The organism is Hydrogenophaga sp. 2FB (assembly GCF_005503365.1).
GTDB lineage: Bacteria > Pseudomonadota > Gammaproteobacteria > Burkholderiales > Burkholderiaceae_C > Hydrogenophaga.
Genome location: NZ_SCML01000043.1, coordinates 1 through 54132, shown reverse-complemented (window position 1 = coordinate 54132; position 54132 = coordinate 1). Strand labels below are relative to the sequence as shown.

Below are 54132 nucleotides of genomic sequence, written 5' to 3'. Positions count from 1 at the left end.
GTGCCGACGGCTTGTTCAGGAATAGTGCTCACGTGTCCACCAAAAAGTTGAAGGTGGACACGAGCGTCCTATGCGCCTAACGCAGATTCAAGATGGGATGGCTGGACGCTTACAGTCAGCGCGCATGAATGGGCATGATCCCTACGCCTACCTGCGTGATGTGATGGCACGCCTGCCTATGCAGCGCGCCAGCCACATTGGCAAGCTGCTGCCGCACCGCTGGCAGCCAGCCTGACAACGCATTCTCAGAAACACGACCGCATCCCGCGGTCAAGATGGGACGGCCGCGCGCTTACCTTCCTCCAATCTATTCCACGCAACTCAGCACCGCGCAGTCAAACCGGTCACGTTCCCGAAATCGTCGGTCACCTTCGCCGAAATACGCAGCTCTTGATCGTGGACGCGCAGAGCGTGAAGAACACGGATGCGGCAGCCCTGAAGGGGTATGACGCGGGCAAGAAGGAAGCGCCACATTGCGGTGGACACGCAGGGCTTTGCTCATGCCGTGGCGGTGACCACGGCCGAAGTGACGGACCGCAAGGCGGCGCTGCAGGCGCTTGAACGCTGCAAACCCTCTCTCACGCGAGTACAGAGCCTGCTGGCAGATGGCGGTTATGTCGGCGAGCCCTTTGCGCAGGGCGTGCGCGACATTCTGGGCGAGCAGGTCACGGTGTAGGTCGCCAAGCGCAGCGAACTGCACACATTCAAGGTGATTCCCAAGCGCTGGATCGTCGAGCGAAGCTTTGCCTGGCTGGACAAGAACAGGCGTCTATGGAAGAACTGCGAGAAGCTGATCAACACCAGCCTACAGTTCGTCCACTTGGCCTTCTTGGCGGTCCTACTCAGAAGATCGTAAACACGTTGTCAGAAAGCCTCTGCCGCGCAGACTAGGCCAGCGTCGGCGCGGTTTTTAGGGGGGGTGCGGCGTGGCGTTGACGACCCTGCAGTGCGGAACGGCATCGGTGCGAGGTATTCGCCTGGAACATACGGTTCATCGAACATCTTCATTTTCCAAGATTTGGTGCATCTCCTAGGATTGCCTCACCACATCAAAGGAGCTCCTCTTGACTTCTACCCTCATGGCAAAGGCGCTTACACCGCCAGACCGCGTCACCGACGCAAAACAGTTTCGCCGCGCACTCGGGCAGTTTGCGACCGGCGTGACCGTCGTCACCGCTCGCAGCACTGAGGGGCGGGACGTAGGACTAACTGCCAACAGCTTCAACGCGGTGTCTCTTGATCCGCCGCTTGTCCTATGGAGTGTCGACAAGAAATCCTCGACCGCAGCGGATTTCCTTGAAGCCGATAGCTTCGCAGTCCACATCCTGAGCTTGGATGACGAACATGTCTCGAATCAGTTTACCAAGAGCGGCATCGACCGGTTCGCAGGGATGCCCGTCAGTCGCGGAATCGGCGGCGTGCCGCTGCTCGACTGCGGTGTTGCCCGTTTCGAATGTCAAACGGAGCATCGTTACGACGGCGGCGACCATGTTGTAGTGGTCGGCCGAGTGGTCACGTACAGGACAGTCGAAGGCCCCCCGCTTGTGTTCCACAACGGAGGCTACTGCAGCCTGACAACCAGAGCGGCCCCTCGCACGCAGGCTGCAACCATTCACAAATTCGCGAAGGTTCGCGACATCCATACAGGACAACAATGACTGTGAAAAACTCGCTCAATATGGGATGGTTCATCCCGACTTCTGGCGATACAGGCGCGTTCGGCGACCCTTCGAAGGATGTCGCTTCCTCGTTTGATCAATTTGAGCGCGTCGCGGTCGCGGCCGAACGAGCGGGCTTCGAGTACGTGCTGGTGCCGACAAATCAGAATTGCTGGGAGGCGTGGATCACGGCGACTTATCTGGCTGCGCGAACGAGCAAGCTGAAGATGCTGGTGGCTTTGAAGCCTGGTGCTATCAACCCTCCAACTCTCGCCAAGATGGTGAGCACGTTCGACCAGATATCAGGAGGAGGTCGCATCTACATTAACTTGATTGCGGGCGCAAACGCGGCAGAGGCTCGTGCGGAAGGTCTCATCGAATCCAAGGAGAAGCGTTACCAACAAATGGAGGAAGAAATCGTACTGGTCAAGCGCTTGCTCTCGGAAGAAAAAGTGGAATTTGAGGGCTCATACCATCAGGTCCATAGTCCGCAAATTTTGCCTAAACCGAGTCAGCGACCCTACCCTCCCTTTTTCCTGGGTGGAGGGTCAGAGTTCGCCGCTGAAATTTCTGCCAAGCACTCATCAACACATCTGTTCTGGGGTGACTATCCTGATCGTATCGGTACTCAGATTACGGAGATGCGCGCACGCGCCGAGAAATATGGGCGAGCGGAGGAGTTGCGTTTTGCGATGCGACTCGTTGTTGTCTGCCGAGAGAATGAGGCAGACGCTTGGGCGCACGCCGAGCAGTTGATCGAAGGTGCCGAGGATCGCAAAACGAGAATGGCTGCCCTAGTTGCGAACTACGATTCTGTAGCGAACAATCGGCAAAGAGAATTGTCCTGTGTTCCAGGGAACAAACTTACGCCGCACCTTTGGAGCGGCCTATCTGACGTCCGACCGGGGACCGGAGTCGCTGTGGTCGGGAATCCCGAGCAAGTAGCCAATCAACTGCGTGAGTTTATCGATGTTGGTTGTTCAGGATTTTGCCTCTCGGGATACCCTCATGCCGAAGAGGCTGAAATCTTTGGCCGATTGGTTATGCCTCTGTTGAGGGCTTCTCCCGAAGTTTAAGTCGATACCCGCCGGATCCAGTTCTTGTTAACTGGCGCACTTGACATTGTGATAATAAAGCGAGTGCTCATACTACGTCGATGACGCTGGGCAAAATAAGCATGCCATGTATTTGGCGGCGCCTCGCGAAAACCACTATTACCGCGCATCGAAGAACGCTCTCAATCCAGGCGCCGTCCACTTCTTCTAATTTTTGGAAAATTTCATTTCTTCTTAAGGAATCTTGATGTCTAACAATGCCGCCCTAAAAATTCACCGTTCAGGCACGAAAGGTGCTCCTAAGCTCGTTCTGTTGCACGGTTTCCTCGCCGCGTCGGGTTATTGGACGCCGCTGTATACCGAGTTGAAGGGGTACTTCGACTTGATTGCGATAGACATGCCAGGCTTCGGCGATAGCGCCGACGTTCCCGCGCCGGACTCACTCGAAGGTGTCGCTGAAATGGTAATGCAGACGCTGAATCAAGTCGATATTGACCGATTTTCTCTTCTTGGGTTCTCAATGGGCGGCATGGTTGCACAACAAATAGCCCTTGACCACGGTGACCGACTCGACAACCTAGTTTTATACGGAACTGCGCCTGCGGGGGATCTGCCGGGCCGCTTCGAGTCGTGGGACGCATCCGTCGAGCGTGTGCAATCTCAAGGGTTGGATAGTCTTACCGACAAGGCTGTAGCGAGCTGGTTTGTTAATGGCAATTCTCACCCGTTCTACGACACCTGCCGAGCGGCCTGTGCAGGGGCGTCGAAAGCATCTAGCGTTACTCTGATGAGGGCGATGCAGAAGTGGAATGTTGTTGATCGCTTGCAAACTATCCAGACTAAGACGTTGGTTCTTGTCGGCGACAGGGACCAGTCGACCAAGCCGGCGGATTCGCTTCGGATGTGGCAGGAGATTCCCGAAGCTGCCTTGTGCGTGCTTCCCAACTGTTCGCATGGCGCCCACATGGAAGCACCTCACCTATTTAATCGAATTGTTCGAGATTTCCTCTCCACGTTCGAGGCCTGACTTCGATACATTGGCAAAACGTCGGACCGGCAAATAGTAGAAAAATCGGCGCGAGAAGTCGGCCTGACGGGCGGGAGCAGAGTGCCGCAATGACGCGCCTGTTCCTCTTTAAAATCTATCGGCATGAATAGGCGCACCTGCCTTAGCACGTGCCCAAAACAATGCTCACAAGGAGACAATTGTGAAATCTTGCTTTCGTATCTGCTTGGCCGTTCTGGTCATGTTTGCAAGTGTTTTCGCACATGCACAGACGTATCCCTCCAAACCGATTACCTTCATCGCGCCTTACACGCCCGGCGGTACTGCAGATCTGCTCGCGAGAGTCATCGGCAAAGCTCTGAGCGACCGCTGGGGTCAACCTGTAATCATCGATAACCGGGTTGGTGCCAGCGGGATGATCGGTACTAAGATGCTGGCGGCCGCACCGGCGGACGGCTACACGATCGGTCTCGCGGTTTTTGGTACACACGCAGCAAATGTTGGTCTGTACCCGAGGCTTCCGTATGATCCGATCAAGGACTTCACACCAATTTCACTTGCGGTCTCGGCGCCGATGATACTCCTCGCCCATCCGTCGATTAAAGTTGGTACTGTTAATGAGCTAATTGCGCGCGCAAAGGCTGAGCCGGGGCTCACCTACGCCAGCGGCGGAGCCGGCTCCTCGCCCCACATTGGAATGGAGATGTTTGCGAGGGATGTTGGCATCAAGCTCAACCATGTTCCCTACAAAGGCTCCGGTGGCGCGTATGTCGACGTCATCAGCGGTCGCGTGCCACTCATTTTCGACGTAGTGCCGACTGCGTTGCCTCACATCAAGAGCGGCAAGGTTGTACCGGTGGCAGTGGGATCGCCGACACGCTTGCCTTTTCTTCCAGGCATCCCGACGGTCGCCGAATCAGGAGTGCCTGGATTTGAATTCAGCGGCTGGTTCGGCATTGCAGGGCCCGCGAATCTACCAAACGAAATTTTGTCCAAATTGCATGCAGGAATCACTGAGGCGCTCCGAAGCGAAGAAGTTAAGGCCAAGCTGATTGATGCCGGATTGGTAGTCGTCGCAAGTACGCCGGATCAGTTCTCCAGCCATATAAAGTCTGAGATACGCAGGTTGAGCAAGGTGATCAAAGACGCAAACATTAGCGTGGAATAAGGAATCGACGCCTAGAGCGACAGTAAATTGACGCCCTGAGCGTTTCCAACATTCCCTAGACCTCCGACGCCTTTCCTATTCCATGTTTCCACTGATTCGAGGAGAGAAAAATAATGAACGCCAAATTCTTTCGTCCATTCGCCCCAACGACGCTGCCCTCGACGCTTAATCGCCGCCACCTCTTGGCGGGTAGCGCCACCGCCTTGGCCGGCTTCCGGCTGTCGACCTGGAGTACTGACGCGGCAGCACAGGCGAGGCCACTGCCTGATTACGTTTCCTGGAAAGATGCACACAGCACGATAGTGCACAGTGCCACAACCATAGAGACCAAGCGCAACGCCTTCGGCAGCAGCGTCATCACGCCGACCGAGCAACTTTATGTTCGCAACAACCTGCCGACTCCTGCGGCGTCAATAGTGACCGACCGCGATGCTTGGGAGATCAGTATCGAGGGTGTCGGTATGCCGCGCAAGCTGACCTTGCGTGAACTCAAAACGCTGGGGCTTGAAACGGTGGCCATGGTTCTTCAATGCTCCGGCAATGGCCGCGGATTCTTTCCCAGCAAACCGAGTGGAACGCCTTGGACAGTTGGCGCGGCCGGTTGCGTGGTCTGGAGTGGGGTACCGGTGCGCGCTGTGGCCGAGGCGCTGGGAGGCATGGAGGGCGGTATGCGCTTCATCACAGGAACCGGCGGCGAAAAGTTGCCCGATGGACTGGATCCAAAAAGCGTCATCGTCGAGCGCTCGGTTCCTGCCTCGGCTATGGCTGATGCCTTGCTAGCCTGGGAGATGAATGGGGCGGCGATTCCGCTCGCGCATGGGGGACCACTGCGCCTGATCGTGCCCGGCTATACCGGCGTCAACAACATCAAGTACATCAAGCGGCTGGCGTTCACGGCCCAGGAAAGCGACGCAAAAATCATGTCGCACGGTTATCGGATCTCGCCGCCCGGCGGCAAGGGTGATCCGATGCAGCCATCGGTGCAGGAAATGACGGTGAAATCCTGGATCAACTCGCCTGGCCCTGACAGCGCGCTGACTGAAAAGGGGCGGGTGCAGATCAGCGGGGTGGCCTTTGGGGGCATGCATGCGGTCAAACGCGTCGAGGTCTCCATCGATGGCGGCAAGACCTGGGTCGATGCGCGCTTTGTGGGTCCCGATCTGGGCAAGTACGCATGGCGTCAGTTCGTGCTGGAAACCCGTTTGCCTGTCGGCCAGCATGTACTGGCCTGTCGGGCTACGGACGTCATGGGCAATCTCCAGCCGCAGCAGCGCCTGGAGAATGCCGCCGGCTACAACAACACCAGTTGGGCCGACCACGCGGTGGCGGTGAACGTAGCCTAAGGTGCTCGCAGTTGTCCCTTCCAAGCAATCGAATCGAGCACCCCATGAAGTTGAATTCCCCGCCAGTCGCCACGTCCCGTTACGCCCTGGCTCCGCTCTTTTATCTGGGCGTTCTCATCTCGTTGCCGGCGATCGCTGCGGATGAGGCTTCCTCGTTCGCATTGGGGAAAAAACTTTTCACGCAATCCTCGGCACCCGCCTGCGTTCTTTGTCATACCTTGAAGGACGCGGGAGCCAGTGGGGCTGTAGGCCCCGTCCTCGACGAACTCAAACCAGACGCCCAGCGCGTGGCCAAAGCGCTGCGCAACGGGATTGGGCAGATGCCGTCCTATGGGGCCAGCTTGAGTGAGGCGCAAATCCTTGCACTGGCGCACTACGTGTCAAAGGCCAGCGGCACGGCGAACTGAGCGCAGACTTCCTTTAGGGACAGTGTTCAAAACTCCGTGCAGTCCCCGATGGTTTGAAGGTCCGAGCCGAGGAACAATGCCAGTGATTTGGGGTGATCAGGGATGTTCGGAACTGCCGGTTTGCATTCCAATAGGTTGCAGTTCCTGGGAGATTCCTGATGTTTGCCGACGCTGCCACTGAAATTACCGTATGGACCGCTGTCACTTGTTGGGCGAGCAGGGGGACAGGCTGCACGCGGTGCTGTGTGCCGCTGGCTACAACACCGCTGACTGCTGCGCATGATTGCCTGGAAGGGCGTGCCCTTCTTGCAGCGGCTTTGTTTGCGCCTGTGCCAGTTCGGCGGCTATACCGCCGAACTGGCCCGCGCTGCTGCGCGAGCTGGCTTTCTTCGCCCTCAAGGGACTCCCCAGCCGAATGGGCACAGCCTGAAAACGAATAAATCAGAGGGGGGCTGGACCCGAGGCATCACGGGTGGCTACGCCATCCCATTTTGGCTCGCCGCCGCATCCGCAGTGGCAGGCACGGCAATCCTGCTGGGTTGGCGTCGACGTTTGCAGGAAAGCCCGCGCTGACGGCCGTAGTGGCGCGGGGCGGACTCGCCCGTTTTATTTCGCCGTCGGCATCACGAACTCGGCTCCCTTAGGCGTGCTCTCTGGCCAGCGCTGCATGATGGACTTCTGCTTGGTGTAGAAGCGCACGCCTTCCTCGCCAAAGGCATGCATGTCGCCGAACAGGCTCTTCTTCCAGCCGCCGAAACCATGCCAGGCCATCGGCACCGGGATCGGCACGTTGATGCCGACCATGCCGACCTGGATGCGTCGGCCGAACTCGCGCGCCACGTTGCCGTCGCGCGTGAAGCAAGAGACGCCGTTGCCGAACTCGTGCGCATTGATGAGGTCGACCGCTTCCTTCAGGTCGTGCACGCGCACGCAGCTGAGCACCGGGCCGAAGATCTCTTCCTTGTAAATGCGCATCTCGGGGGTGACGTGGTCGAACAGCGTGCCGCCCATCCAGAAGCCGCCGTCGCAGCCCGCGCCCGCGGTCTTCGCGTCGAACTTGCGGCCGTCGGCCAGCAGCGTCGCGCCTTCCTTCTCGCCCAGCGCGATGTAGCCGGTGATGCGCTCGTGCGCCACCTTGGTGACGATCGGGCCCATCTCGGCCGCGAGGTGCTCGCCGTCCAGCACCTTGAGCGTCTTGGTGCGCTCGATCAGCTTAGGCAACAGGCGCTCGGCCACATCGCCTACCAGCACCGCGACGCTGATCGCCATGCAGCGCTCGCCGGCCGAGCCATAGCCCGCGCCGATCAGTGCATCGACCGCCTGGTCAATGTCGGCATCGGGCATGACGACCATGTGGTTCTTCGCGCCGCCCAGCGCCTGCACGCGCTTGCCGTGGCGGGCGCCGGTTTCGTAGATGTAGTTCGCGATCGGCGTGGAGCCGACGAAGCTGATGGCCTTGACGTCGGGGTGTTCGAGCAGCGCATCGACCGCGACCTTGTCGCCCTGCACCACGTTGAACACGCCGTCGGGCAGGCCGGCTTCCTTGAACAGCTCGGCGATGCGCAGCGAGGCGCTCGGGTCGGTCGGGCTGGGCTTGAGCACGAAGGTGTTGCCCGCGGCGATGGCCACCGGGAACATCCACATCGGAACCATCATCGGGAAGTTGAAGGGCGTGATGCCCGCCACCACGCCCAGCGGCTGGCGCAGCGTCCAGTTGTCGATGCCGGTGGAGACCTGGTCGGTGAAGTCGCCTTTGAGCAGCTGCGGCATGCCGCAGGCGAACTCGACGATGTCGATGCCGCGGCTCACTTCGCCCTGCGCATCGGTGAATACCTTGCCGTGCTCGGCTGTGATCAGGTGGGCCAGTTCGTCCTTGTGCTTGTTCAGCAGCTCGAGGAACTTGAACATCACACGCGAGCGTCGGATCGGCGGCGTGTCGGCCCAGGCCGGGAATGCGGCCTGCGCAGCGGCGACGGCGGCGCCCACTTCGGCGGCACTCGCGAGGCCCGCCGCGCCGGTCACCGTGCCGGTTGCCGGATTGGTCACGTCCTGCGTGCGGCCGGAGGTGTTGGCGACCATGCGGCCATTGATGAAGTGATCGATCGGTGTCTTGGTGACTTGCATTGAGATGTCTCGGTGGAGGGTTGAAGAGCGGGCGATTGGGCGCAGTTTAGGTAGCAGAATGTCGTGTGCCTAGACACGAGTTGTGAATTGATCGTTCAATATAATGAACAATGAAGCCATGAAAACAAAAAAAATCGAAGCGCTCTGGATCCATCTGCACTGACTTACCGTGCTGGCGCAGCAGAGCAGCTTCACCGCGGCCGCGCAGCGCCTGGGCGTGAGCAAGGCGGCCATGAGCCAGCGCATCGCCGAACTGGGGCGCGCGGCCGGCGTGCCGCTGGTGCAGCGCACGACGCGCAGCGTGCGGCTCACCGCCGGGTAGCGCCTGGTCGACGACATGCGCGATCCGTTCGAGCGGATCGCCCATAGCTTCGAGGGCGTGCGCGAACTCGCTGGCGTGCCGACAGGTTTGCTGCGCGTGACGGCGCCAGTCGCGTTCGCCCGCTCGCAGCTGGTGCCGCGGGTCGCCGATTTCCTGCGGGCGAACCCCGAAGTGGGCCTCGAACTCGATCTTTCAGACCGTCTCAGTTCACTGGCAATGGAAGGGTTCGACCCGGCTATCCGGCATACGGCAACACCACCCGATACACACGTGGCCTGGACCCTGTGCACCACGCGTTCGGTTCTCGTTGCCAGCCGGGCGTACCTGCGCCGTCGCGGCACTCCTGCCAGGCCAGAAGACCTGACAGTGCACGATTGCCTGTACTACGCGCGCACCCACGTCACGCCAGCATGGCACTTTCACGAAAAGCGAAATCCTGGGGCTTTTCGACGCACGACTGTTCCAGTGTTGGCGCCATGGAATATTGACCAGGGGCGCTGAAGCGTTCGGACTGCGCGGCGAACTTCATGCGCTTGAGCAAGGCGTTCTCGTGCGTGAGCTTGTCGATCAGGGCCTGCTTGAAGACGACCTCCTGGCCCTGACGCGCGATCACATCGTCCCGCTCGGCGAGCTCAACCATCAATGACAGCAAAGCCGCGCGCATCTGCTGCGGCTCCAGGGTGTCAAGGTGGTCTGCGGTGATCGCGGGAGATGATGATGCGGCGAACATCACACTCGAGCATCGGTGCAAGCTCTGATTGCTTGCCCAACTACCGGAGCTCTCAAAGCACCGTTGGTCAAGGCCTCAAGAGCGAGGACGTCGTGCGTGTGGCCGCGGCAATTTTGTAGGAGCGCGGGCTTCCGCGCACGATCAACTCTGACAATGGCAGAGAGTGCAACCCCAAGGTATTGGGCGACTGGGCCACTTGGCGGCACGTCGAACTCGCCTTGAGTCGCCAGTGTAAGCCGACCGACAACGCCACCGTGGAAACGCCACCGTGGAAAGCCTCACGGGATGGCTGCGCGATAAGTCCTTCAATACGACCTGGTTCGTTTCGCTCGACGATGCCCGGGGCACGATCGAAGCATTGCTGCAGTACTACGTTGCCCCCACTGCGCGCTAGCCTGGGCTAGCATTCGCCGAATGCGCCCGCCGTTGCACCCATCTGGGTGCAACGGCGACCTCAATGGCGCCGGAAAATTCAACTTCCGAGCGTTACTGAATCGGCGACAGAGTCAGCCTCCCCTCCACCGGCAAGCACATTTCGCTATGCAATTCATGTATTGGAAGTCACGCGCCGCTGGCGCCCTCGCTTGGTGCATTTCGTTGGAGGTGATGGAGCAGCCGCTGCGCCGCCGGAGCTAGGTCTGCCTTGTTCCGAAAGCAGATCAAATACTTTCGCCGGGCCCAGGGCTCATTTAGTCTGATCTGCTTCAATCCGAGCGCCGCCCCGGTTAACTCGGCCACAGAACTAGGCATGATGCCGATCGCGAGCCCGCTAGCAATCACGCGAAGCGCGGCTTCGTAGCTGTGGACTACTATCTTCTGGTCCAAGTGCAGTCCGGCTTGCGCAGCAAGTCGATCAATCAGCCCTTGCAGCGTGCCATACAAGGGCTGACCCCCGACGACTGGGAAGGCCAGAAGATCAGTGAGTTTCACTTCACTCCGAGATGCAAGCTGATGCGTCTGTGGCACCAGAAGGCATACCTCCTCGGAATAGTAAGGAAGCGTCTGTAGGTCGACCTTCGATGTGGCATCCCAGCACACGCCTAGCGACGCGGCACCGAGTCGAACCCCCTCAATCACACCGGGACTATTGCACTCTTCCATTTCGACGTGAACGTTCTTGTTGCCAGGACTCTTCAGGAAGGTTGAGATGTCGCTGACGAGCGGGCCAACAATAGGTGAGCCAGAGGCGAGTATGCGCACATAGCCACCCCCTCCTGCCGCATAGGCCTGCATGTCTTGATCCATCCGGTCGACGCCGTTCAGGACTGCGCGTGCATGTTCGAGCAAGGCTAGTCCCGCATCAGTTGGTGCCATGCCGTGGGCTTTCCGCGCGAATAGCGGTACGCCGACCCTTGCCTCGAGTTGCGACATGCGTTTGCTGACTGCGGACGTGACGATATGCGCTCGCTGAGCGGCTTTGACCATGCTGCCGGTCTCGCATGCAGATACGAACAGCTCCAAGCTGGTGAGGTCGAACGAGCGCATAAAGTTTCCAGATGGGAAATTAGATGTGAATAAATAACGCTTGGATGTCGAACCGTCAAATTCTATCCTTGCGTCCATGAACACAGAGCCTTCAAACACATTCGATCAAGCGGCCTATCGGCGCTGTCTCGGTCAGTTTCCAACGGGCGTCGCAATCGTCACCGCATATGTCGACGGGCAAACGATCGGTATGACGTCGAATTCGTTCGCGTCGGTTTCACTCGATCCGCCGCTTGTACTGTGGTCCATCAAGCGCACGAGCAAAAGCTTTCCCGCGTTCATGGCATGCACACATTTCGCAATCAACGTTCTCGCGGTCGAGCAGATGGATCTTTCGCAGCGATTCGCCATGTCCGGCCCGAGTAAGTTTGACGGGGTCGCCTGGACCGGTGGCGCGGGTGGCGCCCCTGTCCTTGATGGTGCAAGTGCTGTGTTCGAGTGCAAGCGCGAACGCGACGAAGATGGTGGGGATCATGTGATCATGATTGGTCGGGTAGAACGCTTCATAAGGGCGCCAGCGCGCGAACCCCTTGTGTTTGGAGAAGGCCGTTACGCAGTTCTGATGGATCACGGCGTGTCGTTTGGTCCTCCCGGTGTCAGCCATAGGCTGTCGCCCGTGCGTTGGCCCTCTCCTGATCAGGAGTCCTTATCCGGACAAGGGGAGTCCTTGTTTTCCCTGATCGCGCGCAATTGGTGGTTTGCTAGCGATTCCCTGAACGAAGCTCGACGAGGTTTCGGGGTCGCACCGCTAGAGGTTCGCTTGTTGCGTGGAATACGGGCGTGGCCGGGGCTAAAAATCACCGAGCTATTACCGAAACTTTTCGTTGGCGGCGCTGTTGGACAGGCGCTAGCGTCGAACTTGATCGAGTCGCGTTTCGTCGAAGTCGATGCAGAAAGTCGCTTGAACTTGACGTCAGCCGGGGAGGAACGCCTCTCGGCGCTCTCACAGCTTGCGCGTGAGGTGGAAGAACGCGTGCTGAGAGAAAAAGAGATCCGCATGCAAGACATCGAGACCGTGCGACGCGTGCTTACGCTTCTCGCACCGAATATCGATGAAATTCAACGGCAAGATCAACTAGAAAGGAAAACTCAATGAGAAAAGACAAGATTCGGCTTGGTGCCTTTTTGCTCCAGGCGGGCCACCATGTAGCCGCATGGCGCCATCCCTCAGCCAATCCGCGAGCTGGCCTTACCCTGCAATCGTCGATTCAAATGGCCCAGGCGCTGGAACGCGCGAAATTCGACCTGATCTTTTTCGCCGATGGCGTTTCGCTTCGCGATCCAGGTGTGTCCGAAATTGCGTACACGAGTCGCGCGACCCACTTCGAAGCCATTACTCACGCGGCCGCACTGTCGGCGGTGACAAGTCGCATCGGATTTATTTCCACTGCATCGACTACGTTCCACGCACCCTACAACGTTGCAAGGCAGTTCGGGTCAATCGATCATCTCAACGGAGGGCGCACCGGTTGGAATGTTGTCACGTCCAGCTCTGACCTTGAGGCCGCCAACTACGGCATGGAAAAGATGCCTCAGCATGACGATCGCTATGCCGTCGCCGAGGAGTACGTTGACGTGGTGCTGGGGCTTTGGAACACGTGGGACCTCGATGCTCTACGCGTGGATCCAGTTAGCGGCATTTTCTTTGATTCATCGCGCGTAAGGCTGTTGAATCACAAGGGTGATCACTTCAGCGTCCGCGGTCCACTGAATATGGCGCGCTCGCCTCAAGGTCATCCGCTGTTAGTTCAGGCCGGCTCATCCCCTGCAGGGCGAAACCTCGGCGCGCGCACGTCAGAGATCATCTTCACGGCCACGCCAACACTGAAGGAAGCACAGGAGTTCTATGGCGATGTAAAGGAGCGAGCGCAAGGCTTCGGTCGTGCCGCCGACGACGTGAAGGTCATGCCCGGTTTTTCGCCTATCGTAGCCCGCACAGAATCCGAGGCGCGTGCGAAGTATGAAGAACTTCAACAGCTAATCCACCCGGTGGCAGGGATGTTTCTTTTGGCTCACGTTCTTGGCACCGACGACATCATGAAATACGACGTTGATGGCCCCATCCCTGAGCTGCCAACAACGAATGAAATGCAGTCGCGCCAAAAACTCGCCCTCGACATGGCGCGCCGCGACGGCCTAACGATCCGCCAACTCTACATGCGCGTCGCAGGCGCGCGCGGCCACACACAGGTGATCGGAACGCCGGCGCAGATCGTCGACGAAATGGAGGAGCGATTCATGGGTCGAGGCGCCGATGGCTTCAACATCATGCCCGCTACGCTACCGGGCGGGGTCGATGATTTCATTGAGCTTGTCGTCCCAGAGCTTCGACGTCGCAATCTGTTCCGCACCGAATACGAAGGAAGCACCTTGCGAGCCAACCTGGGCACGCGACCCCCCGCAATCTCAATGACGGGTCGTCCGTTCTCACCAGACTTGACTCAAGGCGTGAACGAAGTGCCTACACGATCACTCAACAACGCACCCTGATCACGCCCATGCCATGCAGGTTCACGAAGGCTGTTGGGTTGATTTATTGAAGATTCCGTACTCAGGGCGGGGTGTAGTTTTTTAAAGGGAGGGATGGCGGTGAACCTTGTACATGTCGGTCAGCTCTCTTTGTCCTCGATCTCACCGCGTCGGCAGACCCGCCGTATTTCCGAGACGGACAATGAAGGTCCGGTTTACAAGAGGCGCGACCCCCACTCCGGGGCCGGCGTGCTCTCGTCAGCCCAGGGATGGGCTTCGTTCGCCCTTCAGGCAATCGTGACATAGGAAATCCATGACAAAAATCAAAAAAATTCCTCCATTCGCCATTCCAGCCATCGTGGTGCCACGGGGCCAGCGAATCGCATTTGTGCAGGCGCAGTGGCATTCTGAAATCGTGCATCAAGCGCGTGACGCTTTCCTAATTGAGATGCAGAACCTCGGAGTGTCGAACGAAAAAATTGATGTGTTCGAGGTACCCGGCGCGTTCGAAATCCCGCTTTACGCCAAGCGCCTTGCCGTCTCTGGCGGCTATGCAGCAATAGTCGGTTGTGCGCTAGTCGTGGACGGAGGCATCTACCGCCACGAATTTGTCGCAGGCACGGTCGTCGACTCGCTAATGACTGTGCAGTTGGAGACTGGAGTCCCGGTTCTGTCGGCGGTGCTAACGCCGCACCACTTCCACCAGCACGTCGAGCATCGCAACTACTTCCACCGGCACTTCGCGGTCAAGGGCGCCGAGGCGGCGAAAGCCTGCTTGAAAACCATCGAAGGTCACCGCCATCTCGATGCATTGATCGCCGGTTAAGGCTGCATCGGGAGTTTGTTCGTCAGTTTTTGCTGCCAAGCGCGGCATGAAAGGCCTCTATGGATAGAGAACGATATGACACGGGACTCAGAATCCGGCGCGAAGTGATGGGCTCTGAACGTATCGACAACGTGGATAAGGCTGCGGACGACTTCACACGTCCCATCCATACCCTGATCACGGAGTATTGCTGGGGGGAAATTTGGAGCCAGCCGCATATTGACCGAAAGACTCGCAGCTTAATGACTCTGGCGATGTTGGCAGCCATGAATCGCTCAAACGAACTGAAGCTACATATCAACGGTGCGATCAACAACGGCGTTTCGAAAGAGGAAATACGCGAGTGCTTCTTGCAGGTTGCGATCTATGCAGGTGTGCCCGCAGGCTTAGAAGCCACCAATATCGCCAACGCAATCATCAAAGAAAGGGTCTGACATGAAGATTACGGAATCACGGAAGATTGGGAAGATCGCCAAGTCGATGACGTACACAGCGCACCACGTATCCAGCCTGTTCGTGCTGGCGCTCTGCATGACGTTAAGCACGAGTTCTTCGGCGCAGGAATATCCCGCGAAGCCGATCAAGGTCATAGTCCCATTCTCGGCTGGTGGGTCGGTCGATCTCGTTGCTCGCGTCATTAGCCACAAGATGTCGAGTGCGATGGGGCAGCAACTCGTGATCGAAAATCGCCCGGGGGCGGCCGGCAACATCGGCGCTACCTTAGTCGCGAAGGCACCAGCGGACGGCTACACGTTGCTTGTTACTAGCAATGCCTATGCGGTCAACCCGGAGCTATACGAGAAAATGCCGTTTGAGGCCAAGGACCTTTTTCCGGTTGGAATGATGGCCGCGGCCCCCAACATTCTAGTCGTGCGTCCTTCGTTTCCTGCAAAGACATTGCCTGAGATCATTGCTCTCGCCAAGATGCAGCCTGTAATGTATGCGAGTGCAGGAACCGGGACCACAACCCACCTTGCCGCAGAATTGCTTGCATCAGTTGCGGGGATTAGTTTGACTCAGGTGAACTACAAGGGCGGAAGTGGTGCCATAAATGACCTTTTGGCAGGCCAGGTGGATCTCATGTTTTCGGGGATCCTGACAGCAATGCCGTTCTTAAAGGGAGATCAGCTCAGGCCAGTAGCCGTCACCAGTCTCGTGCGATCGAAGGCGGTTCCGGACGTTCCTACAGTCGCAGAGCTGGGCTATCCCGGTTACGAGACGATGAACTGGTATGTGTTGATGGCGCCAACTGGTACTCCCGTCCCAATCATCGAAAAGCTGAACCGACAACTAAACCTCGCGCTCAAGGATGTGGACGTGTCCGCGTTGCTGAAGCGCGAGGGCGCCGAGCCGATGCCTGGGGCGTCCGCGGAAGCGCAGTCATTCATCAGTAAGGAGGCTAGGAAATGGCGGAAGACGCTCGAAGCAACTGGCATTCGACGGAGCATACGATGATGTTTGCTGCGCGTAACGGCGTGCGCCTGCACTTCGATTCGCAGGGTGCGGGCGTCCCACTTGTCTTTTTGCACGAATTTGCCGGAGATGCGCGTTCCTGGGAGCCGCACGTTCGAACGTTCTCCGCGACTATGCGGTGCATCACCTTCAACGCAAGAGGGTATCCACCGTCGAGCGTGCCGAGCGACGATTCCTCATACAGCGTGCAAGCTGCGGTGGACGACATTGGCACCATATTGGATGCCACGGACACCCAGCGAGCCTTCCTCGTCGGCGCAAGCATGGGCGGCTACAGTGCATTGCAATACGCGATCCAGAATCCGGATCGCGTTATGGGATTGCTCATCTTTGGGGTGGGCGGAGGGTCACGGCCGTCTATCCACGAGGCGCATCGGCAGCGATCCCTCGCGAATGCCAACCGGTTCCTGACCCAGGACATCGAGGCTGCGGGGCGTGACTATGCCAATGGAGGATCGCGCCGCTTACTGAAGCGTAAAAATCCAGCGGGCTTCCTCAAGTTCGAGCAGCGCTGCATGGAGCTTTCTTCCACAGGCGCGGGCCTGACTATGCGAAACATCCAGGGAAACAGGCAGTCACTAGAGACCATGGAAAAGGAACTCTCGAACTTGACTGTGCCTGTTTTGATCATGGTCGGTGATGAGGACGATGGATGCCTCGAAACGGATATTTTCCTCAAACGCACACTTCCTGCAGCTGGACTTTGCGTCGTGCCGCTAACCGGCCACGCAATCGCGCAAGAAGAGCCGGAGTTCTTCGACGCTACCTTGAAACACTTCATCGAAACGGTTCAACAGGGAAACTGGTCTAAGAGCGGCTAACAAAACAATATCATCGCCCGACGTGAAGTAGTCGGCCCTTCATGGGCGTCTCCCGGAAAGCAAGCTTCGACGGCGTGAAGGTTCAAAGGGTTTGCAGTCTTAAATTCGGCCTGTTCGTGATGGCTGATTGCCAGCGGGCCTGGATGGCATTCGCGGATATGGTTCCTACCTGATTTGCGAGCTATCAGCTCTGGACGACTATCGGAATGACTCTACCCCGGTTTAACCTGTTGGCCCATCACATCGCTTCTTGCATGCTCTCCTTCAAAACGATTCCTGTGCGTTTAGGTTGTTTAATGTTTCGCTGGTAGCTTCATGCGAGGGCTGCTTCCGTGGCATTCCATCTGGCTTGGTCAAAGGCCTTGCCTTTGACCAAGCTGTGACCTTGCCTCCGAAAAACGTACCCCTTTCTGAGTGTTTCAATTCAGGCAAGGAGAATGGAAATGACGAAGATGACGAGAGCGCGCTACACGCTGGAGTTCAAGCGGGAAGCGGTGCGGTTGGTCGAGGGTGGCCAGAGTATTGCGGCGGCGGCGCGCACATTGGGCGTGGTCGAGCAGACCTTGTTCAACTGGGTCAAGGCGCAGCACGAAGGCAAGCTCACAGGTGCTGAGAGCAGTCCCATCAGCGCCGAGCAGATGGAGATCAGCCGACTGCGCGCGGAGCTGGCCCGGGTGACGATGGAGCGCGACATTCTGGAAAACCTCCCACGCGGCTTGCCACGCCCCATATGGTTATAGATAAGGCCTGACGTCTCCCCTGAATTCCGGATTTTTCAAAATTAGAGGTACGGTTGCTTTCCGGCATGCCCGAAGGGGTGCAAGGAGAAGCAATGAAAAGATCGAGATTTTCCGAGGAGCAGATCGCGTACGCGCTGCGGTTGGTTGCTCTGGTACAACCGCGCTCGGCTGCATTCGATGCTGGCCTACGTCAGCCCGATGCAGTTCGAGCAGGATTGGCTTGCGAATCAACCACGGCAAGCCAACTCATGAGTTCAGCTATGGGGTACGGATTCCAGGGGCAAGGTGAGTTCTCTCGCCTTCGTGGGCGCGGGCCTCACTGAGACGGCCTTAAGGGCGTCGATCAGAAAGCGGGACAGATGCGCGCGCGGATTGTTTCGCGGCACCAGGACACCCAGTCGGCGCGTCAGCGGTGGGTTGCCAAACGGAACGGCGCGGATGGATGGGGGAAACTCACCGTCAACCGCTCTCGAGGGGATGATCGAAGAACCGAGGCCGTGGGCGACCATCGCCACCACACCTTCCAGGGTATCGATCTCCATGACCGACCGCACTGCGATGTTGCGGCGGACGAGCTCCTGCTGAATCAGGCTGCCCACGCGTGCGGATCGGTTGAACCGGATATAGGGCGTCTGCTCAAGCACCTGTTGATCGGTGCCGGCGTCGGTGCTCTGGTGGGTGATCACCATCAGCGATTCATCGATGAAAGGGAAGAACTCCAGGTCTTCGCGCGGCGTGCCGGGTTCCGTGACGATGGCCGCGTCCAGCTGGCGGTGAAACACCGCTTGCTCGAGCTCGTGGCTCAGGCCTGTGGTCAGGTGGATGTCCACCCGGTGTCCCATCTGCTGCATGTGCTTCAGAGCCAGCGGGAGGACACCGGAGACACAGGTATGCACCGCGCCCAGCTTCAGCAAACCACCCGACGCGTCTCGCTTGAGCGATTCGCTCATGCTCTCCCAATGGGCGATCAGCTCTCGGGCGCGGTGCGTGAGCACCAGGCCAGAGTCTGTCAGCACCGGCGGGCGCCGGCTGCGGTCGAACAGCGAGGTGCCGAGTTCTTCTTCCAGCCCGCGCATCTGCATGCTGACCGCGGGCAGCGACAGGCCCAGCGCCGCCGCAGCCTCGGCAAAGCTGCCACGGTCGGCGATGGTGATGAGGGTGTAGAGGGTCTTGACGTCCATGGCGGTCTGCGTGTGTTTGTTTCAGCAGCCGTGAGCGTATCGTCTTTGCCTTTGGATCACGCAGAGCGGTCAGATGCCCAGCAACTTCCGGGCGTTCCCGCCCATCACCTTGGCCAGGTTCTCGGGTTTGATCGGCAGGGTCTCGAACCAGTCCTTGTAGTCCTTGACGGGGCAGAACGGGAAGGAGCTGGCGTAGAGCATGCGGTCCGATAGAAAGGTGTCGGCCGCGCTGACGTACTGTTCCCAACCCGGCATGCGCGAGAAGTACATGTCGGGTGACAGGTACATGTTCGAGCGGCGAAACGCGATGTGCAGGATCTCGGTGACCCAGGGCCAGCCGCCATGGGCGACCACCACCTTGAGGTTCGGGAAGTCGGCCAGCACACGGTCTGTACGGATGGGATCCGAGTAGCTCAAGTCCGGGCCCGCCGTGCCGCCCACCATCATGATCACCGGGACCTTGCGGTCTTCGCAGTGGGCGTAGATCGGGTACAGGCGCCGGTCGTCCGCATACATGGGGATGGGATAGGAGCCCGGCTCGATGTTGATCAGCTTGAAGCCCGCCGCCAGCGCGTTGTCGATCGTCTGGCATGCGCCGACCCTCGACGTGGGATCGATGGACGCCGCGCCAATGAATCGATTCGGGTGCTCCTGAACGATCCGCTGCACGTCCTCGTTCGGCACGCTGCCCAAGGTACCGGCCAGACGACCCACGACGACCCCGCAGTCGACCTTGGCCTGGTCCATCTCCTGGAGCAGCAGGTCCATGGACTGCTTCTGCGCCGCGATGGAAGGTGTGAAGCCGACGGTCCGGGTGAATCCGTCGCGGCGTTCCCCTGCTGCGTACATCAGGGTGTCGCGGAACCCGCCGACGGGTGGGCGGATGCGAAAGTCAATGATCATGGGAGGGTCCTGAAGTGGGCTTGCTGAGAGTGCGTGTGCGTGGAGGGGATGCGTGGGCGGTCTACATCACCTCGTGGCGGCGGTCATCTGTCTCGCCGTATCGATGCAGCGCGGGCGGCTTGAGGCCGGCATACAGCTTCTCGATCCCGGCGTTGATCACCTCGCCGTGTTGCGCGAACAGCGAGTTGCCCTGCAGATCGCTTTCGACAATGAACGGCCCGAATTTCTCGACGTCGAACACCCACATCGCTTGCGCGATGCCCAGCTCGTCGAGCCAGAACACGTCGCGCACGCGCTTGATGCCGCGCCCCAGCAAGGCACCCGTGCCATACCCCACGGTGGTGAGGTAGATGGCACCGCTGGGCGCCAGGATCTTCTTGTAGTCTTCCGCCGGCATGCCGCCCTTGCCGATCAGGATCCGTGCACCCGTGCGCTCGAGCCAGCCCGGAATCCACTTCGAGAAGCGAAAGCTGGCGGTGGCAGTCACCGCGCCGACGTTGTAGCCGCCCTCGTCGTTGGGCGCCGCCGCTGGCGAGCAATGGAAGTTGACGTTGCTGATGGATCGCAGATCCAGCGGCAGGGGCACGCCGTTCTCGAGCACCTTCTTGTAGACACCTTCACGCGCCGTGTAGACCACGCCGGTGAGGTAGACCGCGGAACCTAGCTCGAGCTTGGAGATGTCTTCCGTCGTCGCGGGCAGGTTGAGATGAAATACCTTGATTTCATCGGATTCGTTGTTGTCTACCATTCGACTGTCTCCCGACGCATGTAAGGGGTGAACCACAGAGGATCCGTGCGGTATTCGATCTCGCCGTTCGGATGGATGCGCGCCGTGGCGCGGCGTGACGAGAGGCAGAACGTGTGGATGCTGATCGGCATGCCGCCCGTGTGCGTGTAGCCGACCTCGATGTGGCAGTCGACCACCATGGAGGAGCCGACGAAGCCCATGGCGCCCATGCCGATCGAGTTGCCCAGCTGCTTGAGCTCCAGCTCCAATGCGGCGATCTTCGGATCGGGGTTTCGGTCGCCGACCACGCGCAGGCAGGCGGCTTGTTTGCCGAGCTGCATGCAGGTGTCTTTGGACCCGCCGAGACCGATGCCGACGATCGCGGGCTGGCAGGCCAGGCCGCGTTTGCCGAACGCGATCAATGTGTCGAGCACGAATCGCTTGATGCCGTCGATGCCATCGCCTGGAAACAGCATGCGGTAATCGGTGCCGAACAGGCCACCCTTGTGAACGGTGGTGATGTCGATCCAGTTGGCGTCGGGCTCGAACGAATACTCGATCTCGGGCGCGTTGATGCCGACGTTGTTGTTGTGGTCCGTGCGCCAGAGGGGATGCACCCGGTTCGGACGCAAAGGCACCAGCTGCGTCGCATCGGACGTGGCCTTGCGCAGCGCATGTTCGACCGCGACGAATCCCGATTCCACCGAGGCTTCGTTGCCGACCTTGACGTAGTACCGCGGCAGGCCGGTGTCCGCACACATGGGACGTCGGTCTTCGTTGGCCGCCTCCCAGTTGTCCTGCATGGCGTGGATGACGAAGCGCGGCAGTTTGCCGGTCTCCTTCTTCTGCGCTTCCTTGATGCCGTTCTTGTAGTCGACCGGAATCTCGATCGCGGCTCGCCGCATGATCTCCAGGGCGGCTTCGCCGACTTTGTGGATGGGTATCTTCATCGTGGGAATCCTTACGCTGGGGTTTTGGGTGGCTGGCCCGCTTCGTCGGTGATGAGAGAGGTGCCGGGCCGCACGATGTCGAATGACACGGGCACCATCTCCAGGTCAATCTGATCGCCATTCGCGGACACGCGGGTGTAGTAACTGGTCTCGAGATCGCCGGGCTCCGGGAAGTCCTCGCGGAAATGCGCGCCGCGGCTGTTCTCTCGCGCAAGCGCGGAGACCGTGATCACTTTTGACATGTCGACCAGGCTTTCGAGATTGAGCCAGTCGTGCCAGGTGAGGTTGTAGCGCCGGTCGCTGTCGGCGACCCCGATGGCGCGCAGGTCGGTTCGGTGACGGGCCACGGATGTCAGGCCGCGTTCCATCGCCTCGCGCTGGCGCAGCACGCCGACGTCGTCCCACATGGTTCGCGATAGCGCGTCGCGCAGCTCATGGATGGCCCCAGCCGGGCGGGAGAATGGGTACTCGGCGCGTTCTATGCCTTGCTGGATCACGCGGTTGTCCAGGTCTCGCCAGTGCGTCACGCGCGAAGCGTACTCGGCCATCGAATCGCCGGCGATGCCGCCAAACACCGTTGAGTTGGCGACGCCGTTGCCCCCCAGGCGGTTTGCTCCATGCACCCCACCGCAGTCTTCGCCCGCGGCAAACAAGCCGGGTGACGCGGTCGAGCAGTCCACGTTGAATTCGACCCCGCCCATCAGGTAGTGCGCGGTCGGCACCACCTCAACCCGTCCGCCGGCCAGGTCGAAGCCGCAGTCCTTGCAGCGGTTGACCATCCCGGGGAAGGTCTTGGCGACCTTCTCCGGCCCGAGGTGGCTCATCTGGATGTAGACGCCGCCCATGGGGCCCGTGCGGCCCGCGCGCATTTCGGCGTAGATGCCGCGGCTCACCACGTCGCGCGTGGCCCGCTCGCCGCGCGCGTCGTAGTTCGTCATGAAGCGCTCGCCGTCGCCGTTGACGAGATACCCGCCCGCGCCGCGCAATCCTTCTTCGAGCACGGTGCCGGTCATGCGGGTGTCGGGGCCGCCCAGGAGGCCGGTGGGATGGAACTGCACCATCTCCATGTCCCGGAGCTTCAGCCCGTAGCGCATCGCCATGGCGAGACCGTCGCAGGTCTTGTCGCCGGACGGTGTGTGGTACCGGTACATCGTCGGGCCGGCCCCGGTGGCCAACAGCACCGCCTTCGCCTGGACGACGCGGTATTCGCCCGTCCGCATGTCGATGAACAGAACGCCCGCAATGCCCGATCCATCCGCGGCCGGGATCAGTTCGATCGCACGGTGCTCTTCGAGCTCTTCCACGTCCAGGGCGCGCACCTGCTCCATCAAGCGGTTGATGATTTCGATGCCGGTCAAATCCGCTTTGTGAACGGTGCGGTCAAAGCTCTGGCCCGCGAACGCCTTCTGGTGCAGCGTGCCGTCGGGGTTGCGATCGAAGAAGCAACCGATCTCGTTCTCGAGTTCGCGCACCCGTTCCACCGCACCTTCGACCAGGCGCCACGCGAGGTCCTGTCGCGGCAGCCACTTGCCGCCTTCGATGGTGTCCATGAAATGCCGCTCGACCGAGTCGCCTGCCGACAAGGCCACGTTGTAGCCGCCCTGGACCATGCGGGTGCAGCCGCATTTCCCGAGCAGCCCCTTGACCGCGACGCTGACCTTGAGCGCAGGGTTTGCCTTCTTGGCGTGCAATGCCGCGAATAGGCCAGCGCCACCGGTGCCCAGGATCAAGATGTCTGTTTTGTGGTGACTGACGTTCATTGGACGACTCTCGCGACGAATACCAAACCGATGACGAACGAAACGATCCCGCCCCATGTGATCCAGGACAGTCGAGCGTCGCGTGTGGTGCTCCAGGGCAGCAGTTCCATGGCCAGAAGCCGCAGACCGAAGCACATGTGGATGGACAGCAAAATGACCAGGCCCCACTCGCCGAACTTGAAGGCGCCCATCTCGGCCAGCTTCAAGAAGCCATCGAGCCGTTGGGATTGCTCGAGCGCCAATCCGAGGACGTAGAAATGGGCTGGCAGGAAGATGCCCAGCGCGAGCCCGGACAGGCGGTGGCCCAGAAACGCCCAGTAAGCCTTGTGATTTCTCGGCGACTTCATGAGAGCAGCCCTCCGACCGCCACCACCGCCCGCAGGCCCATGAACAGCAGCAACGCGGAGAACACGGCGCTGACGATGCCCGCAGTCGTGCGGGTCAACTTGGCCCATTCGATGAGGATGTTGCGCACGCCGATCGGGACGTGTATGGCGACGCTGACGACGAACAGGGTGTAGAAGGTGATCCAGCCCAAGCTGCCTTGCGTGCGCGACAGGATCTCGCCGGCGGTCAGGCCCCCCTGAACGGCATACACGATCAGACCGACGTGGATCAGGACGAACGGCGCCATGATCATCGCGGTGAGGCGCTGGAGCGCGAACAGTTTCTGCTCCATCTCAGCCTCCCTTGAGGAACAGCGTGAGGGCGTTCTTCTTGAGCCCCGCGATCGAGCCTGTCGGGCTGAGTTCGACCGGGCAGTGGGTCATGCAGCTGCCCTGGCTGTGGCATGAATTGCAGCCGCTTCCGGAGGTGGCTTTTCGCAGCACGTCGGTCGGGTCCGCGTGGCGCTCGTCGTTGAACAAGGTCCAGGCCCGGTTCAACGCCGCCGGCCCGAGGTATTCCTTGTCCCAGGAAACCACGTCACAAGCTGCATAACACACGCCGCAGTTAATGCATTCAATGGCCGCGTCTGCCATCTTGCGCTTGCGGCTTTGCGGCATGACCTGTGCGGGCGGATCATTGCGGGTGGCGGTCCCGACAAAGGTACTGCCCGCCTTCTTCCACTTGCCAAAAAACTCCGCCATGTCGACGACGAGGTCTTTGATGTGCGGCATGTTGCGCAAGGGCTCGATCACGATGACGCCGTCTTCTTCCACACGGCTGACGTGTGTTCTGCAGGTCCAGCGCGGCTTGCCGTTGACCGTCATCGCGCAGGAACCGCAGACGCCCACCCGGCATGCGAAACGGTATGAAAGATTCGGCTCCTGGGTCCTTTGAACCTCGGTGACCACGTCCAGCACCGTCTGGTTTTCCCGCCAGGGCACCGAGTACGTAGCGTAGTCGCCCGACCCCGGACCGCGGTTGATCCGGACCTTGAGCATCCGCTGTTCTGTCTCTGATTTGTTGTCCATCTTCGGGCTCCTTGCATGGCGCAGTTCATCGATGGTGCAAGTTTATAAGTTAACTGAAATGGAAGCAACCAAAAATAAGTTAAGTTGACCTTTTCCCTGGAGTCCGTACCCCATAGCCGAGCTCATGAGTTGGCTTGCCTTGGTTGATTGGCAAGCCAGTTCGGCACTCACCGCCTTGCTGTCAGCGCCGATCAGCTTGCCCTCGCGCTGCTCCTTGGCCACTGCGCCCAGCCGACCGAAGTCGACCTTGGCGTAGATGAGTGAGGTGTCCAACTCGCGATGGCGAAGCACATCGGCGACCTCCTTGAGCGTGCCGCCGGTGTTGAGAAGCCGACTGGCCAGCGTGTGGCGAAGAATGTGCACCCGGGTGTACGGCAACCCGGCGCGACGATACGCTTGGCGCACGGGACGCCTGACGACGTCGGCGGCCACTGGCTCATCTACTGGCGCTACGTGCCGAACGAAGACCCGGCGGCTCGTGGTCTGCGGTCGTTCCGATCGCACGTAGTCAGCAATGGCAGCGCCGGTAAGGTGCGGCAGCACATCGGCGCGTCGCGATTTGCTTTTGCTGATGCGAACCGTGCCCGCTACCCAGTCGATGTCGTCGAGTTGTTGTCTTCCACTGAAAACTGACCCGGGGGGGGCGGATGAAAACTCGGACTACCAGAAGATGTAATGGATGCCTCCCTGCCTACGGGCAGCACAAACGCCGCAGGAGTACAGAGATGAACCGCGTGACCGTTGTGGGAGTTTGGCTTGTCCGCTAGACAAGCTGGATCCTCGACTGGATACGGCATCAAAGTGCCCATAGCGTGATAGACCAAGGTCTTCACAAACACCAGCGAGGAGCCATCATGAATCGTAGTACTGCACAAAGCGCGGGGCAAATCATCGGCCAGATGGGCGGCCTCCAGGTCATTGGGCTGGACATCGCCAAGAATGTGTTCCAGCTTCACACCGTGGATATGAGCACAGGCGAGATCGTCAACGTGCAGCTCAAGCGGGCCAAGGTGTTGACGCACTTCGCCAACCGTGCGCCGTGCCTGATCGGCATAGAAGCCTGCGGCGGAGCGCACCACTGGGCCCGTGAGTTGACGGCGCAGGGTCATGCCGTGCGGCTGATCCATGCCAAGGCCGTGCGCCCGTTCGTGAACGGCAACAAGACCGACGCCACGGACGCACGCGCCATCTGGTTGGCGATCCAGCAGCCGGGCACCAAATTCGTGGGCGTGAAAACGCTGATGCAGCAAGCCACGCTCACCCTGCATCGTCAGCGCGAGATGTTGATGCGGATGAAGATCATGCAGATCAATGCGTTGCGGGGCCTGCTCTATGAGTTTGGAGCCACCTTCGCACGAGGCAAAAAAGCTCTTTTGGGCGAGTTGGAGCTCGCGCTGGAGGCGCTTGCAAACAGCATTCCGCAGTATGTCGTCGACAGCCTGCGCGAGCAGGCACAGCGCATCAAGCAACTGGCGATGGACATTAAGGCCATCGAGGTGCGGCTTGCTGAGGTCCTGCGCATTGACGTGGACATGAAGCGTGTGGCGGCGATACCCGGAGTGGGCCTGCTCTCGGCTACGGCGGCCATCGCCACGATGGGAGAAGCCAAGGCATTCAAGTCGGGGCGCGAATTCTGTGCCTGGCTGGGCCTGGTGCCCAAGCAACGGGGCACAGGTGGCAGGGTGAATCTGCTGGGGATCTCCAAACGGGGCGACACCTACCTGCGCACCTTGCTCATTCACGGTGCGCGTGCGGTACTGAGACATGCGAAAGAGCCCGGCCCATGGCTGGAACAACTTCAATCCAGGAGGCCGACGAACATTGTGATCGTGGCACAGGCGGCCAAGATGGCGCGAACGATCTGGGCCGTCACGGCCCGACAGCAGGACTACCAACGAGGCCACCAGAGTAGCAAGCCGCTTGCGGCTTGAACTGATAGCCAAACATCAATCCAAGAAAGGAGATGTGAGCCTTTGAAGGCGATGAGGCAGCAACGAAGCAGCGTGATGTGAACAGGTCAGACCGGGACGAGCTAAACCTGGATGAACTACCGGACTTCAAAAGCCCGTACTAGGAGATGAGGCGCTCGTCAGCGGATTACATCGGGGCCAGTGGACAAGGGGCAACCCAGCATCCACATCACAGGCCGGATACAAGGTAGCTGACCTTGCCTCGTTTCCGCGTACATCAAGTCATGCAGCCAATCGGGTGTTCTCCCAGGTCACTGGGGGCAGGAAGCCGTTGGCCGAGTGCAGGCGTTGGCGGTTGTACCAACCTTCGATCCAATTGACGATGTCCAGCCTGGCCTGCTCCCGCGTGCCGTAGCGTACCTGATGGATGCGCTCGACCTTCAGCGTTTTGAAGAAGCTCTCCATCGGCGCGTTGTCCCAGGCGTTGGCCTTCCTGCTCATGGACATTGTGATGCCCAGCTCGGCGGCCAGCGCCCGGTAGCGCCAGCCTGCATACTGCGACCCGCGGTCGGTGTGAACGAGCAGTCCCTTGGCCGGTTTGCGCAGCCACCAAGCCGATTTCAAGGCGGTGCACACCAGCGTGGCGTCGATGGTCTCGGACATCGACCAGCCGACGATGCGTCGACCAGCCAGGTCCATCACGGCCGCCAGATACAGCCAACCCTCACCGGTGGGCACGTACGTGATGTCCGCCACCCAAGCCTGGTCGCGCTGCCAGCCATCAAAGCGCCGATCCAGCAGATTCGGTGCCACCGGCAAGCGGTGCGCCGAGTCGGTGGTCACCACGAACGGCCTTCTATACACCGGTCGCAGGCCCTGGCGCCGCAGGCTCTTTCGCACTCGCTCGGCGCTGACGACCTCGCCGTGCTGGCGCAGCTTGTGAACGATTCGAGGGCGGCCATAGCTTTGACGGCTGGCGTCGTGGATGGCGGCCACCTTGGCGTCCAGAGCCTGGTTGGCCAGTGTGCTCGGACTGGGCGGGCGCACGCGCCATTGGCAGTAGCCGCTGCGAGACACCTGCAGCACGCGGCACAGCCGGCTGACGGTGTACTGGTCGCGATGCTCGTCGATCCAGGCGTACTTCATCGCGACCCCCTGGCGAAGTACGCCGTCGCTTTTCGAAGGATTTCCACATCCAGCTTCGCGTCGGCCAGTTCTCTGCGCAGGCGGCTGTTCTCCGCTTCCAATTCGCTCACCGGGCGCCGCGTGGGTGCCTCACTGGGCGACACTACCGCGCCGCCGACGCCGGTTGCTGCAATGCCCCGTCTGGACCAATTGCCCAGAGTGGCCACCGGCACGCCAAGGCGACGTGCGGCCTCGTGCCCGCCAACCGACGCCGCCAGCCTGACAGCCTCGGCCTTGAATTCCTGTGTGTACTGCCTTTTGGGCAGCTTGCCTTCTTTCATCTCGATTCTCCGTACCTTTGAAGTTATCAACTTCTTGCTGTACGTGAAATCGAGGCAAGGTCAAGCAGCCGACTTCTTCACAAAGCATTGCGGGTTACTACTCATAGCCGGGGGGCATCCATACAAGGTAGTTCATGTTCATACGAGGAAGGGATTCGAGCGGTCGGTCCTATCTGAAGCTCGGCGAATACGGCAGATCAGCCATTCGTGAAGCGCTCTCTGGTTGTTTGTTGCAGGCAAAAGCTGCGTAAGAGATATACAAAAAAGCGAATATTAAAGAACTACTGGGTTGTGCCGATAAAAAAGGATGGAGTGCCGTGCAGGCGTGCGGCATAAGTCTTTTCAACATGAAGGAGCAAGGCATGGCAAAGGAACGTTTTGATGGCGCTGATGCGAAGAGCGCAGCGTCGCTACAGACCGCGAACATCAAGGTTCTTGAAGATGACGAAAACTTCGACCACAGCATGATGCTCGCCATTGGATCGACATTCAAATGCACGTGCACCTTCAGAGGTGATGGCACTGCGGTCATGTACGCAGATTCAACGGTTATCTACAAGCGGTCGGTGGTCTCGCTCATGGAGGGCATTCGCGGCGCCTGTGCCAAAGTCACGCCGGAGGTGAAGAAGGATATGGAGCTTCTTGTCCGGATCGATTCAGACAAAGAAGGCAAAGGTCTTTTGTGGGCAATCCTGGATTTGCGGGCACTCCCGCCAAGCGCTGTGCTTCAAGCCAAAGCACTTGCTCAAGGTATTTCGCAAGAGATGTATGAAGCCACGTCCTCGGACGTTGTGAAAAAGTTTGCCTCCGAAATTTCGGCTTTTTCCTTGGAAGACGGCGACCGATCTTCAATAAAAGAGAGGTACGCTGCGCACTTGAGCGCGGCTGCAATGGCTTTGCCCCCGCATCTCGAGAAGCTGGCTTTGTTCCACGGCGACCCAGAGGATGCGGGCAATATGTTGAAAACTCTGCAGACCGTGGTGACCAAAGGTCGAGTGCTCGGGCGTGAAATGAGCAAGTCAACGGAGATGGAGAATCTCAATCTCCGATTTGGAGATGAAGAACTGCTGACGAAGTCATCGATGCCACAGCGAAAAGTGGCAGACAAGGTGACAAGAACGCTTGAGCCTCAAATGGCCCTGTTGGCGGGTGTGAACTTCGCTAACTACTCGTTGACGTTGCTTCTTCAGGAAGAGGGCGGCGTCACGTGCCGCCTCGGGTACAAGGACGATGCTCACGGCGGAACCATTGGTGAGGCGATCTTGCAGGCCCACCATGCGAGGACGGCCAACAAGGTCGTTCAGCAGGTAGATCCTTCAACAGGCCTAGTCCGAGTGCGTGTTGGGCTGATCGAAGAAACGTGCGGCAGCGAGCCCAAGAAATACCACCTTGAGACCATTGAGACCGTCTGAAAATGGACGTCTCATGCCTTCTCGGTTTTACTCGGAGCGCAGGTGGATGGCGAGCCAGATCCGCACCAAATCAGCGCGCTCCCGTAGACCAACCGGCTGGCGTCTCACGGCGGCATTGGCGTCATCTTCTGGGCTCTGCCTCACGCTGACGCCCACGCGGTCTTTTTGCTCGGACATGGGGACGAACTCGCGATTGGTGGTCTTGGTTCTCTTGGATACGGTGGGGTAGCGCGCCACATCAACATGCGTGCGCCTCGACCCAGACGCTGTTTGGGTGGTCGATAGTGGCCAACCATATTCTTTCGCCAAAGCGGAACTGGTCTGAGCGCCAGATGGTGGAACGAACATCTCAAGGTCGGACTGCTCCCATCCAAACGCGTCCATCACGCCTTTGAGCGTGTCGAAATGCTCCTCGAGCCACAAGAGGATTTGCAGGGGGCCGCCCACCTGGTAGATTGCATCACGTCCGTCGAGCGGCGGTAGTTCCCTGTTCGCGAAGACGTCGCGCAACTCCAGCCACCTCTGCGCGTTCGGCCCCTTGATCACTTGGCCAAGGCGTGAGTCCTCTCGAACCGGGTCGTCGTTGACCGCCGGAATCTTCCCAGGCTCGTGCGTGAGATGTGCCAGGAGGCCCATCATCAATTCCGTTTCAGCTTGCTTGAAATCACAAAGCCACCCCGCGCGGCTGGGGCGCATCCCGAGCGATAGCGTTTCCAGAAACAGCAAAACGTCTTGCGGGGTCCTGTTCGTGCGCTTGGGTCTTCGCACGATACAAAAGGAGGAGGCTGGGTGCGCCTGCGCCGCCAGGATATCCAGAGCCTGTTGAAGTAGGACCTCGGATTTTCGTGACACTGGCAGTAAGAAGTCGGTCTTCTGCTTCTCCATCGCTCGAGCATTTGCCAGCTCATGTGCGAAATGACAGTAGCTCACGAGCGTCGTTCTCGGGTGGCCATGGCCCAGCATCAAAGACAGTGCCCAGGGGGACCGTCGTGTGACGCCTGCTCGTCCGAGCAGTTGCTTCTGGACCTCCGTCGCTCCCCAAATCCATCGTGAGTTCATCCCGGGGAAATCTGGAATGAGGTCGGGAGCGACGAGACGTAGGAACATCAACGATGCGAACGAATGCCGGGCATGGTGGAACGTGACGCGATCACAGGCCGTGGCTATCCGCAATGCGGAGACAACACGCATTCGGTGCTCATGCACCCTGGTGGGTTCCTGAGGCTTGATCGGGGAGGGAAAAAGCGGCGCACTCGCTTGCAGATCCAGTGTCTCCCAATGAAGCGTCCAGCCCTCGACCACGGCGGCTTCGTGTGGCGTCAGTTCTCCCAAAAGTGGTACCTGCCTACGTCCGGCATTCGATTTGAGCGCCTTGTGCTTTCCGCTCACGAGAACGACAAATCCACCTTTGATCGACACCAGATCTTGGCGAGCCATGGAGATCGCCTCTCCACTTCGCAGCCCGAATCGATAGCCCAAAATCAGCAAAAGCGCTTCCAGGTAAGCATCGTGATCAAAGCTGCTTCCTGGCGGGCATAGTGCTTCAAGCGCAATCTCGTACTCCTGAGGCGTGATGATCTGGGCTGACACTTGGCTCGACGTCAGATCTTCTCCCAAGGCTGACCAGTCGGGGCTTTCCGCGCCATATACTTTTTCGAGAAAGCGATGGAATTCACGTAGCCTTCCCAAAACTGCGAGTTCATCTAAGCGTCTGCCTGTGCCTTCATGGGCCTGCCGCCCGCTCACTTTCTGCACGGGCCGGGTGAGGACCCTAAAGTAGAAGTCTTCGATGTCGTCTTCATCCGCCTCGAGCAGGTTGACGCCGCGACCATAGTCCAGGAATGCCGGAGCGAGCAAGGCGATGTAGGTGCGGATCGAAGACGAGCGCAGCATCTTTCCAGCTGGGCCTTTCTCGCGCAGCATCTGCAGAACCCAGCTCACCAGTAGCTGCACGCTGCTTGATACCGATTCTTTCACCAGAGAGAGCTCGCGTTGAATGCTGGTGGCGGCCACCAACCGTTGGCGATCTGACCAGTTTTTTCCCTTGGTTGCTCGTTCGAACTCTGCGAGGGTTGAACGCACGAACTTCAGTAGGGATTCTTCCGCCCCGCGCCAACCGGCTGGCGCGGTGATGGACGCTGAGTTGGTGTCCAGCTCATCGGCTTCGACGTTGGGGTCGGGCTCACGGAGCCGCGCGTCTTTGAGCGCGTCAACCTGTTTCCCGAAGGCGGCCCTCGCCAACGCGTATGCATCTAGCGACCACGATGCAATTTCGCCTCTCCGGACGGACGCCGCGATTCCCGGTAGTTTGAGCCGATTGTGATGATCCACGAGGTCGGCGATCTTCTTGATGAGTTGATCGGAATCCTTCAAGCTTTCGGGGACGAGCCCGAGCGCGGACTCTGCTTTTCGCGCGAAGGCAGAAAGTTCATTCGGAACATTGGCGTTTTCCAGCTTTCGCGTCGAGGCCATCACATCAAGCAAACTTTGAGCAGTTCTTGCGGGCACACAGTGCCACGCGAAGGCAGGTGCATTCTTCTCCTCCCTGCTCGGGTGCCTGGCAAAGTACAAGACTCCATCGCGAACGTGTGTCTGAATCCCCTTGGACTCGGCAGAGCCCACTTGCAGAAGTAGGAGCGGATCGCTGACGAAGCTCGTGAGCGCCAAGTCGAGGGCGCTGAGGACGCTCTTGAGTCTGAGGGGGCGTTTGTACACGGGGAAAATGTTGAACACATCGGCCAGCTGATTCTTCATCTCAACAATCTTGCGCTTCGCGCGCAGAGATTCTCTTGAGAAGGCGAATCTTGCAGTCTTCGGTTTGTGCAAAAGAATTCGGTCGCGCTTCGGTGCATACGAATCCTGAAAGAGCTTCGCGCAGAAGTCTTCATAGGTTTGGAACCATATCGAGTGGTTCGGGCGCGGGGTGTTCGAAACTGTCACGAGCATTGATCGCCCGAGGGATGTCCAAAAATTCTGCTGGTTTAGGAAGCCGATTTGATCGTCTGTCAGTGTCTCGGGAAAGGCGCTTTGAGCAATGGCTAGCTTCGGTACCCCGGGTTGATTTAACGCCGTGGCAATTCGCTCCTTGATCACGTCGAGCGCCTGGAACTGGGCGCGAGGCTGCGTGGATGCTCTTTCGTGTTGTCGCGCCTCCGATCCGAAGCGGCCGACAGCCAAAAACCGTTGGAAGTTGCTGGCGACAGCGGCGGGTGTCAGCGCGGGCAGCCGGAAGTCGATGATGGGAATGGACAAAGGATCCATGGCAGCTGTAAGTGCTTCCCTCCAGGGCTGCTCATCGTCCGTCCAGCATCGTGGGGATACGCTTCCATAGACGTCGGTGCCCGCTTCCGAATGTCCCATCTGAGCCGCCACATACTCTTCAGCGGTGCCGTTGCTGCGCAACCGCGTGGAGAGCCGATGTCGGAACAGGTTGCAAGGAAGCGGCCAGGAAAAGCATCCCGACGCTTCAATTTCACGCTCGCTCACCTCCACGATATGCAGCTTTGGCGCCCGCTTGAGCAGAAAGAACAGCGGGACGCTCGACCTTTTGCTGTCGCCAAAGTGCATCTCCAGCGCGCACGCGAAGCTTGCGAAATCTTCGCTGTCCTGTCCGAGCTCACGCATACGATCGGTCAACCAACGAAGGTACGGCAAGTAGAGCTTTTGCATGAGCTCGAGCGCATGCGGTGGTAGCGGCACGATCCGGCCCCAACGCCCAATGCGTGTGTCGAGAATGACCTTGTCATCGATGAAGAGGCGAGGGTGGGCGCTGTCGAGGTCGAAATCTTGCAAGCACTCAAAAATCGACGTGGCAGGACGTGCGCCGGTGCAAGCCAACAAGGTGACGACGCTGTAGATCGTGATGGCGTTGTGCAGATCCCACCAAGCGGCACGGCCGGCCGTCCCTTGGGCTTCAAAGAGATTCTCCAAGTGTGTCGCTGCCTGGGCGAACGCCACTTGAATCATGCGGTCGTCTGGGTCGAGTTCGCTCCCAAGCCCGTTGTCGGTTTGAGGAGCGCCAGGGGGAGGCTGAAGATCAACGACCAGGGTGGCCAGCGCCGCATCTGTGGCAGCCACGGTCCATGCAGCGTACGACCCCGCGGCTGGCTTTATGGCGTCGTCGGGAGTGAGCAGCATGCGGGTGAACACGGCATCATCGGTGGCGTTGAACACCAGTTGGTCCGCTGTGGCCTTCAACATCCCATGTCGGACCCGTTGCAGACCGGGTTCTGCCGCGCACAGTCTGTCGAATTTGGCCTGGGGACTCTCGCTGGCCTCCCACAAGTCTCCAAGTCTGGGTGCCTCTTGCTTGTGTTTGACGGCATTCCTGGATGCGCTACGCCGGAAAGCGTTCAGGAGAATGGAATGCAGCCTCTCGGACAACCGCAGCTCGTTTACTGTCGCAAGGTCTCTGACCCAGGGCAACGCGGCGCTTTGAACGCGAAATCGTTGGCTGGGCCGGTTTGGCTGCCTTAGTAGCCTTCCTTGCTGCACGTCAAGCACCCATCGGGAATCACTGGGGCTGCTTGACAAAGCCATGCTGCAAGTGACCTCAATGCTGTTGCGCGACGGGATTGCGACGCAAGCAATTGCTGCCAATAGCTGAAGGTGAACGTCATCGGTCGCGAGCCAACGCTCAATGAGCCGCGATTGACTTTCAAGCTCGTCGGGTCGGTGTCGATCCCAGGAATATGCCAGCATGTTGCGCTGGGTTTGAGTCTGCAAATGAAGCCCCAAGCCAAGCCGAAACCGATGTTCCGGCGTCGGGGATTTATTCAATATGGCTATTTCAATGGGTGGGTCTTCTTCCTCATCATCCTCTGGCGCAAGCTCAATGGTTTCTTGTATTTGAAAGTCGGATTCGCCTGCGAGATTCTCGGAAAGCGCGGAGCGCCATTCTTCGCTAACGGGGACGGCAATCGGGGAAGGTGCCGGCGCATTGGGCTGCACCTTTCCTTCCGAGATGGCCTGCAGGAGGTTGGCAAATCTGGTTCCTGCACTGGGACGTTTATGTGCCGCTTGCTCCGCCCGTATTTCGGCCTTGAAGGTTTTGGCTCCTTCCCGTATCCCGGTTTCATACGTCGCGAAGTGACGGTTCGCACCTGCCATTTGCGCGATCCAGGCAACGCCGTCAGGGTAGTCAGGTCTCTCTTCTAAGAAGCGCACCACGTATTTCGCCGCTTCGCGGATGGAGCTCGTGGGCTGCTGTTGGACCGCCTTGACGAGCAAATAAAGACGAAGACATGCAATGTCTTTGGTGCTGCCTTGGATGGCTCGAGGTATCTGGGCGCCCAGCATTGCTGCCACTGGAGCATTGCGAAAGTCGTCCGAATACGCCTTCTTGACCTGACCCCTGGAGACAAGGGCCGCGTGCGGAGGGGGGCTCGTCTGGGCGGCCACTGATAGCTCGGCAAGCTCCGCAGGGATGAAGGAGTCCACTCCCCAGTCATCAAGAACTTCAAGGGTTTCAGGGTCGCCCAAGAACGCAAGACTGCCGGCAAAAATCGCCTCGCTTGGGGCGCCGATCGTTTCTCTAAAAGCGAGGGCTTTGGTCAACACGCCGTGCCGATCTGCCCATTGTTCAACCGATGAGAGAAGCGATGTAGAGGTCAAAAGTCAGGCCCAGGGGAGAGTTGTCGTCATACCCGAGGCTGATTAGTAGTAGGCGCCAAGGCGCCCCTGTCAGCGTTAAAAGTCTATAACTTTAGTAATCTAATCGGGAGATTTTCCTCAAGTTTACGTCTAATAATCATTTTTTGCGAGTTTTGGCACAACGTCGTAGTCCATAGGTGAGTAGACTCCGAAGCCGATCCCCGCCAGCCGCACCACCAACGCCCAAGCCCTTGATCTTCAAGGGCTTCGTCGTTTCTGGGCCGCAACCCCATCGTCTTGTTACCTGGAACGGGTGTACAGCGTCCTCTTCGACGGGTGTACCTTGGTCAGCGCCGCAGCAGACCAGCCTTTTCGTTTCAGATACCCCGCTCCATGTTCCACCGCGCGCGCACGGCAGCGATGTGGGTGTCGGGCTGCTCCTCCAGCCGCTGCTGGCTCCGTGCACCGTTCGTTCAGGGTTTACGCACCCCCACTCACCGGGGGTGGGGTATGCCACCCCCTTGCGCTGCATCCTTCTGTCCATCCAGAACGACAGGAGACATTCACCGTGCAAGTCGAGCGCAACGTCTATCGAGAAGACCATGAACAGTTCCGCACCACGGTGCGCCGCTTCCTGGAGCGCGAGTGCGTGCCGCACCAGGACGAGTGGAACCGCAACGGCATGGTCGGCCGCGAGGTCTGGCGCAAAGCCGGTAGCGAAGGCCTGCTGTGCCCCATGTTGCCGACCGAGTACGGTGGTGGCGGCGGCGACTTCGGGCACTCGGCCGTGATCTCCGAGGAGATCGCGCGCAGCGGCGTGGGCGGCCTCTCGTTCAGCCTGCATTCGGACATCGTCGCGCCCTACATCAACCGCCTGGGCACCGAAGCGCAGAAGCACCAGTGGCTGCCGTCGATCTGCCGTGGCGAAAAGATTCTCGCCGTGGGCATGACGGAGCCCGGCGGCGGCTCCGATGTCAAGGCGCTGCGCACCACCGCCGTGCGCGATGGCGATCACTACGTCATCAACGGCAGCAAGACCTTCATCAGCAACGGCTTTCTGTGCGACCTCGTGGTGCTCGTCGTCAAGACCGATCCCACCGCCGGCGCCAAGGGCGTGAGCCTGATCGTCGTGGAGACCGACCGGCCCGGCTTTCGGCGCGGCCGCAAGCTCGAGAAAGTAGGCATGCACGCACAGGACACGGCCGAACTGTTCTTCGACGACCTGCGCGTGCCGGTGACGAACCTGCTGGGCGAAGAGGGCAAGGGCTTCGCCTACCTGATGCAGGAACTCCCGCAGGAGCGCTTCCTCATCGCCGTCAACGCCGCGACCAAGCTCGAGCGCCTGCTCGAGCAGACGCTGGAGTATGTGAAGGACCGCAAGGCGTTCAGCCAGACGGTCTGGGACTTCCAGAACAGCAAGTTCAAGCTGGCCGATGTGAAGGCCCACGCCGTGGCGCTGCGCAACATGGTCGACTACTACCTGACGGCACACATGGGCCGGGGGCTCACCGCCGAAGAGGCGGCCATCGCCAAGCTCTATTCCACCGAGACGCTGTGGAAATGCCTGGACGAGATGGTGCAGCTGCACGGCGGCTACGGCTACATGCTGGAGTACCCCATCGCGCGCGCCTTCGTCGACATGCGCGTGAACCGCATCTATGGCGGCACCAACGAGGTGATGCGCGACCTGATCTCGCGCAAGTTGTGACGCCTCTCCCTCTTCCTTGTCTTCCATTCCACACCACCAGGAGCTGGCCATGAGCCAAAACGTCTACATCGCGGGGGTCGGCATGATCCCGTTCAAGAAACCCGGCGCGAGCGCCCACTACGACGAGATGGCCGCGCAAGCCGTGCGCGAGGCGCTGGCCGATGCCGGCATCGACTACGACAAGGTGCAGCAGGCCTATGCCGGTTATGTCTACGGCGCCTCGACCTGTGGCCAGAAGGCGCTCTACAAGGTCGGCATGACGGGCGTGCCGGTGATCAACGTCAACAACAACTGTTCCACCGGCTCCACCGCGCTCTACATGGCGCGCCAGGCCGTGCAAAGCGGCGTCGCCGACGTGGCATTGGCTTTCGGCTTCGAGGAGATGGGTCCAGGCGCATTGAGCACGCCATGGAACGACCGTCCCGGCCCGCTCGACGAATTCACCAAGGTGATCGAGCAGGCGATCGGCAAGGTCGATCTGCCCAATGCGCTGCGCACCTTCGGCGCCGCCGGCCAGGCCCACATGAAGAAATACGGCACGAAGATGGAGACCTTCGCCGCGATCCGCGCCAAGGCCAGCCGCCACGCCGCCAACAACCCGCTGGCCGTGTTCCGCAACGTGGTCACCACCGAAGACGTGATGAACGAGAAGGTGATGTGGCCCGGCGTCATGACCCGTTCCATGGCCTGCCCGCCCACCTGCGGTGCTGCCGCGGCGATCGTGGTCTCCGAGGCCTTTGCGAAAAAGCACGGCCTGCGCACCGACGTGAAGATCGCTGGCCAGTCGCTCACCACCGATTTCCCGAGCACGCTCGAGAGCATGGACCCGATCCGTGTGGTCGGCTTCGACATGGCGCAGGCCGCCGCGAAGGCGGCTTACGAACAGGCCGGCATCGGCCCGCAGGACGTGGACGTGGTCGAACTGCACGACTGCTTTGCGCACAACGAACTGCTGACCTACGAGGCCCTGGGCCTGTGCGCGGAAGGCGAAGGCGAGCGCTTCGTGCTCGACGGCGACAACACCTACGGCGGCCGCTACGTGACCAACCCCTCGGGAGGCCTGCTGTCCAAGGGCCACCCGCTGGGCGCCACCGGCCTGGCCCAGTGCTACGAACTCACGCACCAGCTGCGCGGCACCGCGGAACAACGGCAAGTGCCGAACGCCCGCGTGGCGCTGCAGCACAACCTCGGTCTGGGCGGCGCCTGCGTCGTCACGGTCTACCAGAAGAACTGATGTCCACCCCATTCAAGGAGCACCAATCATGAAGAAACTCGACGGCAAGGTCGCCCTCGTCACGGGCTCGGGCCGCGGCATCGGCCAGGCACTCGCACTCAAGCTCGCGTCCGATGGCGCGCGGCTCGTCATCAACGACCTCGACGCGGAACCCGCGCACGAAACGGTGGCCCTGCTCAAAGGCCAGGGCGTGGATGCCGTGGCCTGCGTGGGCAGCGTCACCGCGCCCGACTTCGCCGAGCGCTTCATCAAGACCGCGGTCGACAGCTTTGGCGGCGTCGACATCATCGTCAACAACGCCGGCTACACCTGGGACAACGTGATCCAGAAGATGACCGACGAGCAGTGGCACGCCATCATCAATTGCCACCTGACGGCGCCGTTCCAGATTCTGCGCGCCGCGTACCCGGTGATCAGCGCGGCCGCGAAGAAGGAAGCCGCCGAAGGCCGCGAGGTGTTCCGCAAGGTCGTGAACATCTCCTCCAACGCGGGCCTCAACGGCAACCCCGGCCAATCCAACTACGCCGCGGCCAAGGCCGGCATGGTGGGCCTGACCAAGACGCTGGCCAAGGAATGGGGCCGGATGAAGGTCAACGTGAACTGCGTCGCCTTCGGTCTGATCACGACGCGCCTGACCGACACCGATGCCGATGGCGGCGCCACCGTCAACATCGAAGGCAAGAACTTGCGCGTGGGCCTGAACCCCGAACTGCTCAAGAGCCACGCCATGCGCTGCCCGCTGGGCCGCCCCGGCACGGCGCAAGAGGCGGCGGCCGGCGTCTCGCTGTATTGCGGGCCGGAGTCCGACTACATCACCGGCCAGGTCATCGCCGTCTCCGGCGGCATCTGAACGCCGCGGTCCACAACAAGCAGCCGGAGACATGAGATGAGATTCAAGATCGCAGGCATGGCCGTGCTCGCCGCGTCCCTCATGGGCACCGCGTGGGCCTTCCCCGACCGGCCGGTGACGCTGGTCGTTCCGTTCCAGGCCGGTGGGGGTGTCGACGCCGCCACGCGCGTCCTGGCCGCGAAGCTGCAAACGCGCTGGAACCAGACCGTGGTGGTCGAGAACCGGCCGGGCGCCACCGGCGCGATCGGCACCGAGCACGTGGTGCGCAGTACGCCCGACGGGCACACCTTGCTGGTGCATGCGGCGATCCTCGTCTCGACCGAGATCACGCGGCCAACGGTTTCGTACCGAACGCTGCGCGATCTCGTGCCCGTCTCCGGGCTCTTCACCACACCCATCGTCTACGTGGCGAGCGCCGCGGCACCGGCGGGCGACCTCAAGGCCGTGCTCGCGGCGGCTCGCACCGGCCAGTCACTCGACTACGGCTCGCACGGCGACGGCACCTCGACGAATTACATCGGCGAGCACATCAAGAGGGTGGCCCAGGTGGAGATGGTCCACGTGCCGTTCAACGGTGACAACCCCATCCTCACGGCGCTGCTGGGCGGTCACTTGAAGACCGGCTTTCTGAGCGGCAACAACGCCAAGCGCGCACAGGATTCGGGCAAGGCGCGCATGCTGGCCGTCTGCAGCGCGCGCCGCTCGCCGCTGCTGCCCGCTGTGCCGACCTTTGCGGAAGCCGGCATCGACAACTGCGACCGCGACGCCTGGGTCAAGGTCTTCGCGCCGGCGCGCACGCCACCCGCGGTGGTGGAGAAGCTCTCGCGCGACGTCGTGGCCGTGCTCGCGCAGCCCGATGTGCGCGAACAGTTCACGCAGACCGGCAGCGTGCCGGACGGCAGCACACCCGAGCAGGCCTTGCGCGAGGTGCAGCGCGAATACGTGTGGTGGGTCCAGACCCTGCGGGCGTTTGCCGCGCCGGTCAAGTGAGCGCCACGTTTCCGATTCCACAACCCCGACAGGACAACCGAAATGCCAGACAAATCATTGATCGGCCGCAAGCTCAACGAGGGCACCAGCGAAGTGGAGAAAGGGCGCCTGCGCTTCTTCGCCAAGGCCACAGGCCAGCTTGACCCCGTGTACAGCGACGAGGTCGCCGCGCGCGCCGCGGGCCACCCGTCGCTGCCGGTGCCGCCCACCTTCCTGATGTGCATGAACAGCGAGTTCTCCAACCTGCCCGTTATGCTGGAGACGCTGCAAATGGACCTGGCGCGCCTGCTGCACGCCGAGCAATCGTTCGCGTACCACCGCATGGCCTATGCCGGCGACACCCTGAGCTTCGAGACCCAGGTCGCCGATGTCTACGAGAAGAAGGGCGGCGCGCTGCAATTCGTCGTGAACGCGACGCGCGTCACCAACCAGAAGGGCGAGCACGTGGCCGATCTGCGCTGCGCGCTGGTGCAACGCAACGGCTGAACCATCTGAACAGTTGAAGGAGACCCTCGAGATGCCCATTCCCTCATTCAAAGACGTCAACGTCGGCGACACGCTCCCGGCGCTGCGCGTGGCGCCCATCAACCGCACCACGCTCGCGCTGTACGCGGGCGCGTCCGGTGACCACAACCCGATCCACATCGACATCGACTTCGCGCGCCAGTCGCGCATGCCCGACGTGTTCGCGCACGGCATGCTGTCGGCCGCCTATGTCGCGCGCATCGTCACCGACTGGGTGGCGCAACCGCAGGTGCGCGCGCTCTCGATGCGCTTCACCGGCATCACCCAGCTGGGGCACGAGCCCACCGTCACCGGCCGCATCGCCGAGAAGTTCGAGGCCGACGGCGAGCAGCGCGTGCGGGTGGAGCTCAAGTGCAGCAACCAGCACGGCGAAGACAAGATCGTCGGCGAAGCCGTGCTGGCCCTGAGCTGAACAACAGAAAAACCGCCACACAGGAGACCCGCACCATGACCACGCTCTTGTCTTCACGCCGCCACGCGCTCTGCGCGGCACTGGGGCTGGCCACGCTCGGCGTCCCGCTCGCGCACGCGCAGACGGCCGAGTTTCCGGGCGACAAACCGATCAAATTCATCGTCCCGTACGCACCCGGCGGGTCGACCGATGCGCTCTCCCGCCTGGTGGCGCAAGGGATGGGGCAGGAACTCAAGGGCACGGTCATCGTCGAGAACATCACGGGCGCGGCCGGCACGCTGGGCGTGGCGCGCGCCGCGCGCGCGACACCCGATGGCTACACGCTGGTCATGGGCATCACCGCCACGCACGCGATCGCCCCTTCGCTGTACAAGGACCTGGCGTACAAGCCCGAGCAGGACTTCGTGCCGATCGGCCGGGTCGCGCAATCGCCGCTGATCATCGTCGCCAACCCCAGCCTCCCGGTTCACGACATGCAGGGTTTGCTGGCGCGGGCCCGGCAGCAGGGCGCGCCCTTGATGTACGCGGCTTGGGGTGTCGGTTCGGGTGGCCATCTGACGATGGAGAGTGTCGGCCAGCACGCCAGGATCAAGACGGAACAGGTGGCCTACAAGGGCGAGGCCCCCGTCCTGCAGGCGCTGATCGGTGGCGAGATGCAGGTCGGTGTGGCGTCCGTCGGTGCCGCGATGCCGTTCCTGAAGGCCGGGCGCATCAAGGCGCTGGGCGTGACCGGGTCCGCACGCTCCGCGTTGCTGCCCGAGATGTCGACCTTGTCGGAGCAGGGCATTCCGTTCGAGAGTTCGAGCTGGTGGGGCGTGTTCGCGCCGGCCAGGACGCCGGCACCCATTGCGGACCAGCTCGCGCGGGCGCTGGCCGCCGTGCTCCAGCGTCCCGAGGTGCAGGCGAAGATGCGAGACCTGGGCGTCGACACCGATGCGATCGGCCGCGCGGACTTTGCACGGCAGATCAAGGAAGACACGGCGGTCTGGGGCAAGCTCGTGAAGATCAGTGGCGCCACCGCGCAATAGACACACACCGGGAGACTGTGATGGAACAACAAACGGCGAACGCCGCGGGCAAGCTGCCCTTGTCGGGCATTCGCGTGCTGGATTTGTCGCGCGTGCTGGCGGGGCCGCTGTGCGGCATGGTGCTCGGCGACCTGGGGGCCGAAGTCATCAAGATCGAACACCCCGAACGCGGCGACGACACGCGCGACTGGGGCATTCGCGCGGGCGGCACCGAGACCACCTATTTCAATTCGGCCAACCGCAACAAGCGCTCCGTCACGGTGAACCTGCAGACCGAAGAAGGACAGGCACTGGTGCGCCAGCTCGCCAGCCAGTGCGACGTCGTGCTGCAGAACTTCAAGTACGGCGGCGTCGAGAAAATGGGCCTGGACTACGAGCGCATCAAGGCGCTCAAGCCCGACATCGTCTACTGCTCGATCTCGGGCTACGACCGCCACGGCCCCGAGCGCGAGCGGCCGGGCTACGACCTCGTCGTGCAGGGCGAGTCCGGCCTGATGTCGATCAACGGCGAGGCCAGCCAGGAACCCCTGAAGTTTGGCGTCGCTGTCGTGGACATCATGACCGGCATGTACTCGAGCCAGGCCGTGCTGGCCGCGCTGTTCGACCGCCAGCGCACCGGCCGTGGGCGGCACCTGGAGATGGCGCTGTTCGACTGCGGTCTCATGATCAGCGTGTACTACGGGCTCGACGCTCTGCTCCAGAAGAAGGACCCCGAGCGCTTCGGCAACCAGCATCCCTCGATCGTGCCTTACGGCGTGTTCGATGCGCAGGACGGCCAGCTAATCATCGCCGTCGGCAACAGCGCACAGTTCGAGCGCTTCTGCACCGACGTGATCCAGCGCCCCGATCTGCTGGCGGACGAGCGCTTCAGCACCAACGTGAAACGCACCGAGAACCGGGAGGCACTGGTGCCCGAGCTGCGCCGCGAAGTCCGTGGCCAGCCGCGCGCCGTGCTGCTCGAACGCATGAGCGCGGTCGGCATTCCCTGCGGTGAGGTGCTGGGCCTGTACGACGCGATGACCTCGCCCCGCGTGGAACGCAGCGGCCTGGTCACGCGGCAACCGCATCCCGTGTCCGGGCACACGGATGTGATGGCGCCGCCCTACCGTTTCGATGGCGACCGGCTGCCCGTGCGCCTGGCGCCACCGTCACTGGGCAATGCCACGCACGACGTGTTGGGCGAGTTGCTGGGCATGGATGCCGCGCAGCTGGAGCGGATGCAGCGCGCGGGCGTGATCTGAAACACCTGAAGCACAGGCGCAGGCACCAGCGCCGGCCCTTCGCGGGCCGGCGTTGTCGTTCATGGCGCCGCGACGCGCTGCCGCGCGGCGCTGTAGCCGCGCTGCAGCTCGGCCACCAGTTGCCCGGTCGGCTCGATGGCGTGGATGCTGCCCACGCCCTGGCCGGCGGACCAGATGTCGCGCCACACCTTGCTGGTGGCCATGCTCTCGGAGCCGAAGTTCTCGCCGTGTTCGCCCTTGGGCGGCAAGCGGTCCGGGTCGTAGCCGCAGGCCGCCACGCTGCTGCGCAGGTAGTTTGCATGCACGCCGGAGAACAGGTCGGTGTAGATCACGCCTTCGGCCGTGGCGTCCAGCACCGCCTGTTTGTATTCGGGCTGCACGTTGGCTTCGGGCGTGGCGAGAAAGCGCGTGCCCATGTAGGCGAGGTCGGCACCCATGGCCCGCGCGGCCAGGATGTGGTCGCCGGTCGAGATCGCGCCACCCAGCAGCACCAGGCCATCGAACCAGCTGCGCACCTCGCTCACCAGCGCAAACGGCGACAGGCGACCGGCGTGGCCGCCCGCGCCGTTGCAGACCAGGATCAACCCGTCGACACCGGCCTTCGCGGCCTTGCGCGCGTGGCGCTGGTGGATGACGTCGTGGAACACCAGGCCACCGTAGCCATGCACGGCCTCCACCACCGCCGAGGGGTCGCCCACCGAGGTGATGACGATCGGGACGCGGTGGCGCACGCAGGCCGCGATGTCGTTGGCCAGGCGGTCGTTGGTCTTGTGCAGGATCAGGTTGACCGCGTAGGGAGCGGCGGGGGCGCCCGGGTGCCCGCGGTCGTGCTCGGCCAGCGCGGCCTGGATGCGTTCGATCCAGCGGTCGAGTTCCGCCGCCGGCCGAGCGTTGAGCGATGGAAACGAGCCGACAATGCCCGCCTTGCATTGCGCGACGACGAGGTCGACGCCGCTGGCGATGAACATCGGAGACGCCACGACCGGCAGACGCAATTGCTGTAACAGAGTGCTCTTGTTCATGGGAACCTTTGTGTGACGAATCGAGCCTCAAGTACATCAGGACGCCGCCGCGGAGTCCCCACCCCAGAGGGGTAGGGCCGCGTGGCGGCACAATCGCCGACGGGTGAGACAACGTTCGAAAGAGCACACAGACATGAGCGCCAAGCGCGGGCACACCCCGGCAGACATGGTGACCGAATCGAAGCCACGGGCCTCGCGCACCGACGCGCGCGGCATCGCGCGGCCGCGCCTGACCGACGCGCTCAAGCAGGCGCGCGATCGCCGCTGCGCCGTGCTGCAGGGGCCGGCCGGCTGCGGCAAGACCACGGTGCTTGGCGCCTGGCGCCGCGAACTCGTGGCGGCCGGGGTCGACGTGGCGTGGGTGGCCCTCGGCCCTGGCGACGACGATGTCGCCACCTTCATCGATGCGCTGCTCGTGGCCTTGTCGGAGATCGATGCCGGCATGGTGCGGGACGCCGCCATCCTCGCCGGCCGCGGCAACGGCGCCGAGGCCATCGAGAGCATCGCGATCGCGCTCGTGCGCGGCATGGCCGCGCACCGGCACGATGTGGCGCTGGTGTTCGACGACGCCCACCACCTGCACGACGAGCGCATCGTCGGTGCGCTGCAACTGCTGCTGGACCATGGCCCGCCGAACCTGTTGTGCGTGTTCGCTTCGCGCCATCCGCTGCCGCTCTCGCTGGCGCGCCTGCGCGACCAGGGGCAGCTGATGGAAATCGGCTTCGACATGTTGCGCTTCACGCCCGAGGAGTCGGCGCAGCTCGTGGAAGGTCTGCTCGACGGCGCCGACGAGCGGCAGGCGCGCGCGCTGCACGCGCTCACGGACGGTTGGGCCGCGGGCCTGAAGCTGCTGTGCATGGACCTGCGGCGCCAGCATGGTGGCCCGCAAGTGCATGGCCGGACGCCGATCGACGAACACGTGCGCGATCCGCAGACTTTCGCGCGCTACTTCGACCAGGCCGTGCTGTCCCAGCTGTCGCCCGCCGACCTGCGCTTCTTCGTGCGCTGCGCATTGCCCGAGCATTTCAACGCCGCGCTGTGTGAGGCCTTGCAGGATGGCCAGACCTTGTCCTCGGCGTCGGCGGATCCCCTGGCGCGGCTCGAAAGCCAGGGCTTCTTCATGGTGCCGGCCGGCCCGCGCTACCCCGAGGGCTGGTGGCGACTGCACCCCTTGTTGCGCGACGTGGTGCTGGCGCGCCTCGACGCGCTGCCGAAGGCCGAGCTTCGCCGCTTGCACACCATCGCCTGGCACTGGTTTGCCGACCACGGCATGCCGCACGACGCCGTGCACCACGCGTTGCAGGCCGGGGAAGCGCAAGCCGCGGCCGATCTCGTCGAGGGCTGCGCCACCGACCTGTTCGTGCAAGGCCGGCTGCGCCGACTTGTGGGGCTCGTGCGCCAGTTGCCCGATGCGCTGCTGCAGGAACGCACGGGCCTGCGGTTGTGGATGGCCTGGGTGCAGGTGTACGAACGCCGCCTGGACGATTGCGCGCGCAGTATCGCGCAGCTGCAGCGCGACATGGCCGACGCGGACCCGGTGTCGCGCTTCCGGCTGACGTTGTTGCGCGGCCTGTATGCGGTGCAGTGCGACGACACCGCCGCGGCCATGGCGATCCTGCCCGAGCTGCGGGAGGCGCCCGCCGGTGCCGACGTGATCGCGCTCATCGGGCGGCGCAACCTGCTGACCTGGATCCACATCTACCGGGGTGACTACGAGCTGGCGCGTCTCGTGCAACTCGAAGCGCTGCCACGTACCGATGGCCAGCCCTTGCTGAGCACGCCCTTCGGTGTGCTGGCCGGGCGCTGCCTGCTCGGTCTGGCCCATGCGGTGGAGGGGCAGGTGATCCAGGCCGAGCGCATCTACCGCGACGTGCTGTTCGAGGCCGACCGCCGCGGCGCGAGCTGTGCCGACGCCGGCAGCCTGGCGGCCGGCCTGTTGGGCGAGGTGCTGTACGAACTCAACGATGGCGCGGGCGCGCTGCGATTGCTGGAAGGGCGGCTGGACGTACTGGAGCGCGTCTCGATGCCGGACACGGTGGTGCGCGTCATGCTCGTGATGGGGCGTGCGAACTGGCTCGCCGGCCGGCCGCTCGATGCGCTGGCTTACGTGGAGCAGATCGACGACTACGCCGAGCGCAAGAGGCTGGACCGCGTGCGCACCTACTGCCTGCTGGAGCAACTGCGCTTCCAGCTACGGCGCAACGAGGTGGCCATCGCGCGCGAGCACATGGCCGCGCTCGAGGTGCTCGACGCGCGCCACGCCGATGTCGACATCGGCGCCCTCAGCGAGATCCGGGTGGCAGCCGAGCGCGCGCGCATCGAGATGGACATGCACGCGGGCCACCTGCAATCGGCGCTGGCGCGGCTCGATGCCTTGTCCGCGCTCTGCCTCCAGCGGGGGCGCGTGCGCCGCATCCCGTTCCTGCACCTGCAAGCGGCGGTGGTGCGGCGCAAGCTGGGTGAAGCCGACAAGGCGTGCCAGCATGTGCGCGAAGCCCTGCGGTTGGGCCATCGGTTGGGCCTGGTGCGCACGCTGCTCGACGCGCACGAAGACGTGCCCGATCTGCTGCGCCAGGCGGTCGAGGACGTGCAGGACGATCCCGTGCTCGGCTTCTACGCCGAACGTCTCGTGGCCGCCGCGCGCGACCAGCCGCAGGCCGCCAGGCCAGCGAACGAACACCAGGGCCGCGCGGCCCGGGCCCAGGCCTTCGCCAGCCTGAGCCCGCGCGAGGTCGAGATCGTGCATCTGTTGCTGCAGGCCATGCCGAACAAGAAGATCGCGCGCGTGCTGAACCTGTCGCTCGACACCGTCAAGTGGCACCTCAAGAACTGCTACGGCAAGCTGGGCGTGACCGGGCGTGACGAGGTCGTGGAGCGCATGCGCGATCTGGGCGTTTCCTAGTGCGAGGACGCTTTTTTTGCGATGTCCCGAAACTGCGCCACAGCGGGACGAAGACCTCCCTTGGGATAGAGCAATGCCAGTCCCATCGGAAGCCGGTCTGCGATGTCCGACAACGGCCGGATCGTCACGCGCGACTGAATGCTCCTGATCACGCCTGAAGGCACCAGGGCGACGCCAACGCCGCTCTCGACCAGACACACGATCGTCTGCAGCTGGGTGGCTTCCTGGGCAATCTGTGGCACGAAGCCCGCCAGCTGGCAGGCGTACAAGCCGAGGTTTTGCTTCGCGTCGCTGGACTCCGTCGGGGCCATCACGAAGGGATCGTTCGCCAGCTCGGACAGGGCAATGTGTCTGCGCCGGGCGAACCGGTGGCCGGGTGGCAGTGCGACGTGGAAGCTGTCGCGGTCCAGCAGCTCCATCACCATGTCCGGTGGGGAGCGAAGGGGGTAGCGGACGATGCCGATGTCGAACCGTTTCTTGATCAGTCCGGTGACGATGGCGGTGGTGGTCGACTCGTGCAGCTGTGTGCGTATGCCGGGATGCTCGCTTCGCAGTTCGGCCAGCACCTTGGGCAGCAGTGCGTAGGTGGCGCTTCCCACGAAGCACACGTGCACCACGCCGACATCGCCCTTCATGCCCGCGCGGGCCCTGGACTGCAATTGCTCGGCCTGCTGGAGCGTTCGAATGGCCTCGGGCAGCGCCGCGGCGCCGGCGGCCGAGAGCACCGTGCCGCCGCGTCCACGCTCGAACAAGGGCACGCCCAGATCCTCTTCGAGGCGGCGGATGGAGATCGACAGCGCCGGCTGGGCAATGTGCAGACGCTCTGCTGCGCGATGAAAGTTGAGCGTCTCCGCGAGCGCGATGAAGTGACGCAGTTGTCTGAGTTCCACGGGCATCTCCTCGTTGATAAAAAAAGTATATCAACCATCAACAAATCGGTATTGGATCAATCGGGGACCAAACCGTAGAGTCACTTCACACACCCGGCCCACCGTTCAACACAGACCCGACGCGCACCATGCATGCTTCCTCGACTCACCTTCCTTTGCAGGGCATTCGCGTCATCGATCTGAGCACCGTGCTGTTCGGTCCCTACGCCAGCCGTTGGCTGGCCGACCATGGCGCCGACGTGATCAAGGTCGAAGCGCCGGAGGGTGATACCACCCGCCACGGCGGCGTCTCTCGAGAACCCGGCATGGCGGGCAGCTTCCTGACGCTCAATCGAAACAAGCGCAGCGTCGTGCTGGACCTCAAGCAGCCCGCGGCGCGGGACGCGCTCCTGAAACTCCTGGAAGGTGCGGACGTGTTCATGCACAACATCCGTCCGCACAAGATGCGAGCCATGGGGCTGGACCCCGAAACGCTGTGCGAGCGCTTCCCGCGCCTGGTCTATGCCAGCCTGACGGGTTTTTCGGAAGACGGTCCATACAGCGGCCTGCCGGCCTATGACGACATCATCCAGGGCATGTGCGGCCTGGCCGACCTGATGCAGCGCCAGACCGGCGAGGCACAGTACCTGCCGACGGTGGCGGCGGACAAGGTGTGCGGCCTGATCGGCGCCCAGGCGATCCTGACGGCCGTGCTGGCGCGCGAGCGCACCGGACAAGGGCAGCATGTCGAAGTGCCCATGTTCGAATGCATGGTCGACTTCACGCTGCTCGAACACCGTGTCGGCCACGCCTTCGTTCCGCCCGAAGGCGAGGTGGGCTACTCGCGGGTGCTCGCGCGTTGGCGCCGTCCCTATCGCACGCTGGATGGCCATCTCTGTGTGATGCCCTACAGCACGGCGCAATGGCACCGCTTCTTCAATGAACTGGGCCATCCGGAACTGGTGTCCGACCCGAGGTTTACCGACATGGCCGCGCGCACGCGGAACATCGAGGCGCTGTTGACGCTGGTGGCGGAGGTCATTGCCCGGCGCACCTCGCAGGAGTGGCTCGACATCTTGCGCCGCCTCGACATTCCGGTCGGCCCGGTCATCACGCTGGAGGGCTTGTCCGACGATCCGCATTTGCGCGCGGTGGGCCTGTTCCAGCACGTGGAAGACGCCGACGGAAAGGGCGCGGCCAGCCTTTCCAGCAGCGGCGTGCGCTTCAACGGCGCGGCGCCTCGCATTCGCACGGCGCGCCGGCTGGGCGAGGACACCCGGCATGTGCTGGCCGAGGCGGGCTTCGAGCCCTCACAGATCGATGCCTTGCTGCGTTCCGGCGCCGCGAAAGAAACCACGCACTGAAGTCCCCAGGAGACACCGCCCATGCTTACATCCACCGAACCCCGCGCGTCCGACATGATCGACGAGGCCACCCCCTTGCAACGAGGGCGGCATGCGGATCAACTCGAACCTGGACAGCGTTTCAAGACCATCCGCCGCACCATCACCGAGACCGACCTGGTGAACTTCATCGGTCTGAGCGGCTTGTTCGTGGAAGGCTTTCTCAACGAAGCGCCCAGCACCAGCGTCTTGAAGGTGAAGGGCCGTGCCGTGCCCGGTGCCCTGACATACGCGATGGTCGAAGGCATGGTGATCCCCGGCTTGCTGGCGGGCACAGGGCTCGCATTGCTCGAGTCGCACCAGGTCATGCACAAGCCGGTTCAGGTGGGCGACACCATTCAGGCCGTCGTGGAAATCGTCGAAGTGCGGCCGACACGCGAGGTGGCCCGCGCGATCGTGACGTCGCGCATCTCGATCGTCAACCAGCACGGCACCTGCGTCATCACGTACGAGACCAAACGACTGCTTTCCATGCGGTCGACACCCTGAGCGGCGGGCGGCGCGTCAGAGATCCTTTCCGTTGAAGTTTGAAAACCCACAAAAGACACTGGAGACATTTATGAAACGCCGTCAATTTCTCATCTGCGCGGGCGGTGGTGCCGCCGCTGTCCTGTCTGTGCCCGTGCTCGGTCAGCAGAACTGGCCGACCAGACCGATTCGCCTCGTGGTGCCCTATGCCGCCGGCGGTCCGACCGATGTGGTGGCGCGGCTCATCGGCGCCCGTGTCGGCCAGGAGCTCGGGCAGTCCGTGGTGGTGGACAACCGGGCCGGTGCGAACGGCGCGATTGCCACCGAATACGTCGTGCGTTCCCTGCCCGACGGCTACACGCTGCTCTATCACTCCGCCGGCATTGCCACCAACATGGCGGTCCAGAAGAATTCGCGCATCGATCCCCGCAGGGACCTCGCCGCGGTGGGCCAGACGATCAGCATCAACGCGGTGCTGCTCGTCAACCCCGACGTGCCGGCCAAGGATGCCAGACAGCTGGTGGCCTACCTGAAGGCCCATCCGGGCAAGCTGTCCTATGCCTCCGGCGGCATCGGCAACGGCAGCCACTTGCAGATGGAAGCGCTGCTGCGAACCACTGGCGCGAGCGCGGTGCACGTTCCGTACAAGGGCACGGCACCGGCCTTGACGGACCTGGCCAGCGGCCAGGTGCAGTTCGCGTTCGACGCGCTGAGTTCCGCGCTCCCTCACATACAAGCCGGTCGCGTGCGGGCCATTGCGGTGACATCCGCCGCGCGCGATCCGTTGTTGAAAGACGTGCCGACGCTCGCCGAGTCGTTGCTGCCGGGATACCAGAACACCGGCTGGAACGGGATCTACGCGCCCGCCGGCACACCGACGCCGATCGTGGAGCGCCTCAGCAAGGCCTTGATCGCCTCGCTGGAGGACGACAGCGTGAAGCACGCGCTGGGCCAGCAAGGCGTCAGGGTGGTCACATCCACCCCGCAGCAGTTTGCCGAATGGACCAGCATCGAGATCGAGCGCTACAGCAAGATCGCGCGCATCGCTCAAGTCTCGGTTGACTGACACATGGACGTGACCCGCCACACCATGAATTCGAGCAAACAAGGCCCGCTTTCAGGGCTTCGCATCGTCCAGCTGGCCAGCGCGGGCCCCGTCGCCAAAGCCTGCACGGTGCTGGCCGATCTGGGAGCGACGGTACTGAGGATCGAGCGAAGAACGCCCATCGAGCTGGGGGTGCCCCGTCCGCGCGAATCCGACGCCGGACTGCGCGGCAGCGATGCCCTGGCGCTCGACCTGAAACACCCCGATGCGATCGAACTCGTGCTGGACCTCGTGGCGAGCGCCGACGTGATGGTGGAGGGCTTTCGACCCGGCGTGACCGAGCGCATGGGGCTGGGCCCGCAGGACTGCACCACGCGCAACCCGAAGCTCGTGTACGCACGCCTGACGGGCTGGGGTCAGACCGGCCCGCTCGCGCAATCGGCGGGGCACGACATCAACTACATCGCCATCACCGGCGTGCTCGATGCCATCGGCCGCCAGGGGCAGCCACCGACGCCACCCCTGGCCCTCGTCGGCGATGGCGCTGGCGCGGCTCTGTATATGGCCCTGGGCATTCTGGCGGCGGTCATGGAGGCACGGCAGTCCGGCTTGGGACAGGTCGTCGATGGCGCCACGGTGGACGGCACCCTGTCGCTGGCGGCGGGGCTGTTCGGCATGCGCGCCGCCGGCATCTGGCGACCAGAGCGCGGCACCAACCTGCTCGACAGCGGGGCGCCGTTCTACGACGTCTACCCGTGCAAGGACGATTTGTGGATTTCCATCGGCCCACTCGAGTCGAGATTCTTCAACGAGCTGGTGGCCCGTCTCGAACTGGATCCCGTCACGGCCGAGTTGCGCCATCCCTCCCGCTGGCCGGCGCTGCGCACTGTGCTGGCCGAGACCTTTCGCCGCCGCACCCGGGCCGACTGGATCGCGCGCCTGGAAGGCACCGACGCGTGCTTCGCACCGGTGCTGACTCTGGAGGAGGCGCCGAACCATCCGCACCTGAAGGCGCGCGGCAGCTTCATCGATGTCGGCGGCGTGCGCCAGCCTGCCCCGGCGCCGCGGTTCAGCCGCACGCCACCGTCCACGCCCGCGGCACCCCGCAAGGCCGAAGACACCCCGGTGCGCGAAGCCCTGCACGGCTGGCTCAACGACGACGCGCTGGGGCATTGGCGCTCGCGAGGCGTTTTCGCCTGAAGCAGGCGTCCGTGGCGCCCAAGACATCCATTCCATCGACATGAGAAGAACCCGACATGGACATTGCAGACAGCATCAAGATCAATCCGGCAACCAGCACGTCGGCGCAGTCGGAAGTCCGTCGTGACATACGGCACTTCCTGACCGAGACGCTGGCGGCCATGCCCCCGCGCGCGGTCCGCTCGTGGGGCGAGTACAGCGCCGAGTTCAGCAGCCGACTGGGCAAGGCGGGCTGGATTGGCATGACATGGCCGAAGCGCTACGGCGGGCGCGGGCGCCCCATGCTGGAGCGGTTTGTGGTGCTGGAGGAACTGTTGGCGGCGGGGGCTCCCGTGTCCGCGCATTGGGTGGCCGAGCGCCAGTGCGGGCCGCTGTTGATGCGCTACGCGACACCCGCGCTGTGCGAAGCCATCCTGCCGGGCATCGCCAGGGGCGAGGTGTTCTTCTGCATCGGTTTGAGCGAGCCGGATTCGGGCTCCGACCTGGCATCCATCCGCACCCGAGCCGACAAAGTCGATGGCGGCTGGCTCATCAACGGCGCCAAGATCTGGACCTCGCTCGCGGCCAAGGCGCACTTCATGAGCGCGCTGGTGCGCACGACGCCGGGGCTCGAGAACAGGCATGCCGGTCTGTCGCAGTTCGTGGTCGACATGCGCTCCGAGGGACTCACGGTGCGCACGATCAAGAACATGCTCGGGAGCGACAGCTTTGCCGAGGTGGTGTTCGACAACGTCTTCGTGCCGGACGACAACCTGCTGGGCCAGGCCGGCATGGGGTGGGAGCAGGTCACCGCCGAGTTGACCTTCGAGCGCAGCGGCCCCGACCGCTACCTCAGCAGCATCTCCTTGCTCACCGAGATGCTGGACCACGCGAATGCCGAGGACCGCCATCACACCGTCGAGCTCGGGCGCCTGGTCGCCGAACTGAGCAACCTGCGCGCGATGTCGCGCGGCATCGGCCACATGCTGAGCGAAGGCAAGGACCCGCGCCTGGCCACGTCGAACGTCAAGGACCTGGGGGCTTTGCTGGAGCAGCGCACGCCGGAGATCGCGCATCAGCTGTTCGGCACGGAGTTGCGCGTGGCTGGCTCCTCGCTGGTGCGCACGCAATCCCACCTGACCCAGGCCGCGGTCGCGTTCTCGGTGCGGGGTGGTACGCGCGAAATTCTGCGGGGCATTGTTGCAAAAGGACTGGGACTGCGATGACCGAACTCGAAACCATGCTGGCCGACAGCGCCAGCCGCATTTTTTCCAATGAAGTGACGCTGGCCCAGGTCGAGGCGGCGGAGGGGGGAGACTGGCAACAGCCGCTGTGGTCCAGCCTGGAAAGCACGGGCCTGACGCGCGTCTTTGCGCCGGAACACAGCGGCGGCGCCGCTGCCTCGTGGAGCGAGGCGTTGCCCGTGCTGCTGGCGGCGAGCAAGCACCTGACGCCGGTGCCTTTCGTGGAGACCGCCGTCGCGGGATGGGTGTTGACCCGGCTCGGCATCCCGCTCCCCGAGGGCCCGCTGTCGCTGGCCTTGCCGAAAGGCGAGCCGCTGCTCGAACGCGACGGTGACAGCGGCTGGCGCTTCGATGGCGAGGTCACGGCGCCGTGGGGGAGGTTCCTCACACACGTGCTCGTGCCCGTGGCAGAAGGCGACACGCTGCGCTGGCTGCTGCTGCCCACGGTCGGTGCCGGCGTCAGCCTGGATGCCAACATTGCCAGCGAGCCGCGGGACACGCTGTCCTTTCACGGTGTGCCCGCGCTGGCGGCCGGCAAGCGAAGCGCCGTCGGGGACCTCGACGACCCCATGGCGCTGGGCGCGCTGCAACAGTCGATCCGCATGGCCGGCGTGCTGGAACGCATACTGAACCAGACCGTGCAGTACGCGAACGACCGCATTCAATTCGGCAAGCCGATCGGCAAGTTCCAGGCGGTGCAGCAGCAGATCGCCCTGATGGCCAACCAGGTGGTGGCGGCGCGCATGGCGGTGTCCACGGCATGTGCCGCGATGGAGGGCGCCGACTGGCGGCGGCAGGCCGCCATCGCGAAGGTCATCTGTGGACAGGCGGCCAGCACCGCCGCGGCGATCGCGCACCAGGTGCATGGGGCGATCGGCTTCACCTACGAGCACTCGCTGCACTTCTCGACGCGCCGGCTGTGGTGCTGGCGCGCGGAGTACGGCAGCGATACCCATTGGGCCGCCCAACTCGGCCGCGCCGCCATCCAGCGTGGCGGGCATGCGCTGTGGGCGGACCTGACGGCAGGGGGCTGACAGGCCGGCTCCCCGACGGGCGGGGTTACCCACCC

Annotated in this window: 46 protein-coding genes and 5 pseudogenes; 35 read left to right on the top strand and 16 right to left on the bottom strand. The window is 62.2% G+C overall.

Translation table 11 applies throughout. The features are described from left to right. Positions 1–109 precede the first annotated feature (109 nt). The 9 genes and pseudogenes from FFS09_RS22005 to FFS09_RS21965 form a co-directional block, all read left to right on the top strand. Positions 110–235: pseudogene (locus tag FFS09_RS22005) on the top strand (transposase domain-containing protein); the annotation flags it as partial. A gap of 146 nt (positions 236–381) precedes the next feature. Next, positions 382–856: pseudogene (locus FFS09_RS22000) on the top strand (IS5 family transposase); the annotation flags it as partial. Between the two features lie 208 nt (positions 857–1064). Beyond that, positions 1065–1658 (top strand): flavin reductase family protein, encoded by a 594-nt coding sequence (locus tag FFS09_RS21995; protein ID WP_212745142.1) that lies wholly within the window; start codon positions 1065–1067, stop codon positions 1656–1658. Further along, positions 1655–2734: an LLM class flavin-dependent oxidoreductase gene (locus tag FFS09_RS21990; protein ID WP_137921044.1), complete on the top strand. Its 1080-nt coding sequence runs from the start codon at positions 1655–1657 to the stop codon at positions 2732–2734. The genes FFS09_RS21995 and FFS09_RS21990 overlap by 4 nt, the downstream gene beginning before the upstream one ends. A gap of 226 nt (positions 2735–2960) precedes the next feature. Next, positions 2961–3740: an alpha/beta fold hydrolase gene (locus FFS09_RS21985; protein ID WP_137921043.1), complete on the top strand. Its 780-nt coding sequence runs from the start codon at positions 2961–2963 to the stop codon at positions 3738–3740. Positions 3741–3921: 181 nt separating this feature from the next. After that, positions 3922–4887, top strand: coding sequence for a Bug family tripartite tricarboxylate transporter substrate binding protein (locus tag FFS09_RS21980; RefSeq protein WP_252374472.1), 966 nt, complete (start codon positions 3922–3924; stop codon positions 4885–4887). A 113-nt stretch (positions 4888–5000) separates the two neighbouring features. After that, complete coding sequence (gene sorT / locus FFS09_RS21975) at positions 5001–6230, top strand: SorT family sulfite dehydrogenase catalytic subunit (protein WP_137921042.1); 1230 nt, start codon at positions 5001–5003, stop codon at positions 6228–6230. 44 nt (positions 6231–6274) lie between these two features. Next, the gene (gene sorU, locus FFS09_RS21970; protein WP_137921041.1) at positions 6275–6637 is read left to right on the top strand and encodes a SorU family sulfite dehydrogenase c-type cytochrome subunit; all 363 of its coding nucleotides are present in this window, start codon (positions 6275–6277) and stop codon (positions 6635–6637) included. A 279-nt stretch (positions 6638–6916) separates the two neighbouring features. Continuing rightward, positions 6917–7210 carry a hypothetical protein gene (locus tag FFS09_RS21965; protein ID WP_137921040.1) on the top strand — a complete coding sequence of 98 codons (294 nt, stop codon included), beginning with the start codon at positions 6917–6919 and terminating at the stop codon, positions 7208–7210. A gap of 33 nt (positions 7211–7243) precedes the next feature. Here the strand turns inward: FFS09_RS21965 and FFS09_RS21960 are convergent, their stop codons facing one another. Then, positions 7244–8761: a CoA-acylating methylmalonate-semialdehyde dehydrogenase gene (locus FFS09_RS21960; RefSeq protein ID WP_137921039.1), complete on the bottom strand. Its 1518-nt coding sequence runs from the start codon at positions 8759–8761 to the stop codon at positions 7244–7246. A 169-nt stretch (positions 8762–8930) separates the two neighbouring features. Between FFS09_RS21960 and FFS09_RS21955 the strand changes: the two are divergent. Beyond that, a pseudogene (locus FFS09_RS21955) lies at positions 8931–9551 on the top strand (LysR family transcriptional regulator); the annotation flags it as partial. Between the two features lie 7 nt (positions 9552–9558). On the opposite strand, the pseudogene FFS09_RS21950 reads toward FFS09_RS21955, so the two are convergent. Next, positions 9559–9813, bottom strand: a pseudogene (locus FFS09_RS21950) (hypothetical protein); the annotation flags it as partial. A gap of 268 nt (positions 9814–10081) precedes the next feature. Between FFS09_RS21950 and FFS09_RS30970 the strand changes: the two are divergent. Beyond that, positions 10082–10207 (top strand): integrase core domain-containing protein, encoded by a 126-nt coding sequence (locus FFS09_RS30970; protein WP_137921038.1) that lies wholly within the window; start codon positions 10082–10084, stop codon positions 10205–10207. A 167-nt stretch (positions 10208–10374) separates the two neighbouring features. Here the strand turns inward: FFS09_RS30970 and FFS09_RS21940 are convergent, their stop codons facing one another. Continuing rightward, positions 10375–11298 carry a LysR family transcriptional regulator gene (locus FFS09_RS21940; protein WP_171020133.1) on the bottom strand — a complete coding sequence of 308 codons (924 nt, stop codon included), beginning with the start codon at positions 11296–11298 and terminating at the stop codon, positions 10375–10377. A 76-nt stretch (positions 11299–11374) separates the two neighbouring features. Between FFS09_RS21940 and FFS09_RS21935 the strand changes: the two genes are divergently transcribed. From FFS09_RS21935 to FFS09_RS21905, 7 genes and pseudogenes are all read left to right on the top strand, one after another. Next, the gene (locus tag FFS09_RS21935) at positions 11375–12394 is read left to right on the top strand and encodes a flavin reductase (RefSeq protein ID WP_137921036.1); all 1020 of its coding nucleotides are present in this window, start codon (positions 11375–11377) and stop codon (positions 12392–12394) included. Beyond that, the gene (locus FFS09_RS21930; protein WP_137921035.1) at positions 12391–13788 is read left to right on the top strand and encodes an LLM class flavin-dependent oxidoreductase; all 1398 of its coding nucleotides are present in this window, start codon (positions 12391–12393) and stop codon (positions 13786–13788) included. Before FFS09_RS21935 ends, FFS09_RS21930 begins: the two co-directional genes overlap by 4 nt. 292 nt (positions 13789–14080) lie before the next feature. Further along, positions 14081–14593, top strand: coding sequence for a 6,7-dimethyl-8-ribityllumazine synthase (locus FFS09_RS21925; RefSeq protein ID WP_137921034.1), 513 nt, complete (start codon positions 14081–14083; stop codon positions 14591–14593). Between the two features lie 59 nt (positions 14594–14652). Next, positions 14653–15027 (top strand): carboxymuconolactone decarboxylase family protein, encoded by a 375-nt coding sequence (locus FFS09_RS21920; protein ID WP_137921033.1) that lies wholly within the window; start codon positions 14653–14655, stop codon positions 15025–15027. Position 15028: 1 nt separating this feature from the next. After that, positions 15029–16048: a tripartite tricarboxylate transporter substrate binding protein gene (locus FFS09_RS21915; protein ID WP_137921032.1), complete on the top strand. Its 1020-nt coding sequence runs from the start codon at positions 15029–15031 to the stop codon at positions 16046–16048. After that, positions 16045–16887 carry an alpha/beta fold hydrolase gene (locus tag FFS09_RS21910; RefSeq protein WP_171020132.1) on the top strand — a complete coding sequence of 281 codons (843 nt, stop codon included), beginning with the start codon at positions 16045–16047 and terminating at the stop codon, positions 16885–16887. Before FFS09_RS21915 ends, FFS09_RS21910 begins: the two co-directional genes overlap by 4 nt. A gap of 437 nt (positions 16888–17324) precedes the next feature. Continuing rightward, positions 17325–17588 (top strand): annotated as a pseudogene (locus FFS09_RS21905) (transposase); the annotation flags it as partial. Between the two features lie 293 nt (positions 17589–17881). Here the strand turns inward: FFS09_RS21905 and FFS09_RS21900 are convergent. The 9 genes from FFS09_RS21900 to FFS09_RS21860 all read right to left on the bottom strand — a co-directional run bounded on the left by FFS09_RS21900 (position 17882) and on the right by FFS09_RS21860 (position 25163). Beyond that, on the bottom strand, positions 17882–18808 hold the full coding sequence (locus FFS09_RS21900; protein WP_137921030.1) for a LysR family transcriptional regulator: 927 nt from the start codon (positions 18806–18808) through the stop codon (positions 17882–17884). A 69-nt stretch (positions 18809–18877) separates the two neighbouring features. Further along, positions 18878–19711 (bottom strand): amidohydrolase family protein, encoded by an 834-nt coding sequence (locus FFS09_RS21895; protein WP_137921029.1) that lies wholly within the window; start codon positions 19709–19711, stop codon positions 18878–18880. A 61-nt stretch (positions 19712–19772) separates the two neighbouring features. Then, positions 19773–20459: a fumarate hydratase C-terminal domain-containing protein gene (locus FFS09_RS21890; protein WP_137921028.1), complete on the bottom strand. Its 687-nt coding sequence runs from the start codon at positions 20457–20459 to the stop codon at positions 19773–19775. Next, positions 20453–21388: a fumarate hydratase gene (locus FFS09_RS21885; protein ID WP_137921027.1), complete on the bottom strand. Its 936-nt coding sequence runs from the start codon at positions 21386–21388 to the stop codon at positions 20453–20455. The genes FFS09_RS21890 and FFS09_RS21885 overlap by 7 nt, the downstream gene beginning before the upstream one ends. Before the next feature lie 11 nt (positions 21389–21399). After that, positions 21400–23148, bottom strand: a complete 1749-nt coding sequence (locus FFS09_RS21880; RefSeq protein WP_137921026.1) for an L-aspartate oxidase — start codon at positions 23146–23148, stop codon at positions 21400–21402. Then, complete coding sequence (locus tag FFS09_RS21875; protein ID WP_137921025.1) at positions 23145–23495, bottom strand: succinate dehydrogenase/fumarate reductase transmembrane subunit; 351 nt, start codon at positions 23493–23495, stop codon at positions 23145–23147. Before FFS09_RS21875 ends, FFS09_RS21880 begins: the two co-directional genes overlap by 4 nt. Further along, positions 23492–23827, bottom strand: a complete 336-nt coding sequence (locus tag FFS09_RS21870) for a succinate dehydrogenase/fumarate reductase transmembrane subunit (RefSeq protein ID WP_137921024.1) — start codon at positions 23825–23827, stop codon at positions 23492–23494. Before FFS09_RS21870 ends, FFS09_RS21875 begins: the two co-directional genes overlap by 4 nt. A gap of 1 nt (position 23828) precedes the next feature. Beyond that, the gene (locus FFS09_RS21865) at positions 23829–24563 is read right to left on the bottom strand and encodes a succinate dehydrogenase/fumarate reductase iron-sulfur subunit (RefSeq protein ID WP_137921023.1); all 735 of its coding nucleotides are present in this window, start codon (positions 24561–24563) and stop codon (positions 23829–23831) included. Positions 24564–24605: 42 nt separating this feature from the next. Next, positions 24606–25163, bottom strand: coding sequence for a tyrosine-type recombinase/integrase (locus tag FFS09_RS21860; RefSeq protein WP_289509314.1), 558 nt, complete (start codon positions 25161–25163; stop codon positions 24606–24608). A gap of 299 nt (positions 25164–25462) precedes the next feature. On the opposite strand from FFS09_RS21860, the gene FFS09_RS21855 reads away from it, so the two are divergent. Further along, positions 25463–26494 carry an IS110 family RNA-guided transposase gene (locus FFS09_RS21855; RefSeq protein ID WP_137921047.1) on the top strand — a complete coding sequence of 344 codons (1032 nt, stop codon included), beginning with the start codon at positions 25463–25465 and terminating at the stop codon, positions 26492–26494. 261 nt (positions 26495–26755) lie between these two features. Here FFS09_RS21855 and FFS09_RS21850 read toward each other — a convergent pair. Next, positions 26756–27939, bottom strand: a protein-coding gene (locus FFS09_RS21850) for an IS3 family transposase (RefSeq protein ID WP_137921022.1) whose coding sequence is annotated in 2 segments (ribosomal slippage) — positions 26756–27648 and positions 27648–27939 — 1185 coding nt in all. Because the reading frame shifts where the segments join, the coding sequence is not laid out codon by codon here. A gap of 362 nt (positions 27940–28301) precedes the next feature. Here FFS09_RS21850 and FFS09_RS21845 point away from each other — a divergent pair. Then, positions 28302–29351 (top strand): hypothetical protein, encoded by a 1050-nt coding sequence (locus tag FFS09_RS21845; protein WP_137921021.1) that lies wholly within the window; start codon positions 28302–28304, stop codon positions 29349–29351. A gap of 27 nt (positions 29352–29378) precedes the next feature. Here FFS09_RS21845 and FFS09_RS21840 read toward each other — a convergent pair whose 3' ends face one another. Continuing rightward, complete coding sequence (locus FFS09_RS21840) at positions 29379–34907, bottom strand: site-specific integrase (RefSeq protein ID WP_137921020.1); 5529 nt, start codon at positions 34905–34907, stop codon at positions 29379–29381. Between the two features lie 604 nt (positions 34908–35511). Here FFS09_RS21840 and FFS09_RS21835 point away from each other — a divergent pair. From FFS09_RS21835 to FFS09_RS21800, 8 genes are read left to right on the top strand one after another with little or no spacing between them, the layout of a single operon-like run. After that, a complete protein-coding gene (locus FFS09_RS21835) occupies positions 35512–36651 on the top strand; it encodes an acyl-CoA dehydrogenase family protein (protein ID WP_137921019.1) in 1140 nt (379 codons plus the stop codon). 49 nt (positions 36652–36700) lie between these two features. Then, positions 36701–37885 carry a lipid-transfer protein gene (locus tag FFS09_RS21830; protein ID WP_137921018.1) on the top strand — a complete coding sequence of 395 codons (1185 nt, stop codon included), beginning with the start codon at positions 36701–36703 and terminating at the stop codon, positions 37883–37885. A 28-nt stretch (positions 37886–37913) separates the two neighbouring features. After that, entirely contained in the window at positions 37914–38735 is an 822-nt protein-coding gene (locus FFS09_RS21825) for an SDR family NAD(P)-dependent oxidoreductase (RefSeq protein WP_137921017.1), read from the top strand. A gap of 36 nt (positions 38736–38771) precedes the next feature. After that, a complete protein-coding gene (locus FFS09_RS21820) occupies positions 38772–39725 on the top strand; it encodes a Bug family tripartite tricarboxylate transporter substrate binding protein (RefSeq protein ID WP_137921016.1) in 954 nt (317 codons plus the stop codon). Between the two features lie 42 nt (positions 39726–39767). Continuing rightward, the gene (locus FFS09_RS21815; RefSeq protein WP_137921015.1) at positions 39768–40211 is read left to right on the top strand and encodes a MaoC family dehydratase N-terminal domain-containing protein; all 444 of its coding nucleotides are present in this window, start codon (positions 39768–39770) and stop codon (positions 40209–40211) included. A 31-nt stretch (positions 40212–40242) separates the two neighbouring features. After that, positions 40243–40662, top strand: coding sequence for a MaoC family dehydratase (locus FFS09_RS21810; protein WP_137921014.1), 420 nt, complete (start codon positions 40243–40245; stop codon positions 40660–40662). Positions 40663–40697: 35 nt separating this feature from the next. Further along, a complete protein-coding gene (locus tag FFS09_RS21805; protein ID WP_137921013.1) occupies positions 40698–41690 on the top strand; it encodes a Bug family tripartite tricarboxylate transporter substrate binding protein in 993 nt (330 codons plus the stop codon). A gap of 20 nt (positions 41691–41710) precedes the next feature. Then, the gene (locus tag FFS09_RS21800) at positions 41711–42931 is read left to right on the top strand and encodes a CaiB/BaiF CoA transferase family protein (protein WP_137921012.1); all 1221 of its coding nucleotides are present in this window, start codon (positions 41711–41713) and stop codon (positions 42929–42931) included. Between the two features lie 59 nt (positions 42932–42990). On the opposite strand, the gene FFS09_RS21795 is transcribed toward FFS09_RS21800, so the two are convergent. Further along, on the bottom strand, positions 42991–43953 hold the full coding sequence (locus FFS09_RS21795; RefSeq protein WP_137921011.1) for an NAD(P)H-dependent flavin oxidoreductase: 963 nt from the start codon (positions 43951–43953) through the stop codon (positions 42991–42993). Between the two features lie 133 nt (positions 43954–44086). Between FFS09_RS21795 and FFS09_RS21790 the strand changes: the two genes are divergently transcribed. After that, positions 44087–46855, top strand: a complete 2769-nt coding sequence (locus tag FFS09_RS21790; protein WP_137921010.1) for a winged helix-turn-helix domain-containing protein — start codon at positions 44087–44089, stop codon at positions 46853–46855. Here FFS09_RS21790 and FFS09_RS21785 read toward each other — a convergent pair. Then, positions 46852–47745 carry a LysR family transcriptional regulator gene (locus tag FFS09_RS21785; protein ID WP_171020131.1) on the bottom strand — a complete coding sequence of 298 codons (894 nt, stop codon included), beginning with the start codon at positions 47743–47745 and terminating at the stop codon, positions 46852–46854. The genes FFS09_RS21790 and FFS09_RS21785 overlap by 4 nt on opposite strands. Positions 47746–47873: 128 nt before the next feature. Between FFS09_RS21785 and FFS09_RS21780 the strand changes: the two genes are divergently transcribed. The 6 genes from FFS09_RS21780 to FFS09_RS21755 all read left to right on the top strand — a co-directional run bounded on the left by FFS09_RS21780 (position 47874) and on the right by FFS09_RS21755 (position 54097). Continuing rightward, positions 47874–49088 carry a CaiB/BaiF CoA transferase family protein gene (locus FFS09_RS21780; RefSeq protein WP_137921008.1) on the top strand — a complete coding sequence of 405 codons (1215 nt, stop codon included), beginning with the start codon at positions 47874–47876 and terminating at the stop codon, positions 49086–49088. Positions 49089–49109: 21 nt separating this feature from the next. Beyond that, on the top strand, positions 49110–49616 hold the full coding sequence (locus FFS09_RS21775; RefSeq protein WP_252374471.1) for a hotdog family protein: 507 nt from the start codon (positions 49110–49112) through the stop codon (positions 49614–49616). A gap of 70 nt (positions 49617–49686) precedes the next feature. Beyond that, on the top strand, positions 49687–50661 hold the full coding sequence (locus FFS09_RS21770) for a Bug family tripartite tricarboxylate transporter substrate binding protein (RefSeq protein WP_137921007.1): 975 nt from the start codon (positions 49687–49689) through the stop codon (positions 50659–50661). Between the two features lie 3 nt (positions 50662–50664). Continuing rightward, positions 50665–51840, top strand: a complete 1176-nt coding sequence (locus FFS09_RS21765; protein WP_252374470.1) for a CaiB/BaiF CoA transferase family protein — start codon at positions 50665–50667, stop codon at positions 51838–51840. 56 nt (positions 51841–51896) lie between these two features. Next, a complete protein-coding gene (locus tag FFS09_RS21760) occupies positions 51897–53045 on the top strand; it encodes an acyl-CoA dehydrogenase family protein (protein WP_137921006.1) in 1149 nt (382 codons plus the stop codon). Continuing rightward, complete coding sequence (locus FFS09_RS21755) at positions 53042–54097, top strand: acyl-CoA dehydrogenase family protein (RefSeq protein ID WP_137921005.1); 1056 nt, start codon at positions 53042–53044, stop codon at positions 54095–54097. The genes FFS09_RS21760 and FFS09_RS21755 overlap by 4 nt, the downstream gene beginning before the upstream one ends. The last annotated feature ends 35 nt before the right edge of the window (positions 54098–54132 follow it).

Bases quoted from the DNA above. Each gene is read 5' to 3' on its own strand.
- FFS09_RS21990 (WP_137921044.1), top strand. From the start codon at position 1,655: ATGACTGTGAAAAACTCGCTCAATATGGGATGGTTCATCCCGACTTCT.
- FFS09_RS21985 (WP_137921043.1), top strand. From the start codon at position 2,961: ATGTCTAACAATGCCGCCCTAAAAATTCACCGTTCAGGCACGAAAGGT.
- sorT (WP_137921042.1), top strand. From the start codon at position 5,001: ATGAACGCCAAATTCTTTCGTCCATTCGCCCCAACGACGCTGCCCTCG.
- sorU (WP_137921041.1), top strand. From the start codon at position 6,275: ATGAAGTTGAATTCCCCGCCAGTCGCCACGTCCCGTTACGCCCTGGCT.
- FFS09_RS21965 (WP_137921040.1), top strand. From the start codon at position 6,917: ATGATTGCCTGGAAGGGCGTGCCCTTCTTGCAGCGGCTTTGTTTGCGC.
- FFS09_RS21960 (WP_137921039.1), bottom strand. From the start codon at position 8,761: ATGCAAGTCACCAAGACACCGATCGATCACTTCATCAATGGCCGCATG.
- FFS09_RS21940 (WP_171020133.1), bottom strand. From the start codon at position 11,298: ATGCGCTCGTTCGACCTCACCAGCTTGGAGCTGTTCGTATCTGCATGC.
- FFS09_RS21935 (WP_137921036.1), top strand. From the start codon at position 11,375: ATGAACACAGAGCCTTCAAACACATTCGATCAAGCGGCCTATCGGCGC.
- FFS09_RS21930 (WP_137921035.1), top strand. From the start codon at position 12,391: ATGAGAAAAGACAAGATTCGGCTTGGTGCCTTTTTGCTCCAGGCGGGC.
- FFS09_RS21925 (WP_137921034.1), top strand. From the start codon at position 14,081: ATGACAAAAATCAAAAAAATTCCTCCATTCGCCATTCCAGCCATCGTG.
- FFS09_RS21920 (WP_137921033.1), top strand. From the start codon at position 14,653: ATGGATAGAGAACGATATGACACGGGACTCAGAATCCGGCGCGAAGTG.
- FFS09_RS21915 (WP_137921032.1), top strand. From the start codon at position 15,029: ATGAAGATTACGGAATCACGGAAGATTGGGAAGATCGCCAAGTCGATG.
- FFS09_RS21910 (WP_171020132.1), top strand. From the start codon at position 16,045: ATGATGTTTGCTGCGCGTAACGGCGTGCGCCTGCACTTCGATTCGCAG.
- FFS09_RS21900 (WP_137921030.1), bottom strand. From the start codon at position 18,808: ATGGACGTCAAGACCCTCTACACCCTCATCACCATCGCCGACCGTGGC.
- FFS09_RS21895 (WP_137921029.1), bottom strand. From the start codon at position 19,711: ATGATCATTGACTTTCGCATCCGCCCACCCGTCGGCGGGTTCCGCGAC.
- FFS09_RS21890 (WP_137921028.1), bottom strand. From the start codon at position 20,459: ATGGTAGACAACAACGAATCCGATGAAATCAAGGTATTTCATCTCAAC.
- FFS09_RS21885 (WP_137921027.1), bottom strand. From the start codon at position 21,388: ATGAAGATACCCATCCACAAAGTCGGCGAAGCCGCCCTGGAGATCATG.
- FFS09_RS21880 (WP_137921026.1), bottom strand. From the start codon at position 23,148: ATGAACGTCAGTCACCACAAAACAGACATCTTGATCCTGGGCACCGGT.
- FFS09_RS21875 (WP_137921025.1), bottom strand. From the start codon at position 23,495: ATGAAGTCGCCGAGAAATCACAAGGCTTACTGGGCGTTTCTGGGCCAC.
- FFS09_RS21870 (WP_137921024.1), bottom strand. From the start codon at position 23,827: ATGGAGCAGAAACTGTTCGCGCTCCAGCGCCTCACCGCGATGATCATG.
- FFS09_RS21865 (WP_137921023.1), bottom strand. From the start codon at position 24,563: ATGGACAACAAATCAGAGACAGAACAGCGGATGCTCAAGGTCCGGATC.
- FFS09_RS21855 (WP_137921047.1), top strand. From the start codon at position 25,463: ATGGGCGGCCTCCAGGTCATTGGGCTGGACATCGCCAAGAATGTGTTC.
- FFS09_RS21845 (WP_137921021.1), top strand. From the start codon at position 28,302: ATGGCAAAGGAACGTTTTGATGGCGCTGATGCGAAGAGCGCAGCGTCG.
- FFS09_RS21830 (WP_137921018.1), top strand. From the start codon at position 36,701: ATGAGCCAAAACGTCTACATCGCGGGGGTCGGCATGATCCCGTTCAAG.
- FFS09_RS21825 (WP_137921017.1), top strand. From the start codon at position 37,914: ATGAAGAAACTCGACGGCAAGGTCGCCCTCGTCACGGGCTCGGGCCGC.
- FFS09_RS21820 (WP_137921016.1), top strand. From the start codon at position 38,772: ATGAGATTCAAGATCGCAGGCATGGCCGTGCTCGCCGCGTCCCTCATG.
- FFS09_RS21815 (WP_137921015.1), top strand. From the start codon at position 39,768: ATGCCAGACAAATCATTGATCGGCCGCAAGCTCAACGAGGGCACCAGC.
- FFS09_RS21810 (WP_137921014.1), top strand. From the start codon at position 40,243: ATGCCCATTCCCTCATTCAAAGACGTCAACGTCGGCGACACGCTCCCG.
- FFS09_RS21805 (WP_137921013.1), top strand. From the start codon at position 40,698: ATGACCACGCTCTTGTCTTCACGCCGCCACGCGCTCTGCGCGGCACTG.
- FFS09_RS21800 (WP_137921012.1), top strand. From the start codon at position 41,711: ATGGAACAACAAACGGCGAACGCCGCGGGCAAGCTGCCCTTGTCGGGC.
- FFS09_RS21795 (WP_137921011.1), bottom strand. From the start codon at position 43,953: ATGAACAAGAGCACTCTGTTACAGCAATTGCGTCTGCCGGTCGTGGCG.
- FFS09_RS21790 (WP_137921010.1), top strand. From the start codon at position 44,087: ATGAGCGCCAAGCGCGGGCACACCCCGGCAGACATGGTGACCGAATCG.
- FFS09_RS21780 (WP_137921008.1), top strand. From the start codon at position 47,874: ATGCATGCTTCCTCGACTCACCTTCCTTTGCAGGGCATTCGCGTCATC.
- FFS09_RS21775 (WP_252374471.1), top strand. From the start codon at position 49,110: ATGCTTACATCCACCGAACCCCGCGCGTCCGACATGATCGACGAGGCC.
- FFS09_RS21770 (WP_137921007.1), top strand. From the start codon at position 49,687: ATGAAACGCCGTCAATTTCTCATCTGCGCGGGCGGTGGTGCCGCCGCT.
- FFS09_RS21765 (WP_252374470.1), top strand. From the start codon at position 50,665: ATGGACGTGACCCGCCACACCATGAATTCGAGCAAACAAGGCCCGCTT.
- FFS09_RS21760 (WP_137921006.1), top strand. From the start codon at position 51,897: ATGGACATTGCAGACAGCATCAAGATCAATCCGGCAACCAGCACGTCG.
- FFS09_RS21755 (WP_137921005.1), top strand. From the start codon at position 53,042: ATGACCGAACTCGAAACCATGCTGGCCGACAGCGCCAGCCGCATTTTT.